The organism is Myxococcus sp. CA040A (genome assembly GCF_013336725.1).
In the GTDB taxonomy this organism is placed as follows: Bacteria; Myxococcota; Myxococcia; order Myxococcales; family Myxococcaceae; genus Myxococcus; species Myxococcus llanfairpwllgwyngyllgogerychwyrndrobwllllantysiliogogogochensis.
The window spans coordinates 717,341-765,004 of record NZ_JABUMR010000002.1 but is presented as its reverse complement, the minus strand read 5'-3'; the positions used below and the strand labels follow the sequence as shown (position 1 = coordinate 765,004).

Genomic DNA, 47,664 nt, shown 5'->3' with positions numbered 1-47,664 from the left:
CCACGCACAGCCCCACCTTCACCTCGGGGCCTACCCCCATCCCTCTCAGGTGGTGCGCCAGCTGATTCGCTCGGCGGTTCAGCTCTCCGTAGCTCAGCCTCTCGCCCTCGTACTCCACCGCCACCGCTTCCGGACTGCGCCTCACCTGCTCCTCGAAGAGTGACGCCAGGCTTGCCTCTCGCGGGTACTCCACGCGTCGGCCGCTCCACTCCTCCACCAATACTCGCCGCGCCTCTTCCCCCTGCATCGGCAGCGTCCACAGCCTCGCCTCCGGCCGCGCCACTCCTGCCTCCAGCAGCACCCGAAGGTGCTCCACCATCACCTCCACCGTCCTCCTCTCGAAGAGGTCACTGTTGTAGTTCGCCACCACCGCCACTCCGTCCTCCGCCTCCTCCACCACCAGCGACAGGTCGAACTTCGACGTGGTCCCCTCCGCCGGCATTCCCTTCAGCGTCAGTCCTTCCTGACGCAGCTCCGTCACCGGCGTGTTCTGCAGCGTCAACGTCACCTGGAAGAGCGGGCTCCGACTCAAGTCCCTCTCAGGCTGCAACTCTTCCACCAGCTTCTCGAACGGCACGTCCTGATGCGCGTAAGCGCCCAGCGTCGTCTCCCGCACCTGCTTCACCAACCCCGCGAAGGTCTCCTCTCTCTTCACCCGCCCCCGCAGGACCAGCGTGTTGACGAAGCACCCGATCAGCCCCTCCGTCTCCGTCCGCGTCCTTCCCGCGATGGGCGCGCCCACGCACACGTCTTCCTGACCCGCGTACCTGCCCAGCACCGTCTGGTACGCGGCCAGCAACACCATGAAGGGCGTAGCGCCCTCCCGCCTCCCGAGTCCCTCCACCGACCTCCAGAGCGCACTCCCCCACAGCGCCTTCACGAAGCCGCCTCGGTACGTCTGAGTCGCGGGCTTCGGCCGGTCGGTTGGGAGCTCCAATGCGCGCGGAGCGCCCTTCAGTTGGTTGCGCCAATAGGCGAGCTGTCGCTCCAGCTCCGCCCCCTGCAACCACTCCCGTTGCCACACCGCGTAGTCCGCGTACTGCACCGGCAGCTCGCTCAAGGGAGACAGTTGTCCCTTCGCGTACGCCTCGTAGAGCGCGCCCACTTCCCTCACCAGCACACCCATCGACCAGCCGTCCGACACGATGTGGTGCATCACCAGCACCAGCACGTGCTCCCGCTCCGACAGCTTCACCATCACCGTCCGCAGAAGTGGCCCTGACTCCAGGTCGAACGGCCGCCGGGCTTCCTTCGCGATGCACTGCTTCACCGCGCCTTCACGCTCCGCCTCCGGCAACCCGCTCACGTCCTCTCGCTGGAGGACCCACTCCGCGCCCTCCGCGATGACCTGAACGGGACCGCCCGCGCCCGCACGGAACGTCGTGCGCAACGATTCGTGGCGACGCACCAGCGTCGAGAAGCTCCGCTCCAACACCTCCACAACCAACGGGCCTTCGATTCGCAGCGCCGCGGGGAGGTTGTACGTGTCCAATCCCGCCTGGAGCTGATCCAGGAACCACAGTCGCTGCTGGGAATACGACAACGGCAGCGGCTCGCTTCGCGATACGGGCCGCAGCGGCGGCGGCAGAGCACCCTGCTCGGAACGGAGCGCCTGCTCCACGAGCACGGCCAACGTCTCCACGGTGGCGGACTCGAAGATGCTCCGCAGCGACAGACTCACCCCGAACGTGGCGTGGACTCGCGACGCCACCTGGGTCGCCAGCAACGAGTGCCCACCCAGTTGGAAGAAGTCGTCCCGGATGCCGACACGCCGCTGCCCCAGGAGCGACTCCCACAGCCCCACCAGGACCTGCTCCGTCGGAGTCCTCGGCGCCACGTACGAGGCCGACTCCGTGGCGTCCACCGACTCCGGAGCGGGAAGCGCCTTGCGGTCCACCTTCGCGTTCGGCGTCAGCGGCAGGGACTCCAACCGAATCAGCACCGAAGGCACCATGTACTCCGGCAACTTCGTCCTCAGCAGCGCCTTCACCGCCACCAGGTCGGGCAGCGTGTCCGCCACCACGTACCCCACCAGTCGCTTGTCTCCGGGAACGTCCTCCCGGACCACGACCACCCCATCACGCGCCCCAGTCACCTGCTTCAGCGCCGCTTCCACTTCGGCCAGCTCGATGCGATGGCCCCGCACCTTCACCTGAGCGTCCTCGCGGCCGTGGAAGCCCAGCGTCCCGTCCAGACCCATCCGGACCAGATCGCCCGTGGCGTACATCCGCGAGCCCGCGGGGCCGTCCGGGTCCGGCACGAAACGCATGGCCGTCTCCATCGGCCGTCCCGTGTAGCCCTGCGCGACACCGACACCGCCGATGTACAGCTCTCCCAGCGCTCCAGGCGGCACAGGCCGCCACGTCGCATCCAGCACCTTGCAGCGAGTCCCGGGAAGCGGTCGCCCGATGGGCTCACGCCCCAACCCCAGGGCTTCGGCCTCGTGGAACGTCGACCAGATGGTCGTCTCGGTCGGGCCGTAGACGTTGAAGAGTCGCCCGCAGTGGCGTCGCAACGTCGCCGCCAGCTCACCTTCCAACGCCTCGCCTCCGCAGAGCAGCGTCAGGTCCTCGCCGCCCACGAAGCCCGCGGCCAGGAGAAGCCGCCACGTGGACGGAGTGCCCTGGACCAGGTTCACCCGCTCGTCGCGCAGGAGCGCATTGAGACGCTCGCCATCCAGCCGAGGTCCCCGGGTCGCGACGACGACACACCCTCCGACAAAGGTGGGAAGCAACAACTCCAGCAGCGCGATGTCGAACGACAGCGCGGTGTTCGCCAACATCCGCGTGGACACCGTCGCACCCACGCGGGACGCCATCGCCCCCAGCAACTGGGTCAGCGCGCCGCGAGGAACCATCACTCCCTTGGGCCGCCCTGTAGAACCCGACGTGTAGCAAAGGTACGCGGGCAGCTCGTCCGGGAGCAGCCCCGCCTCCACCACCGCGTCTCCGGCCTGGGCCAGCAAGTGCTCCACCGACACGGTCTCCACGCCCGGCCCCACCCGGTCCCGCGCGTCGTCAACGTCGCTGACGATGAGCCCCAGGCCCGCGTCCTCCACCATGAAGCGGTGACGCTCCATCGGATAGGACGGGTCCAACAGGACGAAGGTCACCCCGGCCCGCAGGGCCCCCAGCACCGTCACCACCGTGCGCGCCGAGGGCCCCATGAGGATGCCGATACGGCCACCCAGCCCCACCGCGCTTCGCAGCGCTTGCGCGATGGCGCTCGCCTCCGCTTCCACGCGTGCGTAACTCCAGGCCGCCCCCGCATCGCTGATGGCCACGGAATCGGGACGGGTGCGCGCATGTCCTGCCAACCGCCGGTCCACGCTCTCGTACCGCCCCGCGGAGGCTCCCGCCCCCTGCGACACCAAGGCACGCTGCTCCGCGGGCGTCAGCAGCGGCAGCGCCGCCACCGTCACCGAGGCATCCTCCGCCAGCCCCTCCAGCAACCGCTCATATCGACGCGCCAGGGACTCGACTTCCTCGCGCTCGAAGAGGTCCGTCGCGTACGAGAACGAGCAGCACAACCGCGCGCCCTCCAAGGTGATGGAGAGCGACAGGTCGAACTCCGCCGCCGCCGTCCTCACCGCCAGGGACTCCAGCTTCAGTCCCTGGTGCTCGCTCTCCATCAACTGGAGTTCCAGGAACGCGAACCACAGTTGGAAGATGGGAGTCGTCGACAAGTCTCGAACGGGCTTGAGCTTCTCGACGATGCGGTCGAACGGCACCGCCTGACGATCAAACGCCGCAACCGACGCCTCCCTCACCCGTCGCAGCAGCTCCACCCCGGACCGCGTCACGTCCACTTGCACGCGCAGCGCCAGGGTGTTGGTGAAGAAGCCCACCAGCGCGTCCAGCTTCGGGTCCACGCGGTTGGAGACCGGGGTCCCCAACGTCAAGTCATGGTCCCGCGAGTGCCGTGAGACCAGGGCCGCGAAGCCCCCCAGCAGCACCATGAACAGCGTGCAGTCCTGACTCCGGGCCAGCCTGCGCAGCTTCTCGACGAGCGGCGCGGAGAGCTGGCTGAGCACCACATCGCCCGCGCCGCTCCTGCGCGACGGTCTCGGCCTGCTCGCCAGCGTCTCCACGGGCTGCTGACCGCGCAACGTGTCCAGCCACTGGTCCAGTTGGGTCCGCATCCCCGGCGAGTCGACCCACTGCTGCTGTGCCACCGCGTAGTCGCGGTACTGAAGCTCCAGCGGACGCAGCGGCGACGCCTCACCGGAGACCGCCGCGCCGTACAGCGCCGTCAGGTCGCTGGTGAGCACTCGCATGGACCAGCCATCCGCCACCAGATGGTGGAAGACGATGACGAGCACATGCTCGAGTTCCCCCAAGCCCAAGAGCGCCGCGCGCACACACGGCCCCTCCGCCAGGGAGAACGGCCGCTGCGAGTACGCGCGAATCCAGTCCTCCAGCTCCTCCGCCGACATCTCCTCGAACGGAAGCAGCGGCAGCTCCACCGGGCGTCGCACGTCGAACCACTGCACAGGGCGTCCGCCCACCGCACCGAACCGGGCGCGGAGCGGCTCATGTCGCTCCACCAGCGAATGGAGTGCCCGCCGCAACGCACCCACGTCCAGCGGTCCCCGAAGCCTGAGCGCGATGGGGATGTGGTACGTGGCCTTCCCGGGCAGGAGCTGTTCGAGGAACCAGACGCGCGCTTGCGCGGTGGACATCGGGTAGTGCTCCGCCTCCGGCGCCCGCTCCACCACCAGCGCGTCAGCTCCCGCCCCTTCACTCCGGAGCCGCTCGATGCGCGCCGCCATGTCGCGGAAGATGGGCGTCTCGAAGAGGGCGGAGACCGGCAGGTGCACCTGAAGCGCGGCGTTGATGCGCGCCATCAATCGCACCGCCATCAGCGAGTGGCCGCCCAAGCCGAAGAAGCTCGCGCTTTCGTCCGGAAGCCGTCGCTCCAGCAGGTCTTCCCAGATGCCTCGCAGCAAGGTCCCCACGGTCCCCCCGCCGCTCGGAGTGGCGGGCGCGGGGCCGTCTTCGTCACGCGCGGGCTCCCAGGCGGACAGGGCCGTGAGGTTGACCTTTCCGCTGGAGGTTCGCGGCAACTCGGGCACCACCCGGACGTCCGAGGGACGCATCCAGGGCGCCAGCTCGCTGGCCGAGAAACTCGTGAGGTCGCGGACGAGCGCCTCCGCCCGCTCCGCTCGGAGCGGCTCGTGAGTCCACTGTTCGAGCGTCACCGGCAACAGCACCGGAGCATCCGGAGCCAGTGGCGACTGGGGCAGGCCCAGCACCAGGTCGAAGCGCGCCACGTCCTCGACGCGCAGTCGGCACTCCGCGGTCAGCCCCAGCGCCGCCGCCTCCGCCAGCAGGTGCTCGGGGTCCACGGCCTCTCGACGCCGAGGCGAAACCCCGCGCAGCTCCTCCACCGTGCGTTCCGCGCGCGCGCCCTGGGCCAGGACGGAGGTCCGCTCCAGGACAGTCACCAGCCGCGCGTTCGGAATCCCCACGACACGCAGCGGAAGCGTGCCGGTGCTCAGCCAGTGCTCCAGACCCTGCCCGGGCTCCCAGGAGACCTCCAGGAGGGGCACCGTCTCCCCAGGGGCGCCCACGTGCAGCACCGCGTCGTATCGGAACTGATTCAGCTCATTCGCTGTCGCCCCGCCTCGCACCAACAGGCGCACTCCCGAGAGCCGGGGGAGCTCTCGCGCCAACACCTGGAAGAAGCGTGGATCGACGAGCAGCTCCTCTTCGAGCTGCGCGGCCCGGCTCGCCTGTCGCTCCAAATCCTCCAATGACGTCTGTCCGGCCGCCCGCGACAGCGCGACATGCCGCTGGAAGTCCGCATGGAGACCCAGGTGTCGCACGTCCCCCACGTAGACAACCCCGCCGGGCCGTGTCGCGGCCACCGCATGGCGCAGCACGTCCACCAGGTACGCCGCGCTCGGGAAGTACTGCACCACCGAGTTCACGACGACGACATCGAAGCGCCCCTCGGCGTATCCGCCCTCCTCCGCCTTCCGCAACAGCAACCGCGTGCGCCCCGCCGCTCCCACGCGTCGGGCTCGCGCCGCCGCCGTCTCCAGCGACACCGGCGAGACATCCGTGGCCCAGTACTCCTCACACACCGGAGCCACGTGTTCGAGGATGGCTCCCGTTCCGCAGCCGATCTCCAACACCCGGCGCGGCCGGCGCTCCAGGATTCGCGCGCACGTCGCGGCCAGCCACTCGCGCATCACCTCGCGCGGCATCGCCTCTCCCGTCACCGCGCTGGACCAACCAGCGAACTCCTCGTCGGGACGGGGCTCCGACTTCAGGGCCTGCTCGAAGGCCAACAGCCACCGGTCCACCCGCTCCCGCTCCAGCTCGGGCCTGCGGTACTCCCGTCGGTCCACCGCGTACGTCACCAGCCGCGTCTCGCCGCCCGAGGTCGCTCGCGCCGCCGTGCACACCTCCGCCACGCTCGGATGTCGTCCGAGGACGCCATCCACCTCGCCCAGGTCGACCCGCGCGCCGCGCACCTTTACCTGCCGGTCCGCGCGCCCTCGCAGCAAGACACGACCATCCGCCAGCAGGACCGCCCTGTCCCCTGAACGGAAGGCCCGCGAGCCAGGAGGCCCCAGCGGATCCGGGACGAAGCGCTCCGCCGTCTCCGCGGGCGCGAGGTGATAACCAAGGCCCACGCCGACACCGCCGATGAGCAACTCCCCCTCCACCCCCGACGGCAGGGGCCGCACCCACGCGTCCACCACCACGCCCGTCACCCCCGCCAGCGGCAGGCCGATGGGCACCTGCGTGCCCAACTCCTCGACGTCGTCCACGACGTGCATGTGGCTGCACACCGTCGTCTCCGTCGGCCCGTAGGCATTGACGAAGCGAGCGCGTCCGACGAAACGCTCCGCGAGCTCCGGCGGGCACGCCTCGCCCACCGACATCACCACGGGCCAGCGGTCGTCGCAGAGCGCCTCCGCGTCGACCAATCGCAGGATGGAGGGCACCGCGCAGATGTGGTCCACCCGCCAGCGACGGGCCGTCTCCACCATCACCGCCGGGTCCACGTGAGCGCCCGCGAAGACGAGCGTCCCCCCACGGAACAGCGTCAGCGACAGGTTGTAGAGAAACGCATCGAAGGCGACCGAGCCCACGTGCAACGCGCACTGCCCACCACCCGCCACCCGATGCATGGCGTGCGCGAGCCACAGCAGCCCACCCCGCGTCACCATCGCCGCGCGCGGAGTCCCCGTGGTTCCACTGGTGAGGGACAAGCAGGCTGGCAGCAGCGGCTCCGCGAACAACGGCCCCCGCAACGCGGGGCGCTCGGGGTCCACCGTCTCCAATGCCAACCGCCGCACCCTCGGCGCCAGGTCCTCGGGCAGCAGTGCGCCACGGGTCACCACGAGCGAGGCCCGCACCGTCTCCAGCAGGCTGGCGGTGCGCTGCGCGGGCACGCGGGCATCCAGCATCGCGAAGGTCCCACCGGCCGCGAGCACCGCCAGCGGCGCCACCACCAGGTCCATCGGGTCCTCCACCAGCACGCCCACCACCTGCCCGAGCACCCCTTGTTGCCACAAGGCGTAGCCCAACCGCCTCACCGCGCCATCCACCTCCGCATACGTCCACGCGCGCTCGCCATGGGCCAACGCCACCGCCTCCGGATGCGCCGCCACCATCGCCGAGAAGGCCGTCAGGCAGTCCTCGCCCACACCTTCGGCGGGGACCTCGCCCCGCGTCGCGTGCTTGAGGGCCTCCAGCATCTGCGCGTCGAGCAGGGGCAGTCGCGCCCAGTCCCGCATCGGGTCCTTCAGGGCCGCGTCCAGCACCGCTCGGGCCGAGCGCGCCAGACTGGCGCCGCCATCTCCGCGTCCTTCGAGCGCGAGCCCTTCCCCGGTCCTCCGGATGACCAGCTCGGGAATCGCGCCGGAAGGCACGGTCGTCGTCACCTCGCCGCCCATGGGGACCAGCCGCACGCGCGCCACGGACGCGGGGTCTTGCGCGGGGGAGGCCGAGCCACGGCGCAGCGCCCGGTGGACTCGCACCACCAGGTCCACGAAAGCCTCTCGCGTCACCGGAGGACAGGCCACCAGCACGGAGCGGCTCGGCCCTTCCACCAGGCAGCGGGACGCGTGCTCCGGCCTCGCGGTCGCGAGGGTCGCCAGCCACGCCGCGAGGAGCACCGTCTCCTCGCCCGTTCCATGCTCACGGACGAACGCCGCCAGGCGCCCATCGAGGGCACCATCACGAAGTGTCACTGTCATGTCGCTCACCCCAGGCTTCCGGCCACCTACCAACGGAATTCCTGCTCACATGGGCCGTCGCGCGGAGGCTCCAGGATGGCGTCGAGCGCCATCAACCTCCGGCCGAGACTCTCCGCGCCCAGTCCCTCCACCGCCCGGCAGACCTCCTCCAGGGCGGCGCGCATCGTCTCCTCGCCGTAGAGCTCCGGGTCGTACCAGAGCTGGAGCGTCAAGGTCCGCGCGTCCTCCTCGCTCTCCACCGCCAGGAGCGCGACGTCGAACTTGGAGCCCGCGCGCTCGTAGCGCAGCCGGCGCAACTCCAGCCCCTCCACGACGTGCCGCTCCGCGCTGAAGTTGTGGTACGCGAAGAACACATTCACCAGCGGCTGCCGACTGTCGTGTCGCTCTGGCTGGAGCTGCTCCACCAGGCGGTCGAACGGAAGCTCCTGGTGTTCGAGCGCGCCGAGCACCGTCTCCCGCACTCGCGCCAACAGCGTGAGCAGGCTCGGGTTGCCCGAGAGGTCCGTCCTCAACACCAGGACGTTGACGAAAAAGCCGATGAGCGGCTCCAGGTCCTTGCGCATGCGACCCGCCACGGCCGAGCCCACCGAGATATCCAGGCTGCCACTGCGACGGTGCAGGATGAGCAACCACGCCGCGAGCAGCGCCATGAACCGCGTGACGGGGCCGGAGTCGTCTCGAAGCGCGGCCCCTGCTTCGGCGCGCAGGCGGTCCAGGCTCGCCGTCGAGAGCTGGCCCGCGACATAGGCACCGTCCAGCCGCGACACGCGAGGTCTCTGCCGGTCCGTTGGCCAGTCCAGTTGCATGGGTGCCCCCCGCAGCCGGGACACCCAGTAGCGCTCCTCCTCCGCCAGCTCCCCTCGCTCGAGCCGTCGCCGCTGCCAGGCCGCGTAGTCGGCGTACTGGACGTCCAGCACGGGCAGCCCGGCCCCCAGCGGCCGGCCACGAACCGCGTCGCCATACAACGTCGCCAGCTCCCGCAGCAGCACGCGCACCGACCAACCGTCGGACACGATGTGGTGCGAGGCCACGACGAGCACGTGGCGCTCCTCGGCGGTCCACACGAGCGAGAAGCGGATGAGGGGACCTCGCGACAGGTCGAACGAACGCGTGGCCTCCGCGTCCAACACCTCGCGAAGCCGTCCGTCCGTCTCCTCTTCGGAGGGCGAGCGGAAGTCGAGGACCTCCAGCTCCGCGGGCCGTGGCTCCAGGATGCGCAGGCTCGGCTCACCGGCTGTCTCCGCGATGACCGTCCTGAGCACCTCGTGACGTGCGAGCAGGTGGTCCACCGCGCGCCGCACCGCCACCACGTCCAAGCGCCCGCGAAGCTCCAGCACGACCAGGGGCTCGTTGTAGATGGGATTGCCGGGCGCGATGCGGTCGATGAACCAGAGGCGCTGCTGACCGTAGGAGAGCTGCAGCCGCTCCGCGCGGGAGACACGCTCGAGGCCGGACGTCTCGCTGCTGGGCATCCTCACCTTGCACCTCGGGATGGCTCGGGTTGCTGAAGCTGGGCGCGCGCTTCGTCCTCGGAGAGCGATTCGATCTCCGCGAGGAGCCGCGCGAACTCCGGGTCCTCCACCTCCGCTCCCGTGGCCACCGCGAGCGCCAGCGAGAGTTGGGCAATGGTCGGCCCCTCGAAGAGCACGCGCAGCGGCAGGTCCACCTGGAAGGTCGTCCTCACGCGGGCCAAGAGCTGCACGGCGGTGAGCGAGTTGGCTCCCAGCTCGAACAAGTCCTCGGTGGGTCCCGCCTCCACGCCCAACAACGCATGGACGATTCCGGCGAGCGCGGTGGAGATGTCCGCGCCACCAGGTGGAGTTCCCGGGGTGCTCGAGGCCACCGTGGAGCCCGGCGCCGTCGGAAGCTCCGCCACGCGGACCCATTGGCGCACGCGGTCCTCCAGGTCATCCCGGGTGACGACCACCCGCCGGAGCTCTGGGGCGCGCAGGACCTGGTCGAGCACCTGTGCGAGTTCGTCGTCCGCGAGCATGCGATTGCGCTGATTCGCGGCGATGCCGTCCGACCAGGTCGACGGTTGCGTCCCCCGGTGCCACCCCTCCCAGTGGATGGCCCTCCAGCGGGCCTCTGGTGGCGCCGCCTGGACGAAGGCATCCACGTAGCCATTCGCCGCGCCGTACGCGCCCAGTCCGAGCCCACCGAGGATGGGGGACATCGACGATGTCGTCAGGCGGAAGTCGACGTCCACGCCCTCGAGCGCGCGCGTCAGGGCCCGCACGCCGTCCACCCGAGGCGCCAGTTGTTCCTCACAGCGCTCGGGGGTGAGCTCCAGCAGCGCGCAGTGGGTCTCATCCCGGATGACTCCCGCCGCGTGGAAGACCCCGTGCAGCCGCCCATGCCGTCCAACGATGTCCTGGACGACGCGCGTCACCGCCGCCATGTCCGTCACGTCCGCCTGGACCACGTGGACCCGTGGGTCGACCGGCAGCTCACGCGACCTGCCGCGCGCCAGGGCGTAGACGGTGGCGTTCCACCGGTCGAGGAGCATGCGCGCCACGATGGAGCCGAAGCGCCCCGTGCCGCCGGTGATGAGATACACCCCGTCCTTGCGCAGGAGCGAGGGGCGCTCGGTCGACGGCGGCTCGACGTGGGGATGGACTCGGGTCCACACGTGATGGCCGCGGAAGGCCAACATCGGTCGAGGCGTGGCGCCCAGCACCTCGTCGAGCAGCGCCTTGCTCGCGGTGTCGAGCGAGTCACAGTCGAAGTGGGCTCCCCACAGCCCCGCGATCTCCTGGCTCGCGATGAGCGACAGCGGACCGAGCATCGCCCGCTCGGGCAGCACCGTCTCCGTTCCCACGACGTCGTGCGCCTGCTCGGTGAGGGTGAAGATGCGAGTCCCCCGCTCATGGGGTCGCCGTCCCAGGACGCGGATGAGGCTGAGCAGCCCTCGGAAGCAGCGGTCCCGCTCGTCCGCGCTCACCGGCCCCACACCCCACAGATGCAGGGCGCGCGCCGGGAGGCCACCGCGTGATGAGACGCTGTCGACCACGCGCCGCAGGTCTTCATCCACGCCCGCGCGCACGACGAAGCGGTGGTCGTCGAGCCGCTCGAACCCGCGACCTGGAACGACCTCCACCACCGCGTGGCCCTGCTCACGGAGCGCGGCGATGAAGCGCCGACTCGAGTCCTGGTCTCGCACGAGCGCCAGCCAGGGCGTCTGCGCCACCCACGCCAGCTCGGGTGTCACGGCCGTCCCAGCGGGGGCCGCGGACTGGACCTGCTGCCACGAGACCAGCCGCGTGGAGAGCGCCCGGGACGCATTCGCGGGCGCGACGGTAGGCACCCCGCGCCCGGCGGAAGGCTCCACCTGAGGCGTCGCGGACGACTCCAGCCAGTACGACGTCCTCGCGAACGGATAGGCCGGCAGTGGGACGCGCCGACGTGGCTCGCCGTCGTAGAGCTTCTCCAGGTGGACGGAGCGCCCCTGAGAGCGGAGTCGGCCGATGGCCTCCAGGACCTGGTTCAGCGCATCCCGCTCCGGACTCGCGCAGCACGCGACCGGCACGAAGGCATCCCGGTCGTACTGCTTCGCGGCGCTGGACAGCGCGCGCCCCGGCCCTACTTCCAGGGCCAGCAAGGGACCACTGCCCTGCCCCATGAGCCCCTTGAGAGTGCCCAGCGCGTCCACGAAGCGCACGGGCCTGCGCACCTGTTGGACCCAGTCGTCGCCTCTCCCCTGCGCGCCCTCCCCCACGCGCGCTCCCGAGGTGGAGGAGATGAACGGGATGCTCGGCGGCGCGAAGCGGATGGGCGCCAGGGCGTCTCGCAGCCCTCCGAGGATGGGCTCCATCAGCGCCGAGTGGAAGGCGCGCTTCGTGCGCAGCCGTTGCCAGGGGATGCCCAACCGGTCCAGTCCCTCGCAGAACCCGGCCAGCGCGACCTCCGGGCCGGAGACCACGGTGGCCGCGCGGCCATTCACCCCCGCGAGCGCGAGTCCCGGAATCAGGCGCTCCAGCACCGCCTCTTCTCCCAGCGACACCGCGACCATTCCTCCAGGCTGGGTGCTGACCATCAGTCGCCCGCGCGCGGCCACGGCCTCGAGCGCGACGCGAACATCCACCGTGCCGCTCGTCACCGCGGCGTTCCACTCGCCCAGGCTGTGCCCGAGCACCACGTCCGGCACCACACCCACGGCGCGCAGCGTCTCCGACAGTGCGTGAGAGGTCAGGAACAGGAGGGGCTGGAGCACGTCCGTGTCGTGCTCGCGCTCCTCGGCGCTCAAGGCCAACAGGTTGGGACCGCCGCGCCGCTCCAGGTGCCCCGCGAGGTTGTCGAACGTCTTCCGGAACAGCGGCAGGTCCCGACGAAGCTGCCGCGTCATCGCCGCCACTTCGCCCCCCTGTCCCGGGAACAGGAACGCCACGCGCGGCGGTCCTCCGGGCGATGGAGCCAACGGCTTCGCGGCGCGCAGCTTCGCGGCGACGGCGGAGGGCGTGTTCCCGACGACATCCAACCGGTACGGCAGCTCTCGTCGCCCCACATGCAGGGTGTAGGCGACGTCCGCCAGGGGCAGCTCGGTGTCGGACTCGAGCACGCTCGCCAGTCGCTCCGCCGAAGCCGTCGCGGCCTCGGACGTCGCCGCGCTGAGCGACACCAGGCGAGGACGCGGCCTCAGCTCCGCGACAGTTGCGCGCGCCTCCGGCGGTTCTTCCAGGACGACGTGCGCGTTCGTCCCGCCAATGCCAAAGGAGCTCACGCCCGCGCGAAGCGGCTCACTGCCTCGCTCCCAGACCATGGCTTGACGAGGCACGCGCAGCACGCGCTCGCTGGCCACCGTGAGCGGCGAATCCGTGCCCCCCAGCGTCAGGGGAATCCGGCGGTGCCGCAGCATCAGGAGCGCCTTGAGCAACCCGGCGATGCCGGCCGCCGACTCCGCGTGGCCCACGTTGCCCTTGCAGGAGCCGAGCAGGAGGGGCGTCCTTCGCGCCGACTGTCCGAAGACATCCCGCAGCGCGCGCAGCTCGATTTCATCCCCGAGCCTCGTGGCGGTGCCGTGCCCCTCCAGGTAGCTGATGTCCGAGGGCACGAACCCCGCCGCCGCGAGTGCGTCCGCGATGACGGCGCGCTGTCCTGCTTGAGAGGGCGCGGTGAAGCCCGCCTTGCCGTGGCCATCGTTGTTCACCGCCGAGCCCGCGATGACACCCAGGATGCGACTGCCTCGGGCGAGCGCGTCATCCAGCCGTTGAAGCACCACGACGCCCGCACCGCTGCCGAACAGGGTGCCATCCGCGTCGCTGGCATAGGGCCGGCACTGGCCGGTGGGCGACATCACGCCCCCCGTGGCCGCGTGGTAGCCCGCGTGCTGCGGAAGCCGGACGGACACGCCTCCCGCGAGCGCCACGTCGCACTCGCCATCCAGCAGCGCGCGACAGGCCAGATGCACCGAGACCAGGGAGCCGGAGCAGGCCGTCTGCACCGCGCAGCTCGGACCGCGCAGGTCCAACTTGTAGGAGATGGACGTGGGCAGGAAGTCGGCGTTGTTGTGGATGGCAATCGTGTCCACGCCGACTTCATCCCGGGCGTTGGTCGCCGCCAGGTTCTCCAGCAGGTAGCCGCTCGCGGTGGACGCGATGAAGACGCCCACCGCATGCTCGACCGAGGCCGGGGTGATGGCCGCGTCGTCGAGCGCCGCGTGCGCGCACTCGAGCATCACCCGCTGCTGCGGGTCCATCACCTGGGCCTCGCGGGGTGAGTAGCCAAACAACCTCGCGTCGAAGCAGTCCACCTCGTCGAGCGGTGCGCAGACGCCCACCCAATCAGGGGCACCGGGATGGATGCCCTTGAGGAGCGACTTCTCGGCCGCCTCGCGGGCGATGCGCTGGAAGCCGGTGCGTCCGGAGAGGAGCAGGTCCCAGTAGGCGTCCAGGTCGCGTGCGCCCGGGAAACGGCAGGCGGCGCCTACCACCGCGATGGCGGTCTCAGAGGTCATGGTCGTCCTGGGTGGAGGGCTCGGCCGACGTGGCGCGGGTGCGGCGTCTCTCGCGGCGTCGTCGGCCCCGCTCGCCCAGCGCGGCACCGGGAGCGGCCGACGGGGCCCCGTTGCGCAGGAAGGCGCCCAGCGTGGCCACCGTGGGGTACTGGTACAGGTCGGCGACGGTCAGCCCAAGCTCGGCCACCTCGAGGCGGTCGAAGACCTCCAGCATGAGCAGGGAGTGCCCGCCCAGGTCGAAGAAGTTCTGCTCGCGCCCCACCCGTTCGCGCCCGAGCACCTTGCACCACGTCTGGACGATGCGCTCCTCCACGGCATCCAGCGGAGCCTCTGCGTCCACATCGGGGATGACCGCCGCCTCCAGCGCCCTGCGGTCCAGCTTCCCGCTCGGCGTTCGGGGAAGCTGCTCCACCACGGCGAAGCGCGCGGGAACCATGTACGCGGGCAGCGCGCCGCCCACCCACGTCCGCAGCGCCTTCTCCGACAGGTCGGCGGGGGCAGGAGGTGGTGGCATCGGACGCGACGCACGCGGCGCCGGAAGTGGGCACGCCTTGCGCCACGCATGGAGCATCCACAGCTCCGCCTTGGACAGATAGCGGTGCGGAATCCAGCGCAGCTCGAACGTCTTGGGGATGAGGGCTTCGACCTGGGCCCGGCTCCCTCCGCGCTCCTCGACCTCAATCAGGAGCTGGTCGATGCGCTCCCAGTGCTGGGGCTCGATGCCTCGCAGCACGTCGATCTCCGCGCGCTCGACATCCACCTTGAGCAGATGCACCCGGGGCAGGGATAGCCGCTCCATCAAGGCGGAGACGGTGGTGACCTCCACCTCCGTCGCGCGTCCGACGAAGCGCGCCTCCGACAACCTGTCCAGCGCCTCCGAGGGCAGCACCGCGCCCACCTCGCGCCCCACGGACTCCGCCCCCGAGCGGAAGATGAGCGCATCCCACGCCTGGTCCGGGAAGAGCCCGGACTGCACGCTGGCCCCCGGGTAGAAGGTGAAGGTCCGCCGGCCCGGTGCCTCCGCCAGCGCCGCGCCGATGACGGTGGCCTCGCAGGCATGCAGTCGCAGGTTCTGCTCCAGCAACCGACGAAGCTCGTCCGCGGGCTCCACGGCGACGATGAGGGTTCGCTGCGCGGCATAGTGCGAGAAGAGAGAGAAGAGGCCGATGTTCGCGCCGACGTCCATGACGACCGCGTCATCCGGAAGTCCCAGGGCGATGGCGTCCTGACCGAACATCTCCGTGAAGAGGTAGTCGGACTCCGAGCGCTGATGCTCGAAGACCGCCAGCCCGTTGGGCAGCGTGTGCAGGCGCCCTCCCCGCAGCCATTGCTCGCGCTCGTCAGGCATGACGAAGGCGGTGAGGCGCTGGTGCTGCTCGTCGAAGATGACCGCCGAGGCCGCCACGCCAGGGCACCCATCCAGGGCCGCCTCGATTTCGGCGACCTCCACGCGCGCACCCCGGACACTGACCTGCTGGTCCGCTCGCCCCAGGTAGGTCAGCGAGCCATCGTCATCGAGGCGGCTGAGGTCTCCGGTGCGGAAGACGCGGCCACCGTCACCCGAGGGGTCCGGGAGGAACGTCGCCGCCGTGCGAGCGGGGTCATCCAGATAGCCGCGGTTGACGACCTCGCCTCCGACGTACAGCTCACTGAGGGCCCCCGTTGGCACCGGACGCATGCGTGAATCCAAGAGCGCCGCGCTGCTGCCCGAGATGGGGCGACCGATGGGCGGTGCGCGCCCCGTGTCGTCGACCTCCGTCCAGGTGTCGTCACAGGCAATCTCAGAGGCACCGTACAGGTTGATCAGCCGAGCCGAGGGGAGCCGCTCGCGGAACTGGCGGACGACCTCCGAGGGGAGCGCCTCACCACTGGCAATCCACAGCGACAGGGAGCCCAGTCGCTCCTCCAACGGCGCGCGCACCCGGACGACAGCCGCGAGCAGCGAAGGGACGATGATGATTCGCGTGACACGGTGGCGCGCCAGCTCCTCCACGAACACGTGAGGGTCCTTCAGCGCGTCGTCCGAGAGGATGACCTGGGGGACACCCGCCAGCAGCGGGCCGACGATCTCCTGAAGCGAGTCCCCGAAGCTGAGGGGCGTCTTCTGGCAGCACACCTCGTCCGCACGGTAGGGGAAGGTCACCTCGCGCCAGGCCGTGACTGCGAGCGTGGCCCGGTGCGTGCCCATGACGCCCTTGGGACGTCCCGTGGAGCCCGACGTGAAAAGGATGTATGCGAGGCCGTCCGCGAAGACCTCGACGTCTGGCGCGGACAGCGGCTCGCCCGTGGCGAAGGCGTCCACGTCGATCAGCTCGGCGGTCAGTTGCCGGGCCTCGTCCGGAATGCGGTCCGCGAGCCGACCCACCGTGAGGACGACAGGAGGCTTCGCCGCCGTGAGCATCTGTTCGATGCGCTTGCGCGGATACGACGGGTCCAGCGGCACATACGCGCCCCCCGCCTTGAGCGTCGCCAGGATGCCGACGACGGATTGAATCGAGCGGCCGATGAAGAGGCCCACGGGGACCTCCGGGCCCACGCCTCGCTTCACCAGCGCATGGGCGAGGCGGTTCGCCCACGCATCCAGTCGCGCGAAGCTGACCGAGGTCTGCTCTTGGAGGAGCGCCGTCGCATCGGGACTCCGACGCACACGTGCCTCGAAGGCACGGTGGACCGTGGTCTCGCGATAGGCCGCGGCCCGGGGCATGGATAGGACGGACCCGCCGTCGGCGAGCGCCAGGTCTCCGACGCGGGTGAGCGACGCGTCGACAAGTCCCACGAGGGCGCGGCGCAGGGAGCCGAGGACGGACCGGGCGCGGGCCTCGGACATGCGCGTGGGGTCCCAGGCGAGTTGGAGCTCCAGTCGTTCCCCCGGGATGATGACCAGCGTGGCGGGATAGTGGGAGCGCTGCACCACATCCACCCCCTCCAGCGTGAGCTCCGAGGAGAGCGCGCGCAGGGCATGCTGGACGGGGAAGTTCTCGATGAGGACCACGTGGTTGAAGAGTGACTCCGTGGCGCGGAGCTGACTCCAGCGCTGAATCTCCGAGAGCGACGTCCCTTCATAGGGACCCCGAGCCAGGGCCTCACGCTGGAAGGCCGACAGCCAGACGCCTGGAGCCTCCGTGTCGGGGACGCGCACGCGCACCGGCACCGTGTTGACGAACAACCCCACGGCGCGGTCCACCCCCGGAAGGTCCGTGGGGCGACCGGAGACCGTCAGTCCGAACACCACTTCGGACGAGCGGGCGAAGCGCGCGAGCACCAGGCTCCAGCCCGCCTGCAGCAAGGTCCCAAGGGTGATTTCGTGTCGACGCGCCCCCGCGACGATGCGCGCCGTCTCCTCGACGTCCAGTTGCAGGGACACCTGCCCGTGCTCGCGCAGCAGCTCACCCGGGTTGCCGACTGGTCCGAGCCCCAGCGGGTCCGACGGCTGGGCCCCCGCGAGGGTGCTGGCCCAGAACGCACGCGTGCGCGGTCGCGACGGCAGGTCCGGGCGTTCGGAGGACTGGCGCGCGAGCAACTGCTGGAAGGCATCCGAGACACCGCTGCCTTCCAGCGATGCACCGGCGTACGTCCGCAGTAGATCCTCGACGACGGTGGTCACCGCCCAGCCGTCGACGATGAGGTGGTGGAAGGTCCAGAGCACCTCCCAGGCCTCGTCTTCGTGTCGCAGCAGCGACATGCGCGCGAGCGGCGCACGCTCCAGGTCGAACGATGCGACGCGCTCTCGGGTGGCGTACTCGGCGGCGGCCACCGCGCGCTCGGACTCGGGGATCGGACGCAGGTCGAGGACGGCGAGCGGCGCTTCGACGTGCCGATGAACGAGCTGGAGCGGCTCGGCCAGGTCTCGGAACTCGAAGCTGACCCGGAGGGCCGCGTGCCGCGCGAGGACGCTCGCCCAGGCCGCACGGTAGCGTTCCACGTCCAGCGCGCCCCGGAGCCGGAAGCGCATCTGATTCTCGTAGACCCCGGAGTCCGGCGCCGCGCGGACGTGGAAGAGCATGCCCCGCTGCATGGGGGTGAGGGGGAAGAGGTCTGGCGCGCCTCTCTCCCGGACCAGCTCCGCGAGCCGCGACAGCGGAATCTCTGGAGGCGTCAGGTCGAGCGCCACCTCGGGAATCGCGCGGGCCTCCGCCAGCAGCGCGCGCAGCTCCCGGGCGAGCCCCTCCAGCACCGTCGTGGCGGAGCCCCCCGGTGCACCATCCGCGCGAGTGAGACGCAGCTCCAGGCCACCCTCGACGAGCGCCGCGTCCAGCGCCAGGGGATAGGGCGCGGACGACGGCGTCGGAGGGCTCTCCCCCCTGAAGTCGCGCAGGCTCCGCAGGATGCCCTTCGGCTCGACGCTGGCGATGCGCCCCAGGTAGTTGACGACGGCGAGCGCTCGCGCCGCCCCGAGTCGACCCCGAAGCTCCGGGTCCTCGGCCAGATGGCGCAGCAGCAGATAACCCACGCCACCGGAGGGAACGCTCCGGAGTGCGGCGACGGCGGACCTGAGCTGATCCACCCGTGCGCGCCGGGGGTCCACCTGCACGGCCACGGGATACAGCGCGGTGAACCACCCCACGGTCCGCGATGTGTCGAGTCCGGGCGAAGAACGGCCGTGCCCTTCCACATCGATGAGGACCCGAGCGGTCCCCGTGGCCTCCGAGAGCAGTCGGGCCAGGGCCGCATACAACACAGCCAGCGGTGAAGCCCCGACGCGCCGGGCGACGTGAAGCACCTGCTCGGTCTCCGCTTCACTCAACTGGAGGACCGCGTTGCCAGCCACGGGCGAGGGCGGCAGTGCCACGCTTACGCCCGTCAGCTGCTCGCGCCAGTGGTCCGCCTCCGCGAGCCACGCCGGGTCCTTCGCGCGGGCCACGAGCTGACGGGCCCACTCCACGTACGGCGTCGAGGACGGCAACGCGGGCTCGTGCCCCTTCGTGAGGGCGTCATATGCGGCGAGCAGGTCCTCGCAGAGCGTGGGCCAGGACACCGCGTCTACCGCGAGGTGGTGGACGACGAGGACCAGGTCCCCACCTTCGTCCGGGCGGGAAGAAGGCACGAGCCCCGCCGCCAGCATGCGGCCTTCCAGTGGCTCCAAGGCCCGCGTCAGCAGGGCGCGCGCTTCGTCGGCCCCCGGGGCGACCGGCAGTCCGGTGAGCCTGGGGAGTGCGTCCGGCGGGAGGACGTGAATCAGGCCCGCGCCAACGTCGATGCGGGAGTGCAGGACATCATGCGCGGCGATGACGGCGTTCAGCGCCTGGACCAGCCGCGCCGTGTCGACTCCTGGCTGGAGCGCCAGGACGACGGACTGGGTCGCCCATTTCGGAATGCCTCCGCCGCCTTGTTCGAGGAGCCAGCGCTGGATGGGCGTCAGCGGAGCGGCTCCCGAGGCGGGCGCGACCTGCTGGAAGTCCCCCACCCTGGCCGCGAGCCGACGGATGGTCGGGTTCTCGAAGAAGTCGATGACCTCCAGGCGGATGTTCTCCGCGCGCAGACGGGCAATCACCCGGACGATGAGAATGGAGTCTCCGCCCAGCTCGAAGATGGACTCATCGATGCCGACCTCGCGCTGGCCCAGCACGTCGCACCACGCGCGAGCAATCGCACGTTCCCGCTCGTTGCGTGGAGCCTCCGGGGTCCGGTCGGAGTCCATGCGCTCGGGCACCGTCAGGCGCGCGCGGTCTATCTTCCCGCTCGGGGACCGGGGCAGCTCCTCCACGAGCACGATGGCCGTGGGCACCATCCAGCTCGGCAGCTCACGCGTGCATCGAGCGAGGAGCGCGTCCTTCAGCGCGACGGCGCGCGGCCCATCGACGACGAGTTCGCGCTCCGTGGGGACACACCAGGCGACGAGCCCCTCGGCGCCCCCCTGCCCCACGGGACGCGCGGCCACGACGGCATGGGCGACCAGGGGCTCACGAATGAGCGCGGCCTCGACCTCCGCGGGTTCGACCCGTGCGCCGCGAATCTTGAGCTGGCCATCCACGCGACCGTGGAAGATGAGCGCTCCGTCCGGACGGAGCGAGACGAGGTCTCCGGTGCGGTACATGCGCTCGTGACGCTGGAGGCTCGGGACACGCGCCCGCTGCCCCGCCACGCACCAGAGCGTGAAGCGCTCCACGCCGTCACTCGTCGCGATGGCGTAGGGAATCTGGTAGACGTGCAGGTCGACGCAACCGACCTCGGACAGCACCCCCGCCAGTTGTCGGAGCTGGGCCTCCGGTGCGCCCTCTTGCACACAGCGAAGGCTCGCGTCCGTGTACACGAGCGCCGGAAACACATCGGGCGAATCGAACGCCCGGTGCGGCAGCAAGAGCTGGAGTGAGAATCGTCCGCCCGGGCGCAGCACCTCCACGAGGTTGCGCAGGAACTCGCGCGGATGTGCCACGCGGTCCAGCACCAACGAGGAGAGCGCGAAGTCCAGCGAGCCGGGCACCAGGCCCGTGTCCGAGGAGAAGCGCGCCATGGGCGTATCCACATGCGCCTGGACGACCCGGTGGCCCCTCAGCCGGGCGCGATGCACCTGCCAAGGGCCAATGTCCACGCCCGTGACGTCCGCACCCGCCGCCCGCAGGGTGTCGAGCACCTCTCCCCCGCCGAAGCCCAGGTCCGTGCCCTTGAGGCCCTGGAAGCCGGCGACGCCGAGCAGATGCGCGAGCACCGGCTCCTCCAGACCTCGACCGTTGACCAGGTCATGCGAGCCCTCCGCGAGATAACGGAGGAAGCCATGTCGGTTCGCTTCGTCCGCCAGTCCCGCGGCGAGTTCGCGCGTGCGCTGGACGATGTCCTCGGGGAGCCCCTGCACCATCGGGTCGAAGGCCTCCGGGTCCAGGCAGCGACGTCGCAGAGACGCCGCTTCGATGGGCGTTCCGGGGCGCGAGGTGATGAAGGACTCGACGGCGTGCACCGCGGCCGGATGGTCCAGGTCGACCGGAGGAGGAAGCTCGTCCACGAACGGATTCGGGAGGAACCGCTCGGAGGTGATGTCCGGACGCCCGAAGTAGCCCATCGCGACGCCCGGGCCGGACAGGTAGAGCTCGCCCCGGACACCGCAGGGCACGGGCTCGCCCCGCGCATCCAGGACATAGGCCCGGGAGTTGTCGAGCGGCAGGCCGATGGGAACCGTGCCTGACGTCTCGTCGAAGCTCTCTCCCAGGTCATGCGCCGTGGAGTACACGGTGTACTCGGCCGGGCCGTAGGCGTTGCACAGCCTGCGGCGTCCCATCCACCGCTGGACCAGCGCGGGAGGAAACGCCTCCCCCACCACCACGAGCCAGCTTTCGAGTCGCGCGGGCACGAGCGACGGGTCCACCCGGGCGAGGAACGAGGGCACCACCACCGCGACGTCGACGGCATCCTGGACGAGCACGTCCGCGAAGGCCTCGGGCGTGCGCCGCTCGTCCGGAATCATCACGAGCGTCCCGCCATTGAGCAGCGCCATGGCCGTCTCACCGACGATGGCGTCGAAGCTCACTCCGGAGAACTGCGAGACGACGCTGCCAGGACGGATGCCGAAGTAACGGGCCTGCCACTGCGCCAGGTTGAGCAACCCGCCGTGGGCGACCTCGATGGCCTTCGGACGTCCCGTCGAGCCGGACGTATAGACCAGGTACGAAGGCGCCTCGGGACCGAAGGCCGCGTCAGGTGGAGTGGAGGGGCGAGCGGAGATGGCGCGGGACTCGTCATCGAGCATGACGATGGGGGACATCAGCGTCACGGGCAGGCCATCCACCAGGGCCGACGTCGTCACCACCAGACCCGGCGTCGCGTCCTCGACCAGCGCGGCGATGCGCTCGGTGGGCAGGTTGACGTCGAAGGACACATAGGCCCCGCCCACCAACTGCGTGGCCAGCATCGCGACGATGAGCTCGGGGTCGCGCGTCAGATAGAGCGCGATGCGGACACCCGGGCGCGCGCCATAGGCATGCAGGTGATGCGCGAGACGCGAGGCCCGTTCGAGCAGCTCCTGGTACGTGAAGGAGCGCTCCCCTGCCCGGAGCGCCACCACGTCCGGATGCTGGCGCGCCACGCGGGTGAAGCGTGCGCCGACGTTGGGCTCTTCCGGAAAGGGCTGCTCCGGCCCGCGCAGGCGCGTCAACTGGTGGCGACGCTCCTCCTCGGAGAGCAGCGGCACGGTGCCGACCGTGAGGTCTCCCGGCTCGACCAAGGCGACGAGGGCCCGCAGGAACATCCCCAGGATGGCGTCGACCGTGGCCGCGTCCAGCACCGCGGTGCGGAACTCCGCGGTCACCGCGAGTTCTGACTCCTGGGGATGGACCCGCAGGAAGAGGTCGAAGGGCGACTGTCCGGGATGGACGACGCGCAAGTCCACCCGGGCACGCCCCAGGCGAGCCGCGCCTACCGGAGCACCGTCGTGCACGAAGGCCACCTGCGACAGCGGATGCGTCCTCACATCCGGGCGCTCTCCCGCCAGCGCGACGACGCGGTCGAAAGAGAGGTCCCTGTGCGCGAGCGCGCCCTGGGTCACCTCGCCCACCCGGGCGATGAGCTTCGAGACAGACAGGTCCTCTCCGGCCTGGAGCCGCAGCAGCAGCGTGTCCACCAGGTTGCCGACGACGCGCATCGAATCGGCGCGCTCACGCGCGGCGAAGGACGTGATGACCGCGACGTCGTCCTGCGCCCCCAGCCGGTGCAAGACGACTTCGAAAGCGGACAGGAGCACGACGAACGGCGTCGTCCGATGCTGGCGCGCGACGTCGTCGATCTGTCTCCGCAGTCCTGTGGGAAGAGAGAGGACGAGCGTCTCAGCACGGTCATCCCCGGACCGCCCCGCGCGAGCGAGGTGCGCCAGGGGGGACGCGGGAAGTGCCCCCACGAGGGGTGCCCAGTAGCGCTCCAGCGCTTCGCGCCTTTCGGGCGACGGCTCCGCCAGGGCGCGCGCGACATAGGCCCCGTAGTCCTCGGCGGGAGAGAGACACGCGGGCCTCCCGTCGAGTTCGGCCTCATAGGCGGCGGTGAGGTCGTCGAGCAGAATGCCGCGAGACCAGGCGTCGAAGGCGATGTGATGCACGACGAGCACCAGCAGGTGCTCCTCAGGCGCCACCACGACGGCGAGCGCGCGCACCACCTGCCCCCGGCTCAGGTCGAACGGGAGCCGAGCGGCCCCCCGCGCGAGTTCGTCGGCCGCCGCCTCCCGCTCACCAGCAGGCAGCGCCCCCAGGTCGTGCACTTCCAGCACCAAGGGGGCGTCGACCACCTTCGGAACACAGGTGCCCTCCTGTTCCTCGTAGGCGGTGCGAAGGATGGCGTAGCGCTGGACGACGATGTCGAGCGCGCGCTGGAGGGCCGTCAGGTTGAGCGGACCTCGGACCCGCAGGGCGGCGGCGTTGTTGAACGTGCTCGTGCGCCCCAGGGCGCGGTCCACGAACCAGATGCGACGCTGGGCGCCAGAGAGGACGGGCGTGCGCGTGGGCGTGGCCTCCGCCTTACGCAGGGTGCGGGCCAGCTCGGCGATACGCTCGGGCGACAGCCCGCGAAGACGCTGGTTGAGGTCGTTCATGGGCGGGCGTCTCCCTGCTGCCGTACGGCGTCGCCAAGGACTCCATCCGCGTCGAGCTTGATGAGCGTCTCCACGACGGCGTCAGCCAGCCCGGCCACCGTGGGCGCATCGTGGAGCCGGTTCAACGCGACATCGATTCCGAAGTCCCGATGCATGTGCCAGAGCACCTTGAGCGCCAGCAGCGAGTGGCCACCCAGCGCGAAGAAGTTGTCATGGGCGCCCACGCGGTCGACTCGCAGGACGATGCGGAAGATCTCCGCGATGCGCTCTTCCACCGACCCGTCCGGCGCCACGTACGCGCCCGCCGAATCGGGCCGGGCGGTGGACGTCTGTCGCATCGCCTGGAGGATGGCCGCCGAGGTGCTCCGCTCGGCCACGGGGACGGGAATGCCCGCGAAGCCGCTGCCCCGGTCATCGACAGCCGCTCGCGGTGGGGCAGCGTGGGGCGCCTGGGGAGCTTCGGAGAGGACCGCATCCAGCGGCACCTCCCAAGTACCCGCGTCCCCGTCGAGCACACCGCCCAGGCCCGCCAGGAAGGCCATCGCTGGCTCGTTGCGCACCGTCCGCTGGTAGTTGAAGCGCAGCGCGCCAAGACTCCGACGCCGCGCCAGGGACTGGAGCTCCGCGAGGAGCTTCCCCTCCACGCCGCGCCCCAGCACACGGCAGCTCAGCGCCATGGCCTGGACCTCCAGCGTGTTCGCCCCCTGCGCGGTGACGAGCGCGCCCGTCAAGCCGTAGGCGCCGAAGCGGTCCTCCACCTCGACGACCCAGCACTCGGGTGCGCCGTCGCGAACGAACGCGGCGACCTGGGACTCGTCGTACCGGGTCGCGGACAGGTTGAACTGGTTGGTGCGAGCGAAGAGCTGGGCGACGCGCGCGACATCGGCCTCCTCCGCCGGGCGGAAGTTCACACGAACGGAGAGCTCCGCCAGGAACGCGGACAGGCTGGGCGCGCGCTGACGAAGCTCGCGGCGGTGGGCCTCTTCCCGATAGCGCTCACCGCGCACCCGGTCCTCGGCGGTGACAGCGGGCCGGTCCAGCTCCCAGAGGTGCTCCAGCACCATGGCCTGAGCCGCCTCGTCCGAGGGGAGCTGCACCACGGTGACCTCGGGACACGCGGCGGAGATCTCCGCGCAGACCGCCGGGTCGTCATCCACCATGACGAACGCGTCCAGGCCCAGGTCGAGTTCCTCGGCCAGGCTCTGGAGGTTCTCGGACTTGGGTCGCCAGTTCACACGACGGGCGGTGACGTCGCGCGGCGTGAGCACCATGTCGGCGTGGGAGAAGGCGGCCGCCACGTCCGCGTCGATGTTCTTGCTGCACAGACACACCACGGTGCCCTCGGAGGCCAGCCGGCGCGCTGTGCGCTGCAGGGCCTGCTTGTTCGGAGGAACGCGGAGTCCTCCTTCGCCTCCGCACTCGCCATCCCAGAGGGTGTGGTCGCAATCCAGGACGAGCACCTTCCTGGGCGGACGCGCACGGCCACGAACCTGTCGGAACAAGACGGTGCCCAGCGCGGCGAACCAGTCCTCGATGAACGGCACGCGGCCCAGTTCGTCCAGATAGGGCTCACGCTCTCGCGTGACGCCGTAGTGCTGGCCCAGCGACGACAGGTCGAGCACCGCGACGGCGCGGTTCACCTGGGACAACCCGAGCAGGACCTCCCGCGCGCGAGCAATCCCGGCGGCCCGTGCTGGCGTGGGATTATCCGGGGCCGGGCAGACGGCGACGAGCAGGTCCGCGCCGCTCAGGTCCAACCCCTCCACCACGGAGGCGAACGCGGAGACCCGGCCGAACTGGCCGTCCGCCGTCACCCAGGCGTCGGCATCCACCACGATGACACCCAGAGTCCCCGAACCGGCGCGGAGGGGACTGTCGGCGTCGAGCAACTGCTGTTCAATCTGGTCATAAGCCCCGAACTCGACGGAGAGCGGGAACGCGAGCCGCGCCGCCCAGTGTTCGAGCGACTCGGCCACGGGCTCGATGGTGAAGTTGGCGGCGATGGCGATGCGCCGGGCCACCGCCCTGGGAACGACAGCGGACAGTTCCCGGTCCAGCTCCTGGACGACCTGCTCCGGCGTCGAGAGCACGGCACCGAGCGCACGTACATAGCCGTCAAGAAGCCGCCGGGCCGTCGACTCCCGGAACAGCTCACTGGCGTATTCCAGTGACAGGTCGAGCACACCGTCCGCGCCGGGCGTGGCGATGAGCCGCAGATCCAACTCCGCGGTCTGCGTGTCCACCACGGAGGCCTGGGCGCGCACCGCGTCGGGAAGCACCGACAGCAGGTCGTGGTACCAGAGCCCGACGTTGTAGAGCGGGTTGCCACGCAAGTCCCTGCGAGGGTTGACGGCGCGGACCATCTCCTCGAAGGGGAACTCCGAGTGGGCCAGCGCTCCGGAGAAGACGCCCTTCACGCGCTCCACCAACTCACGCAACGCGAGCCCCTCCGGCAGGGCCACGCGCAGGGGCAGGAAGTTGAGGTGACAGCCCATGAGTCGGGCCGCCTCGCCACCCGGAGGCTGCGCGATGACGGTGCCGAACACCACGTCGCTCCGGCCCGAGACGGTCCGCAGCACCGCCGCGAGCGCGGACGCGAGCACGATGAAGGGCGTGACGCGGGCCTGCTCGGCCGCCGACACCACGCGCGCCCAGGTGACGCGGTCCAGCACCGTGCCGCATCGCGCCCCCCTGCCCCGCATCGCCGCCGGTCGCTCCCGGTCGATGGGCAGCGGCATCGCCTCCGGAGCGCCACCGAGGACCCCGCGCCACCACGTGGCTCCCGATGCTCCCGAGCGCGCGGCGCGAGTGGCGGCCTCCGCGCACGCGGTCAGGTACGCGGAGTCCAGCTCGGTTCGAGGCCGGACCTCGCTGACGGAGGCGCTCAACTCCTCGATGAGTCCGGTCACCGCCTGTCGGCCTCCCCAGCCATCACAGACGATGTGATGGATGGTGAAGATCAACGTCTGTCGCGTCCCAACGGAGCCCGCCGAGGGAGCCCCACTGTAGACGAGGAGCGCACGCGCCAGCGGCCCCGCGAGGTCGAACGGCGTCGAGACCTCCTCCCGCGCGAGGGCATCGAGTTCATCCTCGCCCTGACACTTCAGGGTGGAGAGCGGCACCGTCCCCCTCGCCGCCACTCGCTGTCGGGGAGCACCGTCCACCACGTCGATGGACGCGCGCAGCGCGGGCTGACCCGCCGCGAGCCGAGCCAGGGCCTGTTCGAGCCGTGGCACCGTCACGTCGGCGCCAAGCTCCAGGCGCAAGCCCACATGGTAGAAGGCATGTCCCGGCCGCAGCTGCTCCGCGAACCAGATGCGCTGCTGCGCCGGAGACAAGGCACCGGGCTCCAGCCGCTCACCCGGAGTCATCTCCAACCGCCGACGCTCCTCCAACTTCGCGGCGAGCTGGCGCGGCGTGGACGCAGTGAAAAGGTCCGCGACGTCGAGCCGCACCCCCGTCTCCTGCCGCACCCGCGCCAGCAGCTCGTGCGCGGAGAGCGAGTCACCGCCCAGGCTGAAGAAGTCCGAGTCAGCCCGCGCCCCGCGCCCCTTCCCCGGAAGCACCGAGGCGAAGCAGTCGAGGATGCGGCGGATCTCCGCGTCGACAATTTCCACCGGCTCCGGTGCCACCACCGGCGCGGTGCTCAACCGCGTGAGCGCGCCCTCCAGGAAGCGCCGGCGGACCTCGCGGCGACGAATCTTCCCGCTGGTGGTGCGCGGCAGGGAACCCGGCTTGACGAAGACCACCTCGCGCAACCGGACGCCATGGTCCTGTCCCGTGCGCTCGACGATGCGCTCCAGCAGGCCCGCGCCCCCATCCTCTTCCAGCGCCACGGGGTCGATCTCATGAACGAGGATGACCGCCTCTTCTCCTTCGCTCTCGACACTGAAGGCCGCGCCACACGCGGGACGCAGCGGCGGAAACGCAGTCTGTACCGTGCGCTCCAGGTCCTCCGGGTGGTGGTTCTGTCCCCGGACGATGATGAGGTCCTTGAGGCGCCCCACGATGAACAGCTCGCCCTGCTTGTCGTGGAAGCCCAGGTCACCGGTGCGCAGATAGCGTCGGTCATCCCCTGGCAGACGCGCGGACAGCTCCTCCGCGTCCTCATGGCCCAGGTAGCCCCGGACGACGGAGGGGCCCGAGACCCAGACCTCTCCCACGACGCCCTGGGAGCACGGCCGTCGGTGTTCCGGGTCAACGACCTTCACCTCCATGCCGGGCACGGGTCGACCACAGCCCGTCAGCGTGACCTGTCGTCCATCGCTCTCGCTCGAGCGGACGGCACGGCCCTCCTCCAGCGTGTCGCGCTCCAGGCGCAGCGAGGTCGGCGCCAGCGCGGGCGGCTTGCCCGACACCATCAGCGTGGCCTCGGCGAGCCCGTAGCACGGCAGGAACGCTTCACGCCGGAAGCCATGACGGGCGAAGCGCTGGGCGAACCGGTCCAACGTCTCCGCACGCACGGGCTCGCTGCCGTTGAAGGCCACCTCCCAGCTCGACAGGTCCACGCCCTGGAGCTGCTCGTCCTGGATGCGCCGGACACAGAGCTCGTAGGCGAAGTCGGGGCCTCCGCTCGTCGTGCCGCGGAAGCGACTGATGGCGCGCAGCCACAGCACGGGGTCCGCCAGGAACACGGGCGGCGAGAACCAGAGACACGGCAGGCCCGCGTAGAGCGGCTGGAGCAGGCCGCCGATAAGCCCCATGTCGTGGTAGGGCGGCAGCCACGTGACGACGCGCGAGTCGGGACGGTGGCCGAACGCCTCGCGGATGGCACGCTCCTGGGCGCTCAGGTTGCGATAGTCGATGAGCACCCCGCGCGGCTCGGAGGTCGACCCGCTGGTGTACTGGACCAGGGCGATGCGGTCCGGGTCGAACGGCCTGCGATACGCCTCCGCGGGCAACGCCTCCGCCACCGTGTCGGTGTCGATCCACGGGGGCAGCAGCTTCACGCCCTCGGGGTCCGCCTGCCGCATCGTGGACACACCGAGCACGGCCTCCGGCAGGGCATCCATCAACACCACGGCCAGGCGTTCGCGCGCGCGACGGCCACGCGGAGGCGGAACGGGAATCGCGGCGACGCCGGCCTGCATGCAGGCCACCAGGGCGACGAGCAGCTCGATGCGCGGCTCATCGATGAGCAGGGCCCGCTGCGCACCCGCCGCGATGAGCCGGGCCGCGATGGGCCGGGCGCGCAAGTCCAGGTCCGTCCAGGTGCAGTGCTGCTCGGCGCCGTCCGCGCCCATGAACACGTAGGCGACCTCGCCCGGACGCTCCACGGCGCGCCGGGCCAGCAGCTCGCACGGGTCGATGACTCCAGGCTCCGGAGGCCAGCCACTCGCATTGCGCGGGGTGTCGTTCATCGGGTCGCCTCCACGCCGCCACCGAGCACGCTCCACCGGGCCTCGTGACCAAGGGCCTCCCAGCGGGCATCGGCCGAGCGCCACTGCGTGAGTGAGTAGGGGTTGGGAATCTCCAGCTCCTGCATGGTCGCCACGAAGCGCTCCAGGCGTTCGAGCCGGTCCCCGGGGGACAGCCCGTCATCGACCATGGAGGCCTCCACCCGCGTCAGCTTGCTGAGCTCGGAGCCGAACCGGGGCCTGGACGCGCCGGAGTCCTTGAGCCGGGTCGACGAACCCGCCAGGCCCTTGGGGTGGTACTGGAAGAGCCACGCGTCGGCGTCGTAGATGTTCGTCCGGTTCTCCCGGAGGAACGTCAGCGTGTCGTTGAACTCGGAGAGCGTCTCCCCCGGGTAGCCGGCAATCCACAGCGTGCTGGTGCGCACGCCCGCGTCGCTCAGCGCCTTGAGCGCGCGAGCCATCGTCGGCGGGTCGGTCTTCTTCACCATCTCATCGAGGATGCGCTGGCTGGCGGACTCCAATCCCAGCCGCGCACGGAACAGCCCCGCGTCGCGCCAGCGGGCCGCCTTCTCCGCGTCCAGGCAGGTGCGGTCCGCGCGCACGTAGCAGTCGAAGTGGAGCTTCGCGCCGCGCTGGATGAGCGCCTGGGACAACCCATCCAGGATGGGGTTCGACAGCGAGTCACAGAGGTAGAAGGAGTCCTTCCGGTACCGCTGCGAGAGCATGACCATCTGGTCCGCGAGCCTGTCCGTCGGCAGCTTGCGGTAGCCCTTCCAGAAGACGGTCTCCGCGCAGAAGGAGCACTCGAACGGGCAGCCGCGCGACGACGCCGCGGAGAGCTGGAGGTAGCGCGACACCTCCAGGTGTCCGTAGTCCGGGTCCGGCAGCTCCGCGAGTTGGAAGTCCTGCCGTGGCCCTCCCGCGCGCAGACGCGCCACCTCTCCTCCGAGGATGCCGGGCGGCAGGTCCGGCTGGTCCAGGATGGAGACGAAGTGCTTCTCGCCTTCGCCAATGACGTAGTAGTCGATGAAGTCGTGCGCGGAATGGAACGCGGCGACCTCCGCCGCGCTCGACGCGATGCCCATGATGGGCCCGGGGCCCCCCACGACGGTCCGCCCTCCCTTCATGAGCGCCTTCGCCCGGCGCAGCAGGAACAGCGTCGCCGCCCACGTGGAGTTGAAGAGCGAGCAGCCGATGACCTCCGGGCGCGTGGTCTCCACCAGGTTCTGGAAGATGGAGCCGACCCTGGCGTACAGCTTCGCGAAGAGGGCGTCGAACGGCGCCGTCTTCAGCCGGGGGACCACCGTGTCCAGTGGCGCCGCGGTGACGTTCAGCACCTCCGCCACCAGCTCCCGGTAGTCGGGGCGCGCGCGCCCGTAGAGGTAGACAATCTGGTGCATCGCCAGCAGGTCCGTGGCGTTGCGCTCCGCGTTCCAGCGACGCCACTCCGGGAACTGGCGCTCCAGCTCGTCGAAGTAGGCCCGCTGGACGGAGAAGACCTCCGGGACGGTGTTGAAGTCGAACAGCGAGACTTCGTGGCCAAAGCGCTCCGCGTAGGCCTTGAGCGCGCTCACGCCCAGCGGCACGCAGATGGGGTCCCAGAAGTGCGGAACGATGAGCAGGGCGCGGCTCACGGTGAGGCCTCCCGTCGGCGCTCCGCCTCGTCACGCACGCGCAACAGGTGCGTGAGCCCCTCGAAGACCTCGTCGCCCGGCATGCCGAAGTCGACGAGACATGCGACTTCGTCCACCCCCGCCAGGGAGAGGCGGTCCACGAAGCCCGCGCACTCCTCGGGAGTGCCAATCAATGACCGGGACTCCAGATAGCGGTCGGTGATGCGAGACATGATTGCCTCCTCGTCCAGCGCCGTGAGCCCCTCGACCGCCGCGCGGGCCTCGGGCTGGGCCATCAGGGAGTTGCGGCTCGTATGGATGAACGAGCGGAGGTAGGACCGCAGGGGGCCATGGGCCGCCGCTCGCGCCCTCCCCGGCTCGGGCCGCACGTGGGTGTGGACCGTGAGGGTGACGCGGGGCGGCCCCTCTCCGCTGAAGTCACGGCGGTACTCGGAGACGCACCGCCCCAGCTCCTCGACGTCCAGGTCCATCAAGCCCGTGAGGACGTTGAGCCCCAGCCGTGACGCATGCGCGAAGCCGCCCGACCGCACGACGGTCAGCCACAGGGGCAGCTCCCGCTGGAGCGGCCGGGGGCGCGGCGTCACCTCCACCATCTGCTGAAGGCCGTTGGCGCGTCGCACCGGCTCGCCTCGCCACGCGGAGCGCAGCAGCGCGACGGCCTCCGCCGTATGGCGATGCCGCTCCGCGAAGGCGTCCGGGGCCAGGACGAAGTCATCCGGGTGCCAGCCTGATGCCAGCGAGATGCCGACCCGACCTCCAGACAGATTGTCGACGACGCTCCACTCCTCCACGACTCGCAGCGGGTCATGCAGTGGCACCGCCACGCTCCCGGCGCGAATCCCAATCCGAGACGTCCGCGCCGCCAGCGCCGCCCCGAGCACCGCGGGATTGGGGAATAAAGAGCCGAAGTCGACGAAGTGCCGCTCGGGCGTCCAGATGGCGTGCAGGCCCTCCGCCTCGGCCAGCTCCACGCAACGCAACAGCAGCTCGTACTTCCGGGGGTCATCCGACGCCGCGCTGCTCGAGAAGAAGAACAGGCTGAACTGCAACGAGCGAGTCACGTCCACACGCGCGGCGAGCCTGGCGGGCTCCTCGACAGGAGGGGCCTCGGGGGTTCCGGCGAGCCGTCGGTGGTGCTCTCTCAACCTCCGCTGGAAGAGTTCACGTTTTTCGGTGCTGAGTGCATCGAGACGGCTTTTTACGGTGACACTGTCCATAAGTGTTTCCCGCCGCTTGAAGACAGACACCACTCACCCCGGGGAAGTACGTATGAACAGACGTTCCCACCCCGACGCCACGCCAACGGCTTCCAACATCTGGCGGCCGTGCACATATCACAACCCCCTCACTGCCAGTAGATGACTGCTCTTGTTTTTCTAAAATTCCAAGGTATACGCGAAGACGTCTCTATTTCCCCGGAACCCGCGCCACCGTCGTCAGCGTTATCGTTATGGAGTGCAGCGCAGGGAGCGCACCATGATGACCGCAGAGCCACGTCCCGCCGAGCAACTGAGCAGAGACCTCGCCCGGGAGCTGTCCTGGGGACTGACCGGTTACCCGGGCAACGGGGAGGTGTGTCAGATCATCATCGGGGATGAGGCGTCGGGGCATCGACTGCAACTGCATCTGGGACCGCATGGCATCGAGGTGCGGGAGGACTCACCTCGGCCCGCGGATGCCACTGTCTGGGTTCCGGATGAGATTGCCAACCTGTTGATCAAGGAAGCCCGGTCCATCGACCTGAGAGATCGCCGCATCCACGGCGGTATTCGTTATGAGGGAAACCCCTTGCTCGTCACGCGGATGGGACAGGCATTGCTGCGTCCTTCCCCCGAGGTGAAGGCTGTCTATGAAGCCGCCGAGCAACGCGCGGGCCGTCACCCGGCCGTGACCTCCATCGAGCGTGTGCATCGTCCCTCGGTGGCAGTGATACGGGCCGCCGTGGACGCCAGCCGCCCCCTGGTCGCCACGGGACTGCTGGACCACTGTCTTCCTGGCAGTTGGGAGGCCCTGGCCCAGCAGGTCAGCGGCATCCATATCGAGCCCCAGTCCCTGGGCCGGGCCCTGCCCCTCTCGGAATTCATGGGCCACGTGCTCGCACGCCAGGCAGGCGGCCCCACGTACAGCGAGGGGTGCATGCTGCCGCCCGCGTTCCTCGGCGCCTTCCGTCTGGCCTTCGCCCAGAACGGCGCGCTGCCGCTCGGCGCCCCTCAGCTCTGGGCGGGGGCCTCCGACAGCAGTCAGGCCGTCACCGGCCTCCACAGGGACCCCGTCAATGGGCTGCTCATCCAATTGCTCGGGCGCAAGCGGGTGCTCATGTACTCACCTCTGGAGCGCGACAATCTCTATCCAGTGACAGCTTACAATTCCTTCCAGAACTGCTGGGTGGAGCCGCTGAAGCCCCGGCTGGAAGTCCATACGAAGTTCAAGCGGGCCCGGCGGCTGGAGGTGGAGCTGGCTCCAGGAGAAGTCCTGCTCAATCCCGTGGGGTGGTTCCACTGCGTCGTGATTGATGGGCCGACCTTCTCCGTGTCGGTGCCCATCAAGGGAAGGACGAACTGACGCGAGGTCAGCCTCGCCGGCCCTGGAGCGAGGGGGCAGGCAGGAAGTGGTCTGGGTAACCCGCGCGGTCCACCCATTGTTCACGCAACCGGGTCGCCAGCGCCCGAGCGGTCCGTGTCAGGGGCCCCTCCACACCGAGGCTCCGAGAGGTGGTGAGGAAATTCTGAAGATAGAACAGATAGGCGGGCCGAAGGCGCCACCCGGGGACCCAGTGGGCATCCGCGCCCGCCAGCGCTTCCGCCAGGCGAAACGTCAGCCACCAGTAGAAGCGATGGGTCTTCAGCGTCGCCAACTCCTGGCGGAAGCGGGCCTCGTCGCGGGCTTCGGGCAGGCCTGCCCCCAGGGCGGTCCGGTAGGCCCGGGTCATCGCTCGGGCCAGGGTGCGGGGAAAAGGCACCACGAACTCCCAGAACATCACGTCATAGAGCGCGCTACGGGCGCCGGTGTACTCGAAGTCCAGCAGACGTGGGCCCGCCGGGGTGAGCAGGACATTCGAGGGAGCGAGGTCGCCGTGTGTCACCGTCAGGAAGGCCCCCGGAGAGCCCATGCGCTCCACCAGCTCCTGCCAGGCCCCATCGAACCCCGGCGAGGGCTTCACCCCGGCGCGCTCCAGCAGGCCCAGCACCCGTCCCTGCAGGGACACACAGTCCTTCGCCTGCTGAAGGTATTCGCCCCGGAGCGAGCGCGGGAGCGAATCGAGTCGCGTCACCTGCTGGCCATGGAAATGCCCCAGACGCTCCGCGATGCTCACGAGCGGCTTGCGCGCTCCCGACTCGCTCTCCCTTTCGAGCAGACGCGCCAACGTCTCCCCCTTCAGGTCCTCCATGATGACCAGACGTCTGTCTTTCGAGCGCCCGAGCAGGCGGGGCGCGAGGGACGGCGCGCGGGCGGACAGGAAGCGCAACGCCTCCCATTCCCGGCGCCCCGTCTGCGTCACTTCCGTGGACGCCTTGACGATGACACTCCGGCCCCCGCGCAGATGACAGCGAAGCACCCGGGCCCGCAGTCCTTGCTGCAACGTCTCCAGACGTCTGGGTCGCTCTCCCATCAAGTCATGAACCTGGTCCGCCACGAATCCCAGACGGACGACCTTACGTTGCGTGTCCGCCTTCTTCATCCGTCCCCTCGTTGACCGTGTCATTCGCAGTCGGACACACTGCCACAACGCCATCCATCGGATAGGAATTTCGATGCCGATCAAAGTCTTCACGACCTGCCCTCGCAGCGCGGAGCTCGGAGCCTTCCATGGACAGGCGAAGCGCACCTTCGAGCTCACGGAGCATGCGGGCTTCACCGGCACGCTCATCTATACGGGCAACGACGTGACGGTGGAGCCCTGGTTCCTCGCGCAGGAGCTGGTCCGCGCGCATCCGAAGCTGAGCCCCCTGGTGGCGGTCAATCCCATCTACATGCACCCCTTCACCGTGGCGCGGTTCATCTCGGCCATCGCGACGCTCTACCATCGACGGTGTTATCTCAACCTGGTCGCGGGGACGTCACTCAGGGACCTCGAGGCGCTCGATGAGGAATTGAGCCACGACGAGCGATATCAGCGGGTCCGCGAGTTCGCGGAGGTCGTCGTCGGGCTCTGCGCCGGGACGACGCCGTATTCCTTTGGCGGTGACTTCTACGGGGTCGCCAACCTGCTGCTCCGTCCGCCCTTGCCTCCCCATCTGCGTCCCGGCCTCTTCGTGGCGGGGCAGTCCACCGGGGCCAGCGAGACGGCCAGCCGACTGCGGGCGTGTGGACTGGGAATGCTCCAGCCCGACCTGGCTGTATTGCCCACCGGCTTTCGGGGCGTTCATCTCGGCCTGATTTGCCGTGACACGGACGAGGACGCCTGGCGCGCGGCCCGGGAGCTCTATCCAGCCGATGCACGGGGAGAGCGCATGCAGCGCTTCTCCGCGCAGAACACGGATGCCGTCTGGAAGGGGCGGATGCTGCGCCTGGCGGACGACAAGGTGAAGGGCGTCGAGGGCTACTGGCTCGAGCCCTTCAGTCGCTTCCAGGCGGACTGCCCCCTGCTCGTCGGAGGCAGGGAGCGAATCCTCGGCATGCTGCGACACCTGCTCGAGCAGGGCATCGACCACCTGGTCCTGGAGTTACCGGCCCAGGAAGAAGACTACATGCACACGGCGAGGGCGCTGGCGTCCCTCTCCGGCGTGAGCGGCTTTCAACACACCACTCCATGAGTTCGCGGGGCTCCCATGCGACGCATCCTGTTCAAGTCCAAGATTCATCGCGCCACCGTCACTCAGGCCGACCTCGACTATGAGGGCTCGGTCACCATCGACGCGGCGTTGCTGGAGGCCGCGGACATCGTCCCCTACGAGAAGGTCGCCGTGTGGAACGTGACGCGCGGCACACGGCTGGAGACCTATACGTTGAGTGGAGCGCGCGGCAGCGGTGTCATCTGCATCAACGGCGCGGCCGCGCACCTGAATCAGCCAGGAGACCTGGTCATCCTGGCCACCTTCGCGGAAGTGGAGGAGGCCGAGGTGGCGAGGTGGACGCCCACCGTGGTGTTCGTGGACGCGAAGAACCGCGTCATCCGCGACCGCACGAAGGAGGTTCCGGGGCCGCTGCGCCGGAGCCTGTGAAGCCCGGTCACTCCCACGTCGACATGGGGCCGAGGTTGAGGACCTGCTGGAAGCCCTGCTCCTTCAGCAGCTTCTCGGCGCGAGCGCTGCGTCCACCGCTGCGGCAGTAGATGACCAGGGGCTTCTCGGGCGGGCCGAGTTCCTGGAGTCGCTGGGACAGGTCGTCCACGGGGATGTTCACCGCACCGGGCAGATGACCGGCGGCGAACTCCTCCGGGGTGCGGACATCCACCAGGGTGGCGCCCGCGTCGACCCAGCGGTGGGCCTCGTCCCGGACCGGCCGCTGCTGGCTGGCACAAGCACCGAGGAGAAGGCTCGCGAGCACGGTCGCGATGACGAGAGTGGGCTTCATGGTGAGGCTCCGGGGGCAGGCAGGTGCGCCAGCGCACCTTCGATGGAAGACAGGGTGAGCTTGCATGCGGGGACACCGGCGGCAAGCCCCCCGTGAGCAGGGAGCGGGGCCCCTTGTCCCTCGAGTGTCCTGTCCTGCCCCCGCGAGTCGCACTCTGAGGCTGAGGGGATTGAGTCCGTTCCCCTCGAGCCACAGGGACACGAGGCTTCGACATGATCTTCCGCCAGCTCTTCGATTCCGAGTCCTCGACCTACACCTATCTCCTCGGAGATGAGTCGACGGGTCAGGCGGTCCTCATCGACGCGGTGATGGAGCAGGTCGACCGGGATCTCCAGTTGGTGCGAGAGCTGGACCTCACGCTGACGCACGTCTTCGACACCCACGTGCATGCCGACCACGTCACGGCGTCTGGCGTCTTGAGGACGCGAACGCGGTGCACGGTGGTGGGGGGCGTGGGAGGCGCCGCGTGCGCGGACGTCCAGGTCCGCCACGGGGACCACCTGCGGATAGGCGCGCTCGACTTCCAGGTGCTCGCGACACCGGGCCACACGGACGACAGTGTCAGCTACTTCCTGGGGGACCGTGTCTTCACCGGGGATGCCCTGCTGGTGCGCGGCAACGGGCGCACCGACTTCCAGAACGGGGACGCAAGCCAGCTCTACGACAGCGTCACGCGGGTCCTCTTCGGGCTCCCGGACACGACGCTCGTCTACCCCGCCCACGACTACAAGGGCCGCACGGTGACGAGCATCGCCGAGGAGAAGCGGCACAACCCCCGCGTGGCGGGGAAAAGCAGGGAGGAGTTCATCCGCATCATGGAGCACCTCGACCTGCCCAAGCCGAAGAAGCTCGACGTGGCCGTTCCCGCCAACCGGGCGTGCGGACTCACGGCGTCCTCGCCGTCTTCGTCACCTCATCACTGAGGGCCAGAGATGTGCTGGGCCTCCCGTCAGTTGCGCGGAGTCCGTCGATCTTGACGTAGACTCTCCGCATCCGAGGATGGAACGTGACGACGCGAAGCTCGGCGATTCCATCCTGGGATTCAGGAGTCGCATGAGCAGTCTCAGGATGAGCGCCGCGAAGTTCTGGTTGGGCCTCCGAAAGAAGTACCGCTCGGACCCCGAGGCCTTCCGGCGGACCGCGAAGACGCGCACGTATCCCACCATTCCTGCGCTACCGCGCGCACTGCACGCACTCACGAAAGTGGAGGAACGAAAGGTCGCCGGACGCGCGGTGTTCAATTTGACGCCACGCCAGCGTGCCAGCGGATGGCACCTCATCTACGCGCACGGCGGCGCGTATGTGAACGAGTTCATCCTCCCGCACTGGCGCATCATCGAGTCACTCATCCGTCACACCGGTGCGAGCGTCACCGTCCCCATCTATCCGCTGGCGCCCGAATTCACGCATCGCGACGCCTATCCCTTTCTCACCGAGGTGTATCGGCAGGTCCTCGCCACGACCCCCGCGACACAGGTGGCACTGTGCGGGGACTCCGCGGGCGGTGGACTGGCACTCGGGCAGACGTTTCATTTCCGAGACCTCGGCCTGCCACTCCCGGGACGACTCATCCTGTTCTCGCCCTGGTTGGATCTCGCCATGACGAACCCGGGCATCCCCGCCATCGAGCCACGCGACGTCATGCTGAGCACCGCGCGCCTGCTGGAGGCGGGGCAGTGGTGGGCGGGGGGCGATGACCTTTCGCTTCCCACCCTCAGCCCGATTCACGGCGACCTGCGCGGATTGCCGCCCATCGACGTGTTCCAGGGCACCGATGACTTGTTCATCCTGGACGCCCGCGAGCTCCGCGGGAAAGTGGAGGCCGTGGGCGGAAGCATCCGGCTGTACGAGTACCCCGGCGCATTCCATGTGTTCGTGGGCGCGACCTTCACGCCGGAAGCGCGCGATGCGTTCCGGAAGGTGGCCCACGGACTGGGCTCGTCACATCGGGAATGAACAGAGCAAACCCCGGGGCAAGACCGCGCGACGGGTGGCGCCCCTTCCGTGTCCGTCTTGCATTCAGAGCAAGGCAACACGAGCGAGACATACCGATGGCGAAGTGACTTGCGTCGTCGGGCGCTCATCAGATCAGGGAGGCATCTGGAGCGACGTGTCGCCCCAGGTGTTCGCCCTCCATGACCGGCGCGCCCGGCGAGAAGCGCGCCCGAGTCACTCAGGCGCCGACGAGGCCCTGCCCACAGACACGCAAGGTGTTGCCCGTCACCCCGTATGCCCCGGGACTGGCGAAGAAGGCGATGAGTTCCGCCACGTCGCGCGGCTGGCCGCCCTGTGACAGGGAGTTGAGCCGGCGGCCCACCTCGCGCGTCATGAGAGGCATCTTCGCCACCATGGCCGTCTCGATGAAGCCCGGAGCCACCGCGTTGGCGCAGATGCCACGCGGCGCGAGCGTCGGCGCGAGCGCCGCCACGTAGCCGATGAGCGCTGCCTTCGTCGCCGCGTAGTTCGTCTGCCCGAAGTTGCCCGACACGCCACTGATGGAGGAGAGGTACACAAGGCGCCCTTCGTCCCGCAGCGCACCGGAGGCGAGCAGCGCTTCGTCGGCGGCGATGATGGCGGCGAGGTTGACGGACAGCACCTGGTCCCACGCCTCGGGCGTCATCTTGGCGATCGTGCGGTCACGGGTGATTCCCGCGTTGTGCACGACCACGTCCACGCCGCCGTGGCGCCCTTGCAGCTCCGCCACGAGGCGTGCGGGCGCATCGGGGGCCGTGATGTCGAGCGCCAGGGCCTCTCCGCCCACACGGGCGGCTGTGGCATCCAGGGCATCCTGGAGCGCGGGCACATCCAGGAGCACCACACGAGCCCCCTCCTGCGCGAGGCGCTCGGCCGTGGCCGCGCCGATGCCTCGCGCGGCCCCGGTGACCAACGCCACCTTCCCTTTCAGCGCGGCCATCATGGGCGCCGAAACAACGGGGCGCACGGAGGACGTCACTCGGGCCGCCTGTCCGGAGACATAGGTGGCCTGCACGCCGCAGAAGAAGCGCACGGGCCCAGCGAGCCGGTCTTCGGCACCCCGCGCGACGTAAGCGAGGTTGGCCGTGGCACCGCGCCGTCCCACTTCCTTGCCCAGGCTGCGCACAAAGCCCTCGGCACCACGCGCCACGGCGGCCGCCGCGGGCCCCGGGGCCTCCTCGGGAAGCCCCACGAGCACCAGCACACGCGAGTTGCGCGCCAGTCGTGGCACCGTCGCGTGGAAGAAATCGTAGAGGGAGCGCAAGTCAGCCGGGGTGGAGAGCCCCGTGGCGTCGAAGAGCGCCACATCCACACCTCGGCCCTCCTGCTCCGGCAACACGTCCAGAACGCGCGCGCCCCCGCCCGAGAGCGCGCTCCGGGCAGCCTCCGTCGCGAAGCCACCGGGCGCCGCACCCAGCAACACCACACGGTCCACGAAGGGCTGCGCTACCCAGCCTTCCTTGGCCCGTGCCAGCGGAGGCGGGGTCGGCAGCCCCAGCGCCCTCACGAGCCCTCCCGTCACGGGGTTGTTCGCCAGCGTCATCAGCTTGTCGGCCATGAGGTCGTCGCTCCCTAGGTTTCGAGGATGGCGGTGACGGCCTGACCGCCCGCCGCGCAGATGGAGATGAGGCCCTTCTTGCCGGAGCCCGCCTCGGACAATGCCTTGGCCAGCGTACCCACGATGCGACCGCCCGTGGCGGCGAAGGGATGTCCGGCCGCGATGGAACTGCCCTTCACGTTGAGCCGGTCACGCTCGATGGCCCCCAAGGCCCCCGGAAGCCCGAGTCGCTCGCGACAGAAGGCGTCCGACTCCCAGGCAGCCAGCGTGCAGAGCACCACGGAGGCGAAGGCCTCGTGAATCTCGTAGAAGTCGAAGTCCCCCAGCGCGAGCCCGCGCTTCTGGAGCATGCGGGGGACGGCGTAAGCGCCGCCCATCAAAAGCCCCTCGCGCTCGTCGACGAAGTCCACCGCGGCCACCTCGCCCGCGGACAGATACGCGAGCACGGGCAGTCCGCGCGCACGCGCCCACTCCTCACTGGCGAGCAACACGGCCGAGGCGCCATCGGTCAACGGGGAGGAGTTGGCCGCGGTGATGGTGCCCTTCTCGCGGTCGAAGGCGCCCGGCAGCTTCGCCATCTTCTCCAGGGTGGTGTCCGGCCGCAGATTGTTGTCGCGCGCGAGGCCCTGGTACTGCATCACCAGGTCGGAGAAGAAGCCCGCGTCGTAGGCCCGCGCGAGGTGCTGGTGGCTCGCCAGCGCGAGGGCGTCCTGGGCCTCGCGGGTGATGCCGTACCGGTCGGCCGTGCGCTGGGCATGCTGGCCCATGGACAGGCCCGTGCGAGGCTCGGCGTTGACGGGAATCTCCGGCACGAACGCGCGCGGGTCGAGCAACTTCAGGGCCGCCGCGAGCTTCGCTCCCTGCGTCTTCGCGCCATTGATGGCCATCAGCGCGCGCTGCATCCGGCGACTCACGGCCACCGGAGCGTCCGACGTGGTGTCGGTGCCACAGGCGATGCCCGCGTCGATCTGCCCGAGGGCGATCTTGTTCGCCACGAGGATGCAGGCCTCCAGGCCGGTGCCGCACGCCTGCTGTACATCATAGGCGGGCGTGGCGGCGTCCAGCCCGCTGGACAGCGTGCACTCCCGCACCAGGTTCCAGTCGCGCGAGTGCTTCATCACCGCGCCGCCGACCACCTCCCCCAGCCGGACGCCGCCCAGGCCCGTGCGCTCGACGAGGCCGCGCAGGACGTCCGTCAGCATGTCCTTGTTGGAGAGGCGTGCGTACGCGGTGTTGCTGCGGGCGAAGGGAGTACGGAGGGCCGCGACGATGGCGACCCGGCGGGGAGGACCGTGGTTCATGGGACGTTCCTATCAGCCGACGCTCGGCGAGGACACACCCGCGCGCAGCCAAGCCACGAGCGAAACCTCGAAATCCAAGAGGGCCGACCGCCTCGCGGCAACCGACCCAGAATGCTTGGCCCGTCCACCAGCGTGGTGGCGCACAGCCCAGGCCCCGTCAGCGATCTCCATCCGCGCCTGTTTCAGCCCCGAGACAGCCTCTCTCCGTCTCATGCGCTTGGAACCGTCTATCGCAGAACACTTTCCACATCCCAGACATCGCGGCGCCGCTCAATGGCGTGCCATATGAGTCCGTGCAATCTCGCACAGAACATCCGAGGCAATGCATGACAGCGAAGGCCTTCATTGGTGGCGCACTCATGATGGTTGGGACGCTTTGCCTGGGATGTGGTGTCGGCCCTGAAGAGGAGTTGGAAAGCCTCGATCAGGCCGAACAGGCGATAGCGGCCTGCGCGGCTGGCTACACACCCAGCCTCCTTTGGTACTGTGAGCCTGGATGCACCTGGACGGTCAACGTTGGGTATTTGATCTGCACGAGAAACTCCCCACCGTATGACAGCTATGAGGCTGGAGAGACCGCACGACAGTGTGGCGCGTGTTTTTGAGGGGATCATGGCCCTGTGAAATAGCAGTACGGGTCGGTCAGTTCCGCCACGCTTCGAGAGGCCCCTCTCATCGGAGTTCATCATCAACCGTCAGAACGACTCGGGCGTTCCGGCCACGCGCTTCGAACGTCTTCACCACAAACACACACAAACCCTCTCTGCCACCTGATTGTGATAAAAATCGGGACAGATACCCTGGAACCGCGCCCTGTTAACAGCGCCTTGACACTTTCAACGCCTGTCACATCGGCATCTGTCTTGATTTCCCTCTCCAAGACGTTGGCACCTGGGCACTGGCGCCAACTCCTTCGGAGTGGTGGAGGCACACCGGCGCGCTGCTCTCCTGCCCACTGGACTCCTGAACGAGGGAGCGCCAGTAAAATCGCCCCATGACCTCCTACAATGCCGTCAAGCTCTTCAATGAGATCGAGCGCGTCGCGAAGTCGGAGCTCTCCGTCACGGAAGGACTCCTGCGCATCATCCAGTTCTGCGGGACAACGCGCCCTCATCCGGACTGGTCTGCCCTACGCACCCTGGATGTGGAGAGCGATCTCCGGCGGCTCCAGCAGTGGCTCGAAACCATCATGCGGACCACACCACCGCCAGCGCCCATCACCGGCCTATGGTTCGGCCTCTTCAACCCGACGGTGCGGGGGCGCGTGACAGCGGACGTCCATCTCATCGGGGCCCCCTATGACGCGACCGACCCCGACTGGCTGTTCCGGGAGCGGTGGGGCAAGGGCACGCCCGACTCGGGCTCCACCGTCCTCGATTCCATCTACCAAGTCGCCTATGGGCACGAAGACGGGCTCGGCAACGACGCCGAATATCCCCTGGCACTGGCGTACGCCGCGCTCGCCGTCCGGCATCTCGCACGGCGCATGGGTCCGACGCTCCTCGGGGACGCCACCCAGCGAGTCCTCAACGTCGGCTTCGATTCCGGCGACTTCCTGTGCATCGGCGCCATCCAGAAGGACGGCCTCATCTTCTCTGAAAGCAGCGAGGTGATGGCCCCCTGGAAGGGAGGATGACCCCCAAAGCAAAAAGGGCCGGTTGCCTCGCGGCAACCGACCCTTTTCACTGTATGGAGCCGACACCCAGGCTTGAACTGGGGACCTACTGATTACGAATCAGTTGCTCTACCACTGAGCTATGTCGGCGGAAGGCGGCGCGCTGAGTACCATCGCGTTCGAAGTGGGGCAAGGAGAAATGATGTGCCCCTTCTTTTTGATTTTGAACACCCTGCTTCGAACACCAACGAACGGCGCTGGCACCGCGACAACGATGACACAGTGCATCCGCCGTCGGTGACACAGCGCGTTGCCATAAGTACCCGTCATCGCTCCGTTTTTCGGGACGGGAGGTGGGCGCCACGGCGGTTGACCCCCTGTGTCGCATATGCGCATAAGGGCCCCGCTATCCCCGCGTCCCCGGCCCCATGTGGCTGGGACCACAAGGAGCCACTTTCATCATGGCCAGCGAAGAGAACTTCATGCGCGCTCCCGCGCCCACGCCGAAGCGCACCGTCTACACCGAGGCGATGGAGATCTTCCATCGGGCGGCGGACCTCATCAAGCTGGACAAGCGCGTCCGCCTGGAGCTGGAAGAGCCCGACTACGAGCACATCTTCTACGTCACGGCGAAGCTGAAGGACCGCCTCGTCCCCCTCATCCCCGAGCGGGCCAAGACGTTCGCCGACCTGCCCGAGACGCAGGTGCGCAACAAGGAAGGCCTGGAGCTGCTCGCCAACGGCAGCATCATCCTCAACGGCCGCGCCCTCCTGGGCTCCGACGTCGCCATCCGCCAGGGCCACCTGCGCCTGCCGGACGGCAAGGTCTACCAGCTGGTTCCCGGTGAGTCCCAGCGCTTCAAGGCCTACCGCGTCCAGCACAACCAGGCCCGTGGCCCCTACAAGGGCGGCCTGCGCTACCACCGCGAGGTGTCCCTGGACCTCTTCAAGGCCCTGGCCGCGGAGATGACCTGGAAGACGGCCATCGCGGAAGTGCCCTTCGGCGGCGGCAAGGGCGGCATCCAGATTGACCCGCGCGAGTACGGCCGCGAGGAGCTGGAGGCCATCACCCTGCGCTTCATGTACCGGCTCAAGAGCCTCATCGGGCCGAACATCGACATCCCCGCCCCCGACGTGGGCACCAACCCGGAGATCATGGCCCTGCTGTACCGCCAGTTCTCCGACGGTGAGCGCGAGCGCCACAACCTGCGCGGCATCGTCACCGGCAAGGACGTCCGCATCGGCGGCTCCGAGGGCCGCGGCAAGGCCACCGGCCAGGGCGTCGCGTTCTGCATCGAGGACTACTACGCCGACCGTGGCGAGAGCGTGAAGGGCAAGACGTTCGTCCTCCAGGGCTTCGGCAACGTGGGCAGCCACGCCGCCATCATCCTGGGCGGCATGGGCGCGCGCCTCCTGGCCGTCAATGACTCCGACGGCACCATCTACAACGGGGACGGCATCGACGTGCAGGCGCTCACCGCCTACGTCCAGGACCCGAAGAACCTCAAGCGCAGCGTGCTGGGCTTCCCCGGCGCCCAGAAGATTGAAAAGAAGGACCTCTGGGAAGTGCAGGCGGACATCCTCCTGCCCGCCGCGCTGGGTGGTGAAATCACCGCCGAAATCGCCGAGCGCCTCAAGGTCAAGCTCATCGCCGAGGGCGCCAACGGCCCCACCACCCCGGAAGCCGACCGCGTCCTCCAGAAGCGCGGCATCGAGCTCATCCCGGACATCATCGCCAACGCCGGCGGCGTGACGGTGAGCTACTACGAGTGGATCCAGAACAAGCGCATGGAGCGCTGGAGCGAGGCCGAGGTCGACCAGCGCCTGGAGCGCGCGATGAAGCGCAACTACCGCATCATCCGCGACATCTCCCGCAACCAGCCGCGCAAGACGGACATGCACGACAGCCGCGGCTACTGCGCCGGCGAGGCCGTCGACACCCGCTGCGCCGCGATGATCCTCGCGCTCAAGCGCATCGAGGCCCACTACCTCCTCGAGGGTTTCTCGCAGTAATCCGGGCGCGCTTTCCGCCCCCTGAAACACCAAGGGCACGGCTCCTCTCCTCGAGGACCGTGCCCTTGTCATGCGTGGTGGGTGCCTCGGAGGTCGCCCCGTCGTGGCCCCCTGTCACGGGAGCGTCGGGCCACCCGGGCCCTTCCGGGCCCCCACGCGTCACCTCAGTGCATCACCCGCTCGCGGTCCACCAGGAGCAGGGGCGCGTCGTCGTGCGTCTCGTACGCCACGATTCGCAGGCCCACGCCGCGGCTGCTGCCCTCGCGCCCGTCCTTGCGGCCAAACGCCAGCGCCACCTGGTAGCGGACCTCGCACAGGCACGTCATCTCCGTGCCGTCCTCGCCGGCGAAGGTGACCTTGAGCTTTTCTCCAAGCCCCACCTGGTCCCGGACTTCCACGAACATGCCGCGAGCGCTGATGTTGCGACCGACGCCCCTCATCATCCCATCCTGGGTGGTGAGGTAGACGGTGAAGACCTTGTCGAAGCGCAGGTGAGTACGACGCTCTTGCGGACGCTCGAACACTGGGGGTGCCTCCCGGCAACAGGTGGTGACAGGCACACCCTACATGGTAGCCATATGTAGGCAATTTATTTACCTACATCCACCCCTGCCCACCTACGAGAAGGCATCCCCGGGATTTCGCGGGACATGGCACCATTCCCCTCCCCCCAAAGCCCTGGAGTTCTCCGTCTTGAGCCGCCTTCTGGTCGCCGTCGCCGCCCTCCTCCTGCCCACCCTGGCCCTGGCCGACGTGGACGCGCGCTTCGCCAAGCTGCGCGACGAGTCCGAGCCCCTGGGCGGCCTGGGGGCCTTCCTGGAGAAGTACATTGGCGCGTGTGAAGGGGCGCTGGTGGACCCGCAGTGCAAGTCCCAGGCGGAGGCGTTCCGCAAGAAGTACCAGGGCAAGCAGCTGTACATGATCGTGGTGGAGGACGACGCCAGCATGCTGTCGCCGGGCCCGTACTCTCCGGTGACGGGCGAGTACACCATCAACATCACCCCGTTCTTCCCCGGTGGCCGCTACGCGATGACTCACGGCGCCCCGAAGAAGTCGGACGGCAACGGCAACCCCGTGCTGCCCTACCTCACCGTCACCGGCACGCTGCCGGACGGGTGGAACGGACAGATTTTCTCCCGCATGTTCTCCATGCGCGGGGTGCGCGCCCAGGTCGTCTTCACGCCGCAGGGTGTGTGGTCGCTGCCGAAGAAGGGCGGCGGGAAGAACTACGGCGTGACGGCCCGCATCGAGGGGCTCATCGTCACCGAGGGCCGCACCGGCACGCAGCTCGGCCTGTGGCTCAACGGCAAGGACGCCAACGCGAGCCGCTAGGCCCGCGTCACGGACTGACTCCCTCTAGCGGGCGATGGCCACGTACTGGAGGGAGTCGCCCCGCTTCACCCGGAGCAGGATGCTCGCCCCGGAACTGCCCCTGGACAGCGCCGCGCGCACCCCGGCCGCGTCCTTCACCCGCTTGCGGTTGACCTCCGTCACCACGTCGCCCACGCGAAGTCCCGCCTCGTCCGCGGGGCTGCGCGGCGTCACCGCCGACACGAGCGCCCCCGCCCAGGCCTCCTGCCCCAGCGGCGCGGCCACGTCCGGCGTCAAATCCCGCAGCGCCAGCCCCAGGTCCTCGTCGCTGGACGTGCGTTGGACCAGTCCCTCCGTGGCCTCCTGGGCGGGACGCTCCACCAGCCGCACGGTCACCTCCTCCTGCTTCGCCCCCGGGCGCAACAGCGTCAGCCGCGCCTCCGAACCCGGCGCCAGCAGCGCCACCTTGCGAAGCAGTTGGAGATAGGAGCCGATGGTCCGCCCGTTCACCGCGACCAACCTGTCGCCGGAGCGGATGCCCGCGGCGTGAGCGGGACTGCCTCGGAAGACGTCCTTCACCAGGGGCGCGCGCCGCTCGCCGCTCTCCCGGTCATCGTTGACGACCACGCCCAGCCAGCCGCGCTCCAGCTTCCCGTTCTCCCGCAGGTTGGGCAGCAAATCCTTCACCAGGTTGATGGGCACCGCGAAGCCAATGCCCTGCCCCTGGCTGATGATGGCCGTGTTCACCCCCACCACCTCGCCCTTCATGTTGAAGAGCGGCCCGCCGGAGTTGCCCGGGTTGATGAGCGCGTCGGTCTGGATGAAGTCGTCGAACTGACCCACGCCCAGCACGCGCTCCTTGGCTGAAATCATGCCGTGCGCCACCGAGTGGTCCAGGCCGAAGGGGTTGCCGATGGCCACCACCCAGTCCCCCACCTCCAGCCGGTCCGAGTCTCCCAGGAACAACGCCGGCAAATCCCCCATGTCGGAGCCGCTCAGCCGCAGGAGGGCCACGTCCGTGGATGCATCCCGGCCGACGACCTCCGCGGAGAACTCGCGGCCGTCCGACAGGCGCACGGCGATCTTGTTCGCCCCGGACACCACGTGGCTGTTGGTGACGACCAGCCCGTCCGCCGTCAGCACGAAGCCCGAGCCCGTGGCGCGCTTCATCCCCGCGAGCCCGCTCTCCCGGGGGCTCACCGTGGTGATGTTGACGACGCCCGCCTCCACCGCGCGAATCAGCGGCGCCAGCGACGTGGGTGGCACGAAGTTGGGAAGGCCCGGCTCACCGGCCGGGCGCTCGCGCCACAGCCCCATGGCGCCCGCACGGCCCTCGCCATTGCCTTGATAGGTAAACCAGGCGGCGTGCTCACGCACACGCGCCTGGAGCCAGGGCCCCACCGGACCCTCCTCTTCGGCACCCGCCGTCAGAGGAGTCACCGCCAGGACGAGCAGAACGGACAGCAGTCGAGAAGACACGGAGTGGCAGCTTATACGGCGACGCATGGCGAGCGGCGGGAACAACCCACGCCGCCGCCGTCTTCCGCGTTTTTCGAGCAACCGCCCGTCACGCCTGGGCGGGGGCCACGTACTTGGCCACCTTCACCCGGGCGGGGCGGATGACCCTGTCTTTCAGCCGGTAGGCCGCTCGGAACTCCGCCACCACCTTCTGGTCCTCGTCCGGGGAGGTGGTGATTTCCATGTCCGTGGCTTCC

General features: G+C 69.4%; 22 protein-coding genes and 1 tRNA gene (1 of these 23 running past the window's edge). 8 read left to right on the top strand and 15 right to left on the bottom strand.

All coding sequences use genetic code 11. The features are described 5' to 3' along the window. The 7 genes from HUA75_RS09870 to HUA75_RS09840 form a co-directional block, all read right to left on the bottom strand. On the bottom strand, positions 1–8,215 hold an 8,215-nt coding region (locus tag HUA75_RS09870), incomplete at its 3' end, for a non-ribosomal peptide synthetase (protein WP_174486217.1). A 26-nt stretch (positions 8,216–8,241) separates the two neighbouring features. Next, the gene (locus HUA75_RS09865) at positions 8,242–9,687 is read right to left on the bottom strand and encodes a condensation domain-containing protein (protein ID WP_174486216.1); all 1,446 of its coding nucleotides are present in this window, start codon (positions 9,685–9,687) and stop codon (positions 8,242–8,244) included. A gap of 2 nt (positions 9,688–9,689) precedes the next feature. Next, entirely contained in the window at positions 9,690–14,168 is a 4,479-nt protein-coding gene (locus HUA75_RS09860; RefSeq protein WP_174486215.1) for a type I polyketide synthase, read from the bottom strand. Beyond that, positions 14,158–23,673, bottom strand: coding sequence for a non-ribosomal peptide synthetase (locus HUA75_RS09855; protein WP_174486214.1), 9,516 nt, complete (start codon positions 23,671–23,673; stop codon positions 14,158–14,160). The genes HUA75_RS09860 and HUA75_RS09855 overlap by 11 nt, the downstream gene beginning before the upstream one ends. Then, positions 23,670–29,033 carry an HAD-IIIC family phosphatase gene (locus HUA75_RS09850; protein ID WP_174486213.1) on the bottom strand — a complete coding sequence of 1,788 codons (5,364 nt, stop codon included), beginning with the start codon at positions 29,031–29,033 and terminating at the stop codon, positions 23,670–23,672. Before HUA75_RS09850 ends, HUA75_RS09855 begins: the two co-directional genes overlap by 4 nt. Then, complete coding sequence (locus HUA75_RS09845) at positions 29,030–30,664, bottom strand: radical SAM protein (RefSeq protein ID WP_141643219.1); 1,635 nt, start codon at positions 30,662–30,664, stop codon at positions 29,030–29,032. Before HUA75_RS09845 ends, HUA75_RS09850 begins: the two co-directional genes overlap by 4 nt. Further along, on the bottom strand, positions 30,661–31,881 hold the full coding sequence (locus HUA75_RS09840) for a MupA/Atu3671 family FMN-dependent luciferase-like monooxygenase (protein WP_141643218.1): 1,221 nt from the start codon (positions 31,879–31,881) through the stop codon (positions 30,661–30,663). The genes HUA75_RS09845 and HUA75_RS09840 overlap by 4 nt, the downstream gene beginning before the upstream one ends. Before the next feature lie 259 nt (positions 31,882–32,140). On the opposite strand from HUA75_RS09840, the gene HUA75_RS09835 reads away from it, so the two are divergent. Then, complete coding sequence (locus HUA75_RS09835; protein WP_141643217.1) at positions 32,141–33,226, top strand: cupin-like domain-containing protein; 1,086 nt, start codon at positions 32,141–32,143, stop codon at positions 33,224–33,226. 7 nt (positions 33,227–33,233) lie between these two features. On the opposite strand, the gene HUA75_RS09830 is transcribed toward HUA75_RS09835, so the two are convergent. Next, positions 33,234–34,343 carry a phosphotransferase family protein gene (locus tag HUA75_RS09830; protein ID WP_174486211.1) on the bottom strand — a complete coding sequence of 370 codons (1,110 nt, stop codon included), beginning with the start codon at positions 34,341–34,343 and terminating at the stop codon, positions 33,234–33,236. 73 nt (positions 34,344–34,416) lie between these two features. On the opposite strand from HUA75_RS09830, the gene HUA75_RS09825 reads away from it, so the two are divergent. Continuing rightward, the gene (locus HUA75_RS09825) at positions 34,417–35,418 is read left to right on the top strand and encodes an LLM class flavin-dependent oxidoreductase (protein WP_174486210.1); all 1,002 of its coding nucleotides are present in this window, start codon (positions 34,417–34,419) and stop codon (positions 35,416–35,418) included. Between the two features lie 15 nt (positions 35,419–35,433). Then, positions 35,434–35,826, top strand: a complete 393-nt coding sequence (gene panD / locus HUA75_RS09820) for an aspartate 1-decarboxylase (protein ID WP_141643214.1) — start codon at positions 35,434–35,436, stop codon at positions 35,824–35,826. A gap of 7 nt (positions 35,827–35,833) precedes the next feature. On the opposite strand, the gene HUA75_RS09815 is transcribed toward panD, so the two are convergent. Beyond that, positions 35,834–36,178 (bottom strand): rhodanese-like domain-containing protein, encoded by a 345-nt coding sequence (locus HUA75_RS09815; RefSeq protein WP_174486209.1) that lies wholly within the window; start codon positions 36,176–36,178, stop codon positions 35,834–35,836. Positions 36,179–36,390: 212 nt separating this feature from the next. Between HUA75_RS09815 and HUA75_RS09810 the strand changes: the two genes are divergently transcribed. Further along, positions 36,391–37,101: an MBL fold metallo-hydrolase gene (locus HUA75_RS09810; RefSeq protein ID WP_141643212.1), complete on the top strand. Its 711-nt coding sequence runs from the start codon at positions 36,391–36,393 to the stop codon at positions 37,099–37,101. Between the two features lie 130 nt (positions 37,102–37,231). Further along, positions 37,232–38,134: an alpha/beta hydrolase gene (locus HUA75_RS09805; RefSeq protein WP_174486208.1), complete on the top strand. Its 903-nt coding sequence runs from the start codon at positions 37,232–37,234 to the stop codon at positions 38,132–38,134. Positions 38,135–38,351: 217 nt separating this feature from the next. Here HUA75_RS09805 and HUA75_RS09800 read toward each other — a convergent pair whose 3' ends face one another. Beyond that, positions 38,352–39,710, bottom strand: coding sequence for a 3-oxoacyl-ACP reductase (locus HUA75_RS09800; RefSeq protein WP_141643210.1), 1,359 nt, complete (start codon positions 39,708–39,710; stop codon positions 38,352–38,354). A 14-nt stretch (positions 39,711–39,724) separates the two neighbouring features. Then, positions 39,725–41,011, bottom strand: coding sequence for an acetyl-CoA C-acetyltransferase (locus HUA75_RS09795; protein WP_141643209.1), 1,287 nt, complete (start codon positions 41,009–41,011; stop codon positions 39,725–39,727). 994 nt (positions 41,012–42,005) lie between these two features. On the opposite strand from HUA75_RS09795, the gene HUA75_RS09790 reads away from it, so the two are divergent. After that, the gene (locus tag HUA75_RS09790; protein ID WP_174486207.1) at positions 42,006–42,647 is read left to right on the top strand and encodes a hypothetical protein; all 642 of its coding nucleotides are present in this window, start codon (positions 42,006–42,008) and stop codon (positions 42,645–42,647) included. A 54-nt stretch (positions 42,648–42,701) separates the two neighbouring features. Here the strand turns inward: HUA75_RS09790 and HUA75_RS09785 are convergent. After that, positions 42,702–42,776, bottom strand: a tRNA-Thr gene (locus tag HUA75_RS09785). Between the two features lie 311 nt (positions 42,777–43,087). On the opposite strand from HUA75_RS09785, the gene HUA75_RS09780 reads away from it, so the two are divergent. After that, entirely contained in the window at positions 43,088–44,638 is a 1,551-nt protein-coding gene (locus HUA75_RS09780) for a Glu/Leu/Phe/Val dehydrogenase (protein ID WP_141643207.1), read from the top strand. 164 nt (positions 44,639–44,802) lie between these two features. Here the strand turns inward: HUA75_RS09780 and HUA75_RS09775 are convergent, their stop codons facing one another. Beyond that, a complete protein-coding gene (locus HUA75_RS09775; protein ID WP_141643206.1) occupies positions 44,803–45,162 on the bottom strand; it encodes a PilZ domain-containing protein in 360 nt (119 codons plus the stop codon). A gap of 169 nt (positions 45,163–45,331) precedes the next feature. Here HUA75_RS09775 and HUA75_RS09770 point away from each other — a divergent pair, with 169 nt between their 5' ends. After that, entirely contained in the window at positions 45,332–45,970 is a 639-nt protein-coding gene (locus HUA75_RS09770; protein ID WP_141643205.1) for a DUF6066 family protein, read from the top strand. 24 nt (positions 45,971–45,994) lie between these two features. Here the strand turns inward: HUA75_RS09770 and HUA75_RS09765 are convergent, their stop codons facing one another. Together HUA75_RS09765 and HUA75_RS09760 are read right to left on the bottom strand one after the other, a co-directional pair. After that, the gene (locus HUA75_RS09765) at positions 45,995–47,455 is read right to left on the bottom strand and encodes a trypsin-like peptidase domain-containing protein (protein WP_174456786.1); all 1,461 of its coding nucleotides are present in this window, start codon (positions 47,453–47,455) and stop codon (positions 45,995–45,997) included. A 61-nt stretch (positions 47,456–47,516) separates the two neighbouring features. Continuing rightward, positions 47,517–47,664: the 3' end of a nucleotide exchange factor GrpE gene (locus HUA75_RS09760; RefSeq protein WP_141643203.1), read on the bottom strand. Its footprint extends 491 nt past the window's final position; 148 of the gene's 639 nt are visible here — the last part of the coding sequence; its start codon lies beyond the right edge, outside the window; it ends in the stop codon at positions 47,517–47,519.

Coding starts and splice junctions, on each gene's coding strand:
- HUA75_RS09810 (WP_141643212.1), top strand. CDS start 36,391: ATGATCTTCCGCCAGCTCTTCGATTCCGAGTCCTCGACCTACACCTAT.
- HUA75_RS09780 (WP_141643207.1), top strand. CDS start 43,088: ATGGCCAGCGAAGAGAACTTCATGCGCGCTCCCGCGCCCACGCCGAAG.
- HUA75_RS09830 (WP_174486211.1), bottom strand. CDS start 34,343: ATGAAGAAGGCGGACACGCAACGTAAGGTCGTCCGTCTGGGATTCGTG.
- HUA75_RS09790 (WP_174486207.1), top strand. CDS start 42,006: ATGACCTCCTACAATGCCGTCAAGCTCTTCAATGAGATCGAGCGCGTC.
- HUA75_RS09850 (WP_174486213.1), bottom strand. CDS start 29,033: ATGAACGACACCCCGCGCAATGCGAGTGGCTGGCCTCCGGAGCCTGGA.
- HUA75_RS09815 (WP_174486209.1), bottom strand. CDS start 36,178: ATGAAGCCCACTCTCGTCATCGCGACCGTGCTCGCGAGCCTTCTCCTC.
- HUA75_RS09835 (WP_141643217.1), top strand. CDS start 32,141: ATGATGACCGCAGAGCCACGTCCCGCCGAGCAACTGAGCAGAGACCTC.
- HUA75_RS09825 (WP_174486210.1), top strand. CDS start 34,417: ATGCCGATCAAAGTCTTCACGACCTGCCCTCGCAGCGCGGAGCTCGGA.
- HUA75_RS09865 (WP_174486216.1), bottom strand. CDS start 9,687: ATGCCCAGCAGCGAGACGTCCGGCCTCGAGCGTGTCTCCCGCGCGGAG.
- HUA75_RS09860 (WP_174486215.1), bottom strand. CDS start 14,168: ATGACCTCTGAGACCGCCATCGCGGTGGTAGGCGCCGCCTGCCGTTTC.
- HUA75_RS09855 (WP_174486214.1), bottom strand. CDS start 23,673: ATGAACGACCTCAACCAGCGTCTTCGCGGGCTGTCGCCCGAGCGTATC.
- HUA75_RS09840 (WP_141643218.1), bottom strand. CDS start 31,881: ATGGACAGTGTCACCGTAAAAAGCCGTCTCGATGCACTCAGCACCGAA.
- HUA75_RS09795 (WP_141643209.1), bottom strand. CDS start 41,011: ATGAACCACGGTCCTCCCCGCCGGGTCGCCATCGTCGCGGCCCTCCGT.
- HUA75_RS09765 (WP_174456786.1), bottom strand. CDS start 47,455: ATGCGTCGCCGTATAAGCTGCCACTCCGTGTCTTCTCGACTGCTGTCC.
- panD (WP_141643214.1), top strand. CDS start 35,434: ATGCGACGCATCCTGTTCAAGTCCAAGATTCATCGCGCCACCGTCACT.
- HUA75_RS09800 (WP_141643210.1), bottom strand. CDS start 39,710: ATGGCCGACAAGCTGATGACGCTGGCGAACAACCCCGTGACGGGAGGG.
- HUA75_RS09805 (WP_174486208.1), top strand. CDS start 37,232: ATGAGCAGTCTCAGGATGAGCGCCGCGAAGTTCTGGTTGGGCCTCCGA.